The sequence below is a fragment of the Oxalobacter vibrioformis genome, assembly GCF_027118995.1.
Lineage (GTDB): Bacteria > Pseudomonadota > Gammaproteobacteria > Burkholderiales > Burkholderiaceae_D > Oxalobacter > Oxalobacter vibrioformis.
This window is the reverse complement of the sequence record NZ_CP098242.1, coordinates 1,890,344-1,948,014: the sequence shown is the minus strand read 5'-3', so window position 1 is coordinate 1,948,014 and position 57,671 is coordinate 1,890,344. Positions and strand designations below refer to the sequence as shown.

Below are 57,671 nucleotides of genomic sequence, written 5' to 3'. Positions count from 1 at the left end.
GCCGACCCGTTTTTCCGGACGGGTTGCCACTTTGTAAATAATGTCGGTAAAGCCGAAATCCGCATAGACGTTCCTGAGTTGTGCCGTAAAAGCAACACATTCGTCCAGTATCTGGTCTTCCGTACAGAAAATATGCCCATCATCCTGGGTAAATCCGCGCACACGCAAAATGCCATGCAGCGCACCCGAAGGCTCATTCCTGTGGCAGGAACCAAACTCACCATAACGCAACGGCAATTCCCGGTAGGAATGCAGACCGGCACGATACACCTGAACATGACCCGGACAATTCATGGGCTTGACAGCATACGTCCGGTTCTCGGACTCTGTCGTGAACATGTTTTCCTTGTAATTCTCCCAGTGCCCGGATTTTTCCCACAGCGTCCTGTCCAGGATCTGCGGGGTACGTATTTCCTGATACCCGTTTTCCTTATAGACATTGCGCATGTACTGCTCGACCTGCTGCCAGATCGTCCAGCCTTTCGGGTGCCAGAAAACGAGACCCGGCGCCTCTTCCTGGAAGTGGAACAGGTCCAGTTGGCGACCGATACGCCTGTGGTCACGTTTTTTCCGCTTCTTCCAGCATGTGCAGGTAGGCATCCTGGTCATCCTTTTTCGCCCAGGCCGTGCCATATACCCGCTGCAGCATCTCATTATTCGAGTCGCCCCGCCAGTACGCCCCGGCAAGGCGCATCAGCTTGAACACCCGCAGCTTGCCATTGGAAGGCACATGGGGACCGCGGCAAAGATCGGTAAATTTGCCACTGGTATAAAGCGAGACATCCTCATTTTCCGGAATCGATGCAATGATTTCCGCCTTGTATTCCTCAGCGATCGATTTGAAATAGGCAACCGCTTCATCCCGTGGCAACACCTTGCGGGTCACGACTTCATCCTTTTTCGCCAGCTCCGCCATTTTCTTTTCAATGGCTTCCATGTCCTCCGGCGTAAACGGACGCTTGTAAGAAAAGTCGTAGTAAAACCCGTTATCAATCACCGGACCGATCGTCACCTGCGCATCCGGAAAAAGCTCTTTTACCGCATAGGCCAGAAGATGGGCAGTGGAATGCCGGATGATATCGAGCCCCTCGGTATCACGATCAGTCACAATGGCGAGATCCGCCTTGTTTTCGATCACATAAGACGTGTCAACCAGCTGGCCATCCACCCTGCCGGCAATGGCGGCCTTCGCCAGGCCACTGCCAATGGATGCTGCCACCTCGGCAACCGTCACCGGTTTGTCAAACTGTCTTTCCGAACCATCCGGAAGCCTTACCGATACCATTTTCAATCTCCACATCTGCCGGGTACGCCAGGGCATCCGGCATACTGTCCAACACAATAAAAAAAGCGGCATTGCCGCAACTGCTGCCGATGTTTTTCCAGCCCTTGATGAGCAGAAAAGCGACAGAACAGAAAAACAAGACTTTACCACAGAATACCGTGTCCCTGCCGGGGAATATGGCGTTTACCTGACTGAAAACACACACAAAAAAGCCGGATGTTTCATCCGGCTTTTCTGTTTGGGGCTGATGACCTGCCGCATCAATAATTCGGGATATCAGCCAAACCCATTTCCGGTGAAACCATCAGTTTCTTGATATCCATCAGGATCAGCATCCGGTCTTCCAGTGCGCCCAGGCCAATCAGGGTATCCGTATTCATCAGCGTGCCCATAGAGGGTGCCGGACGGATCTGGTCCGGTGTCAGCGACATCACATCGGATACCGAATCAACCACAATACCAATAAAACGTTCTTCAATCTCCAACACAATCACCACGGTCAGATGGTCATAATTCGGCTCGCCCAGATTGAATTTGATCCGCATATCCAGAATCGGCACAATGATGTCACGCCAGTTTAAAAAGCCCTTCATGAAATAGGGCGCATTGGCAACCTGCGTGCTGATTTCATAACCGCGGATTTCCTGGACTGTCAGGATATCAATGCCGTACTCTTCATTTCCCAGCCGGAAAGCAAGATATTCCCTTGGCAGATCCTTGACTGCTGGTTTGGTACCGGTTTCTGTGGCAGTTTCATAGTTCACTGTCATTTCATTCACCTTTATTCAAGTGCCGTTATCACCGGCATGAAGATAATTTTGCTCGCATGAAGCATATGCCCATCAATTTCAAACCATCCGTTTGAAAGCGTTAATGTCAATGATATTTCCTTCGAGCAACCTTATCAAGTGTTTTTCTGATAAATAAACATTTATCTATTATTTTATGTCAAAAGCCGGTTTATCTACCGGCTTTTGACACAAACTCAGCGCTTAAAATTCCTCCCAGTTATCTTCATCAGCTCCGGATGCCTTTGCCATGATAAGAGAAGCCGATTCCGATACCGGTTTTGCCGCTACCCCCGAAAGGCGTCTGACAGGCGCTGCCTTCGGGGCTGAAACGACTGAAGACTTAAAGGCCTGGGTATGCGTCAACTGCGGTGCACCGGTATTAAAGATACTGACTACGTTGACCAGTGCCCGGGCCTGGTCCTGCAGGCTCTCGGCCGCAGCCGCCGCTTCTTCCACCAGGGCCGCGTTCTGCTGCGAGACGGTGTCCATCTCGGTTACGGCCTGGTTAACCTGCTCGATGCCCTGTACCTGCTCCTGCGTCGCCATGCTGATTTCGTTCATGATGTCGTTCACCCGCCGGATGCTGTCTCCGATTTCGAGCATGGTGTTGACGGCGTTGTTTACGAGGTCGGTGCCGGTGGAGACTTTGGTGACGGAGTCGTCGATAAGGTCCTTGATCTCGCGGGCCGCGGTCGCGCTACGCTGTGCAAGGCTCCTCACTTCGGTGGCAACGACGGCAAAGCCTCTGCCCTGTTCGCCCGCGCGTGCGGCCTCAACGGCTGCGTTCAGCGCCAGGATGTTAGTCTGGAAGGCGATGCCGTCGATGACGCTGATGATGTCGACGATCTTGCCGGAGGATTCGGCGATGTTGCTCATGGTGGTGGCGACAAGCCGCGCCGCTTCGCCGCCGCGCGTGGCAACGTCTGCCGCCTGGGTGGCCAGCTGGTTGGCCTGCCTGGCATTGTCTCCATTCTGGCGTACGGTGGAGGTGATTTCTTCCATACTGGACGCGGTCTCTTCGAGCGAGCTGGCCTGTTCTTCGGTCCGCGCGGAAAGGTCCTGGTTGCCGGAGGCAATCTGGGCCGAGGCCGTGGCGATGGTGTCGGCACTGGTTCTTACCTGGGAGACAGCATGGTACAGGCTTTCGTTCATGTCTTTCATGGCCTGCATGAGCTGCCCGGTCTCGTCGGTGGTCTTGACTTCGATACGGCTCGTCAGGTCACCGGATGCCACGGTCTGCGCGACTTTTACTGCTTCGTTCAACGGGCCCGTTATGCCCGCCGTCAAACGCCAGGCCAGCAACAGGGCAACAACCGCGGCAATGGCGGTGATGATTGCCTGAAGCATCTGCCCCAGGCGGTTGGCGTCTTTTACTTCCACCGCAACATCCCCTGCCTGCTTGATCTTATGATCCCGGAACTGGTCAACCGCCTGCACATAGGCGTCACGGGTCGGCACCACATTGCTCATGAAATACTCACGCAATTCGGTAAAAGCGGGAGTCTGCCCCAGTATTTCACCACTGATACTCACGTGCTTGCGCTTGAACAACTCGGTTACCGTTTCACGGTAGGCGGCACGTTTGACAGCCATCTCCTTCATCATATTCAGTTCTTCTGTACTCAGGGGATGCGATTCGATGCCCTTGATCCGCTCGTCAATCTGCTGTGAGTACCCCGCCATCTGGCTTGCAAAGCGCTTGATCATGTCAGGCTGCTGGGCATACGCAAAACCATAGATGACCAGGCCGTGATTGCCGACTGCCCTTGACCATTGACGCGTGGCGCGTTCGACAGTGATGGCATTTTCCATCATGTCATCCATGCCCTTGTCGATTTTTCGCAACTCATAAATCCCTGCGCCGGCAGTAAGCAGAAGCAGGGCAATGACAATCAGGAATCCCAGGGTCAACCTGGCGCCAATTTTTATATTTTTCATTTTTACTCTCCCGTTTGCATTAAATCATGCTGGAATTGACTTCAATTATGTTCAGGATCATTCACTGAAACCTGCGCGGCACTTCTTGCCGGAATTGCCAAACCGGGGGGGTTCAGAGTTTTTTTATTCTGTTAACCTCGTTTTCTCATTATAAAACCCTGCGCAATTTCCTGCTTCAGGATGCGGAAAAGTGCACGGGGCCTCAAAAAGCAAAAATCATATATCTACATTTACATATAATTTGTTACCGTGAAGAAATCAAATTTCCCGGGGAAAATTTAAGCAAGTCCCTAACGCAATAAAATCAAAAAAATTGCAATTTTTTCATTTCCTTGAACGACGGCATTTTTTTATGACAAAGCGGGAACAGCCGCCTGCGCATCATGCCCAGGCGGCGCGTGTTCAAAAGCCGGGTATGAACTGACCCCCAAAAGTTGGACGGAAATTTAAGTGGCTAAAGATGCCTGAGTTCTGAATTGCACAGGACTCAGGCCATTTAGTTTCAAAGAGATTCTATCGTGATTATAGTAGTGGATATACTCCCTTATTTCTGATTCCAGTTGTTCGACAGAATCAAATTTTTTGATGTAAAAGCACTCTGACTTCAGCGTGCCAAAGAAACTTTCCATCGCCGCATTATCCAGACAGTTTCCCTTGCGCGACATGCTCTGGGTGATTTCATGCCGTTGCAGGATTTTTTGGTAGGGTTTCATTTGATATTGCCATCCCTGATCAGAGTGAAGCATCGGCGTATCCCCCGGCTTCAGATGGGATACTGCTTCTGTGAGCATCTTCTCGACCATATCGAAATGTGGGCGCCTGGCGAGGCGATGGGCAATGATCTCATTGTTATACAAGTCCATGACTGGTGACAGATAAAGCTTTTCTCCAGAAACATTGAATTCAGTCACATCCGTTACCCATTTCCGGTTCGGCTGCCCTGCTGCAAATTGCCTTTGCAGCAGGTTGGGCGCAACCTGCCCGACATGCCCCTTGTAAGAACGGTATTTTTTGATGCGAATGAAGGATGCCAGGTTTAGCTGCTTCATCAGCTTTTGGACTGTCTTGTGGTTAATCATGTAGCCTTGTTGTCTCATGACACAAGTGATCCGGCGATAGCCATAACGCCCTTTGTGCTGATGAAAGGTATTCTGGATGGCTTGCTTTTCCAAGGCATACCTGTCCGGCTCCGCTTTCTTTTTGCAATGGTAGTAAAAGGTGCTCCGGGAAAGGAGAGCCACTCTCAGCAAGATGGGCGCCCTCGTTTGGTGTTTAACAAGGCATCTGTTCCTCTTTCACGGTAGATTTTATCCCATAAGGCGACTGTGCTAAACAAGACATTGAAATGCTTGGCAGTCGCATTTAATGAAAGATCGTGTTCATGCATGTGTTCTACAACCTGGCACCTGAATTGGCCATCATAACGGCGGCCTCGATGGCTCAGGCCTTCAACGCCATTTCGCTTGTAGGCACATATCCAGGTGCGAACGTTTATTCTGGGTATGCCAAATTGCTGGGCCGTCCTGATGGTGCCGCCTTGGCCAGATAGATGGTAGTTAATAACTTTTAATTTGAATGCCTCGGGATATTTTGACATGAAAACTGCACCTCCAATTCGTCAGACTTTGTCCAACTTTTGGGGGGCAGTTCAGTATTGCCCGGCTTTTTCCTGGATGAGATGAGCATATCCTAAAACTCTTCCCACTCACCGTTATCACTGTCATCCGAAGCGACTTTTGCCGGAAGCGATGCCGGTGCGGCGGCCCTGGCAGGCGCCGTTTTCACCTGGCGGGCCGGTGCAGCAGCGGCAGGCCGTTTCAGGGCGGGCCTGGGTGATGCCGACGGGACCGCAGGACGTGCAGCCGCAACAACCGGCGCGGCTGCAACAGCACCCATCCTGAACATGCTGACCACCTCGACAAGCGCCTTCGCCTGGCCCTGAAGGCTCTCGGCTGCCGCCGCCGCTTCTTCTACCAGTGCTGCATTCTGCTGCGAGACGGTGTCCATTTCGGTCACTGCCTGGTTGACCTGCTCAATACCCTGGACCTGTTCCTGCGTGGCCATGGTGATTTCGTTCATGATGTCGTTGACCCGACGGATGCTCTCACCGATTTCGAGCATGGTGGTAACAGCGTTGTTGACGAGTTCGGTTCCCGTGGAGACTTTGTCTACTGAATCATCGATGAGGTCTTTGATTTCGCGCGCCGCTGTGGCACTACGCTGGGCAAGGCTCCGTACTTCGGTGGCCACTACGGCAAACCCACGGCCCTGTTCGCCTGCTCGTGCTGCTTCTACTGCTGCATTTAACGCAAGGATGTTGGTCTGGAAGGCGATGCCGTCTATGACGCTGATGATGTCGACGATTTTTTTGGAGGAGTCTTCGATTTCTTTCATGGTGTCGGCAACAAGCCCGGCTGCATCGCCGCCTTTGGTGGCGATATCGGCGGCCTGGGTGGCCAGTTGGTTGGCCTGCCTGGCATTGTCTCCATTCTGGCGTACGGTGGAGGTGATTTCTTCCATACTGGACGCGGTCTCCTCCAGCGAACTGGCCTGTTCTTCGGTCCGCGCGGAAAGGTCCTGGTTGCCGGAGGCAATCTGGGCCGAGGCCGTGGCGATGGTGTCGGCACTGGTTCTTACCTGGGAGACAGCATGGTACAGGCTTTCGTTCATGTCTTTCATGGCCTGCATGAGCTGCCCGGTCTCGTCGGTGGTCTTGACTTCGATACGGCTCGTCAGGTCACCGGATGCCACGGTCTGCGCGACTTTTACTGCTTCGTTCAACGGGCCCGTTATGCCCGCCGTCAAACGCCAGGCGACGATGAGGCCGATAATGATGGCGGCAGCGGCTATCGCAAGGATGATCGTGCGTCCCGTCGCATAAGCGCTCTGGATTTCTTTTGCCGCGGTCTGGGAAAGCTTGATCTGCGCATCGCGCAGCGCCTCGAAACCTTTTACATATGCCTCATTATCCGTGACCAGCACCGTGGTGGCAATTTCGGCCGCCTTGTCCTTGCGTCCGGACTCATAGAGCTTGATAATCTCGGCGACATGGCTGCGGATGGTTGCACGGTGGTTCTTGGCCGTTTCCAGCAGCACCTTTGCTTCCGCATCGATCTTGAGTTCGTTGATCAGGCCGAGATAATGGTCAATCTGTTCGGTATACTGGCCCAGGGATTTTTTGCGCTGCTGGAAATTTTCATCACTGGCGGCAACGCCGAGGGCGCGTGCCATTGATCCGAAACCCTCTGCATTCTTGCAGATTTCCCGGGCGTACCCCTCGATGGCCACGGTGTTTTTCATCGTATAATCAGATTCAGCGGCTACCTTTTGCAGCTCATAAACACCGACACCGGCCACAGTCGCCATCATGATCAAAATCAGGATAAACCCTGAGATCAGACGTGCACCTATTTTCATGTTTCTCTCCCCGCTTTTTACATAATGGATCTGACAAGACAAACCCGGTTTCAGACATTTATTCCCTTGGCAATGCCGTATCTGAGAGCCCCATATCCGGGGCTGACATCAGCTTTTCAATGTCAACCAGGATCAGCATGCGGTCTTCCAGTGTTCCCAGACCAATCAAGTTGTCTGTGTCCATCAGTGTGCCCATGGGCGGTGCAGGACGGATCTGTTCGGGAGTAAGCGCTATGACATCCGATACCGAATCAACCACCATTCCCACGATCCGCTCCCCTATATTGAGGATGATGGTCACGGTCAGATGGTCGTAGTTGGCTTCACCAAGATTGAACTTGATGCGCATGTCGATGATGGGAACGATGGCCCCCCGCAGATTGGAGAGCCCTAAAATGAAGCCGGGTACGTTTGCCAGCTTGGTTGTCGGCTCGTACTCCCGGATTTCCTGGACTTTCAGGATATCAATACCGTACTCTTCATTTCCCAGCCTGAAGGCCAGATACTCCTGCGGCGCGGATGCCACGGTGTTTGAAGATGCATTAGTAAGTTCAAGGTTCGTTACCATTGCTTTCTTTCAGTAAAAAGTTCAGTTATCAGCACAAGGTGTTATTTTTATTTGACATTGATAAAAATAACACCTCACCCGAAGCATTATAACCAAATATTGACGTATGGAAACACCCTCATACGAGGTTTTATCTATTTTTTCAGTTTTTTCAGACATGGCCAGAATATTCCTGTTTTTCAGCATCTTTTGTTTGATGCACCCATTGCACTATCAGCAGCCTCCACGCATCCCACCGGGTTAAATCATCCTTGACATGCAAAAAAGTCGGGAAAATCCCGGCTTTTATTGTTGAAGGCATGAATGAGGCTAGAACTTTTCCCAGTCCTCATTATCATTTGCCGATGACCTTGGCGAAGACGATGGTGCATGGGGAAGTGCCGGCGCCTTCCTGGCTGGAACAGCCGGGTGCCGCACGGGCGGTTTGCCTTGCACAGGTGCCGGTGCAGAACATATCGGCGGCCTGGGTGGCCAGCTGGTTGGCCTGCCTGGCATTGTCTCCATTCTGGCGTACGGTGGAGGTGATTTCTTCCATACTGGACGCGGTCTCTTCGAGCGAACTGGCCTGTTCTTCGGTCCGCGCGGAAAGGTCCTGGTTGCCGGAGGCAATCTGGGAGGAAGCTGTCGCAATAGTATCCGCGCTCTGGCGTACCTGGGTAACGGCATTGAAGAGGCTGTCGTTCATGTCTTTCATGGCTTGCATGAGTTGGCCGGTCTCATCGCGGGAACGCACCTCGATACGGCTGGTCAGGTCTCCACCTGCAATGGTTTCAGCAATATGTACGGCTTCATTCATCGGGCGGGTAATACCTACTGTCAGAATCCCGGCAACCACTACACCCACAATAATTGCCACAGCAGCAGACCCCAGCATAATCATCCTGCCTGTCCTTGCCATCTGATCCACCTCAACCGCTTTCTCGTCAGCCTGCCTGACTTCATAATCACGGAAAGCATCAACACTCTGGACATAAGCATTTCGTGCCGGAGCCACTGCCTGTTTGAGATGTTTAAGCAACGCTTCCGACCCGACTGACGTTGAGCCCGCCACCCCTTTCATCTTGTACAGCTCTGCCAGCGCATTGCGATAGGTGGCACGCTTGGCGGCAATTTCCGTGAACATCTGCTTTTCTTCCGGAACCAGATTGCGCCCTTCGATACCGGCCAGATGACTATCAATCTCTTTTCCCTAGCCATCCATCTGGTCTGCTAGACGTTTGATTTCAGCGGGGTCCGCAAAGAGATGCCATAGATCAGCAGGCCCTGGTTGGACGCTGCACGCGCCCATGCGCGAGCCGGACGCTCCATGCCGACAGAATCAGCCAGCATGCTCTTGACGTTGCTGTCCATACTTGAAAACTCCCAGACACCACCCCCCGCCATACTGGTAATAAGGGCAATCATCAGCAAAAAACCCAGTGCAAGACGTGCACCTATCTTCATAAGAATTCTCCGTTCTCAGGTTAAATTTTGTTTAGATAGTGTCTACATGAGATATAAGAGATAAAACTCCCTCTGTTTGCCAGATGGCAGATGTTATGAAGCGATGATCATTATAGGAAGACCACCCTTTAACAGGAGATTCCATGAGACCAGCGTACAGACGCCACGACATATCCGACCAGGCCTGGGCTTTACTTGAGCCCCACCTTCCAGGACAGCCTGGTCAATGGGGCAGGATAGCCAAAGATAACCGCACCTTCATTAATGCTGTATTCTGGATATTACGCACAGGCGCCCCCTGGCGTGATCTTTTGCAGGAGTACGGAAAATGGGGAAGCGTTCACCAGCGCTTCATCCGCTGGCGCGACAAGGGCATATGGGAGCGCTTGCTGGAAATCCTGATAGATGAGCCTGATTTTGAATGGCTTTTGATAGATGCAAGTCACATCAAGATTCACCCCCATGCTGCTGGTGCAAGAGGAGGCAACCAGGGCATGGGGCGCACAAAAGGGGGCTCAACTCAAAAATACATCTGGCCGTGGATGCGAATGGTATGCCGGTCAGATGTCTTGTCACATCGGGTACCGTTGCAGATTGTACGCAGGCTTCACGGTTAATGGATGGGATATCCCCTCGCCATCTGGTGGCGGATCGGGGTTATGATTCAAACGCCATTATTGACCATGCAAAATCCCGCAACATCATACCGGTCATACCCCCAAAAAGGAATCGCAAGGTGCAAACAGACTATGATCGGCAGATTTATCAGAAACGTCACTTGGTGGAAAATGCCTTTCTTTATCTCAAGCGTTGGCGGGGTATTGCCACAAGATACGCAAAAAATCTCGCGACATTTGCTGCCGCTGTGCAGGTGCGCTGTATCGCCCTTTGGTTGAATGCGTTAATCATACTCAAGTAGACGCTATCTAAAACTTCTGCTCAAAAAACAATCATGACAAAAAGGCCAGCCTGTTGATCGCTGCCTCCCCCTGTCCTTACGGCACATTCGTTTTGCCTATGCATCTTCCGGTTTGCTCAAGACCGGTGATCCGGTGATACAAAGCCGAATATACTGTTGTAAAACCCTGTTTTCTGTAAACAGGTTTCCATGCAGCCACTTCATTTGTAAAATGGCCTGACTGCATTGACTTGTCGTTTATTATCAAAAAGACAACCTGGAAAATCAGGAAGTCAAATTACCGGATGATAATAATTATTTCTTTAACGCAACAACAACTCAAAATTGAAGGGCAGGCACAATGGGAATGCTAAAAGAATTTAAAGAATTCGCCATGCGGGGAAACGTGATGGACATGGCCATAGGCGTCATCATGGGCGGCGCCTTTGGCAAAATCGTCAGTTCCATCGTATCGGACGTGGTGATGCCACCGATCGGCCTGCTTGTGGGGGGCGTCAACTTTACCGATCTCAAGATTGTGCTCAAGCATGCCACAACCGATGCCGCCGGGCATGTCGTGCCCGCCGTAACACTCAATTACGGCAACTTCATCCAGACAACCTTTGACTTCCTGATTATCGCCGCTGCCATTTTCCTGGTGGTCAAGGGCATTAACAGCTTGCATCTGAAGAAAGCGGATGAGCCGGCCGCAGAGCCGTTACCCAGCAAGGAAGAAGTGCTACTGGCAGAAATACGTGATCTGCTGAAAGAACAGAACCAGTCGGCATCGGGCGAATAAAACGATCGGGAAAAGCCATCGCCTATCGCACCATGAGCGCCTGATCCGCCCTGAAATGCCGTGTTTTTCCGGCGATGGCGGTATTTCAGGCATACCGGTTCACACCATCGCCAGCCTTTTTCCATTCATCCAGGTAATCCAGATGGCACGGCATCACACAGTGACACGCAGACCTCCCGGAAAAGAGAGCACATCATGCGCAAAATGACACAGGATTCGCTTTCTTTTTTCGGAGGGTCTCCGCCTGGGGAAAACTTCCTCCGAGGTTGGTTATCAAGACAGGGGCTGACTGCCGTGTAATATCAAATTAACAACAAAACCCTCGGATAAAAAATGCACAATTCTCTTAAAAACAGAGAATCGCAAAAAAACCTCATTTATTTTATTTTCTTTTATATCTGCCATAACAACGGCTTGCTACGCTTATGTCTTTAGTTACATTAATGTCGTGCATGACATTGTCAGAAAACGATACCTGGATGGAAGAAGATGGCAGGAAAACAGACAATGCCTGTCTTCAGGATATCCCGTTGAGGAAACAGAAAACGTCCTTTCCCGAATGACTGATGCCACTGGTATCTCAAGGCTGTCCTTGCGATAAATGATTCGGGCAATATGCCCGCAAGCATTCTGCCGACAAAAAACAAAAGAGGCAATATATTTGCCCCTTTTATTCTTCAAATCATTGATTTAACAGATTTGGTAGGCACGATTGGACTCGAACCAACGACCCCTACCATGTCAAGGTAGTGCTCTAACCAGCTGAGCTACGCGCCTAAAGAAGGGGAATTATAACAGGGATAAAAAAAAAGGCAATTTTTTTTGTCTTTGCGCAAAAACGATTCAATTTGCCTATTTCTCCAAAAAAACCTGTTGCGCAAAAACAACAGGCAAGTCAAAAATATTTCTCTTTTTGAAATATATTGCATGGACTTCCACATAAGCTGAAATTAATCGGCTTATAATTGACCGGAAACATTTCATGACAAAAAGGCAATACTGAAACGACAAGCTCTACCAATCACCTTTTTTGAGCACGGCAGGTTTCGATATTTTTTGTCTGTTTTTCCTGACCATAAGCCCTCAGTGTCTCAAGGAAGATAAAAGTTACGCATCTGCAAAATATTCTGGGAATTTTTAGACAGCAGGCTGCTCAGGGGGTATATTTTTCGACTGTTTTTCTGATAATGATGAACAAAAAGGCGCATCAATGAAATTAAAGTTTATTTCAGCCGCTATCGGAAGCATCTTTCTGGTGCTTTCCGGTACAGCGTTAGCACAGACAACGCTCTCTGCTGCTGTTGACCATACCATCAAAACCAATCCCGATATTGCAACAGACGCCCGGCACCGCAGATCGATCGATGAAGCCCTGATTGGCGCATACAGCGGCTACCTGCCCAGTGCCGATGTGGGCTGGGGCTATGGTAGCGAAAAGGCCAAAAACAGCAATACCGGCTATCGCTGGAGCCACTACCTGCACCGCAAGGAGAAGTCGCTGACGGTTCAGTGGAACATCTTCCAGACATTCGGCACCTATTTTGAAGTTGAGCGCAACAAGGCCCGCATGCAGTCTGCAGCGTACAAGACAGCCGGAACTTCCGAACAGATTGCTCTGCGTGTTGTCGAGGCCTATCTGGATGTGCTGCGGATGCGCGAAACGGTTCGCCTGACCAAACAAAATCTGGACAACCACCAGAAAACCTACGACCAGATTCATATGCGCGCTGCAAGCGGTGTTGGACGCCGTTCTGATCTGGACCAGGCTGAAGCTCGTCTGGCACTGGCCAAATCCAATCTTGTTTCATCAGAAGCCAACCTGCGCGACGTGGAAATTGCTTATCAGCGCTACACCGGCACCCATCCGGATGACCTCTTCCAGCCGGAACTGCCGATAGACGCCCTGATGCCGACCAGTCTCGAAAACGCGATGGAAGTCGCCCGCGACAATAACCCGCTGCTCAAGCAGGCCAAGGCAGATGTTGAAGCGGCCAATGCACAATACCATGCTGCCAAATCACCGTTTGGCCCGCGTCTGGATGTCGAAGGCGGCATGACCGATTACGATAACACCGGTGGTGTCGAAGGCCCGAGTGACGACCGTTATATTATGCTGCGTATGCGATGGAACATCTTCCGTGGCGGCGCTGACATGGCCCGCCTTGGCGAAACCAAGCAGCTTTCCTATGAAGCCATGGAAATCAACAAGCGTACGCTAATGCAGCTCGACCAGAGCACTGCGCTTTCCTGGAATACCCTGGTATCCGTCCGTGAGCGCCTGCCCAACCTCAAGCAGCACGTAGATTCTGCACTGGCAACCCGTGATGCCTATACGCTGCAATTCTCCATCGGCCAGCGTACCCTGATCGACTTGCTGGATACCGAAAACGAGTACTACACGTCAACAGTTGAATACGTCAATGGTCAGTATCTGGAACTCTTTGCCGGCTACCGTCTCATGGCAGACATGGGTCGCCTGCTCCATTCATTGGGCGTACAGCACCTGGTTGATACCGATGCAACACAGCGTGTCGGCTGGACCAACCCGTGGAGCCGTTCGGATTACGCCGAACCACTGAAACAGATCCCGGTCGCACAGGCAGAAGAAGCTACAGCTGAAGAAGCGGCCCTCGTTCCGGAATCCGACGCTGCAGAACAGGGTGAAAGCTGCGCCAGGCAACTAAATACCCGATTCAGCGTCTAACCAGATAAACCCGACCCTGCCCTCCGGCACGGCCGGGTTTGTTTCTACATAGAAACATTATTTATGTGATAATGCAAAATGTGAGGGCTCTGGAACTATCAACAGCGAATTTTTTCGGCAACGAAAAACGCCTGCATCAGGGAATGCGTATTTTGCTGCGCATTATGTATCTTCTGTTGCTGGTTATATTCCTGCCGCTGCTGCTTCGTGCCGCAGATGTGCTGCCGGAATTCAGCGAAAAATACCTCGCGGCCGCCGAAAAAAAATATGGCGCAGGCGCAAAAAACCGCATGCAGGCATGGTCGCGCCTGATAGCCGAGAATCGCAACAAGCCCGAACAGGAAAAACTGCAGCTTGTGAATAATTTTTTTAACAAGGTTCCCTATGTCTCCGACCAGAAACACTGGGGAAAAAAGGACTACTGGGCAACTCCGGCTGAAATGCTGGCATCCAACGGCGCCGACTGTGAAGATTATGCGATTGCCAAATATTTCACCCTGGTTGCGCTGGGGGTGGATAACAGCAAGCTGAAGATCACTTACGTCAAGGCCATCAGTGAAGCCCACATGGTACTGACCTACTACCCTCAGCCCAATGCCGTTCCACTGGTACTGGATAACCTCATCCCGCATATCAAGCTGGCAAGCCAGCGCCCTGACTTAAAACCGGTCTATGCCTTCAACGGTGACGGCCTGTGGCTGGTCAAGTCGCAAACACTGGGCCATGTTGGCGGCTCAGGCAACATCCGTTTCTGGCGCGAGATGCAAAACCGGATGGGGAAGGAATTCTGATATGACGGACAAACAAAGAGAAAAACAGCAATACGGAAACATCCCGCATACAATATCTCTCATGGTGGAGATGAACGGTTTTTTGACAGGTAAAAACGAAAGAGACGACTCAAACCGGAGACGACAACCATGACGCTGCGACGACAACTCATCCTGCTTATCATCACGTTGTTTGTGCTGCTTTTCATCGGCACATTCACCATCAATGTCCATAATACGCGAGGTTATCTGAACGATCAGTTAAAGACCATCTCGCAGGACACGGCCACGTCACTCGGGCTGATCCTGTCTCCCTACATGGCCGAATCCGAGACCATCGTCATGGAAACCCACATCAATGCACTCTTTGACAGCGGGTTTTATCGGAACATCACAGTCTATGGCATGGATGGGAAAGTCATCGTGGAGCGTTCCGATGCCGAACCGCCAAAACAGGTGCCGGGCTGGTTTATCAGCATGTTCCCGCTCGAAACCCCTTATGGGGAAGCCCTGATCATGAACGGCTGGAACCAGGCAGGCAGCGTCCATATCAGCGCCAATCCTGAATTCGCCTATATCCGTCTCTGGGCAGCCTGTGTGCAGTCCCTGTTCTGGTTTGTCGGTTCCTTCATTGTTATTTTCGGCATGGCACTCGTTGCCATCCATTATGTGCTCCGTCCGTTAAACGCGGTTGAAAAGCAGGCGGAAGCCATCTCCAACAAGGATTATGTCATCCAGACCCGCCTGCCATGGACCGTTGAGTTACGGCGTGTTGTCATCGCCATGAACCTGATGTCCGGCAAGATCCGTGATATTTTCAGTGAACAGGAAGAAGCGCTGGAACGTATCCGCTTTGCAGCCTATACCGACAATACGACCGGCCTGGCCAACCGTGCCTACTTCACCATGCGACTGAATCACATGATGCAGTCCGGCGATGATTTCGAGCACGGCGCACTCGTCTTCCTGGAGATTTCCAATCTGCAGGCCATTAACAACCAGTCCGGCCACAGCGCCGGAGACGCCCTCTTGCGCGGTGTCAGCGACCTGATCAAGACACAGATTGAAAAAAGTCCGGCCAACGAAACCTTTGCGGCCCGTCTTTCCGGTTCCACCTTTGCCATTGCCCTGGCGGGTATATCAGAAAGAGCCGGCTGGGAATTTTCAAAAGACCTGGCCGCCGCGCTGCCGTCGCTCCATGAGAAAGGCCTGGCACCAACTGATGAAATCGGCCATATTGGCCTGGCCTGCCGAAGCACACAGACCATGCAGCAGCTAATGTCTGAAGTGGATATGGCATTGCGTGCAGCCCAGATGCAGGGTAAAAACGCGTTCTATGCGCACAAAAAACACGCTGCAGACGAATTTGAGCGCCTGACGGCGACCCAATGGATTGCGCTGCTGCGTGATGTCGTCGAACGCCGCCACAATACCCTGCTTTTGCAGTCGACCTTTGACAGCAGTGATACCACCAGGGTCATGCAAAGCGAAGTCCTGTTACGTATTGCCAACCAGGACGGCAAGCTGATTCCGGCGGGTATCTTTATCCCGATGGTTAACCACCATGGCCTGACACAGGCATTTGACCGCATGGTAATCGACGAAGTAATGGAAAGGCTGGAGCAGCCCGGCAGCCCGACCGAGCCGATTGCGATCAACCTGATGCCGGCATCCATCCGTGATCCGGAATTTGTCATGTGGGTCGTCACCAGGCTGCGGGAAAAACCGCAAATCGCCAAACGCATGCTGTTTGAGCTCAGCGAGTATGCCATCAGCCAGAACCTCCATGCCGCACAGGTATGGGCCGAACAGATTCTGCCGACCGGCGCAAAACTGGGTATTGAACATTTTGGCCGGGGCAATACACCAGTCCACCTTCTTGCCCAGCTACGTCCGGCATACCTGCAGATTGATGGCAGCTTCATTCGCGGCATCGACGAAAATCGCGACAACCAGCAATTTGTGGATTCGATTGTACGAATGGCACACAGTCATGACATCATTGTCATTGCGGAATTTGTCGAAACCACCAAAGAACTCGACATCCTCAAGAGCCTGCGTGTCGACGGGGTTCGCGGTTACGCCCTCTCCAGACCGGCAATCTGGACAAAAGATGGCATTGAAGAACCTGACACGACAAACACACCGGGTAGCGGTATCCTGACATCGAAAAAAACGGAAGAAGAGTAAATCAAACCCGGCGCATGCCGGGTTTTTTTCAGCCGGGCGGACGGCCCGAAACCCGCAGTGCCAGCTGCAGACGATCCTGAACCTGGAGTTTGTCAAAAATCGCTGTCAGATGCGCTTTTACCGTGCGGTCAGAAATATCCAGTTGGCGGGCAATATCCTTATTGCTGGCACCACTGCCAACCAGCCTGGCAACCTCCCGTTCCCGTTTGGTCAGGCAGCTTAAAACGGCTTCATCCGGCTGGGCGGTTTCTGCGCCATTGGAACCGGACGACGAAGCCAATGCCGCCGAGTCGGACGATCTGGCAGAAAAATCCCGCAGCTTGGAGAGCAGTTCGGGAATACCGGCACTGGAAAGCCATACGCCCCCCTGCTGAACCACATCGAGAATCTTCCGGCATTCCGCTACGGAAAGAGAGGAAGAACAGCAGGCAACCGCACCGACTGCCAGCCCTGACAGTTCTGCTGTAGGGGTAAACTGGATACCGGAAAGAATCAGGCGGGCACCTTTCTTGATTTCGGAAATGGCACGCAGGATATCAGGATCCTTACCGTCTTTTACGGTCATATCCAGGACAATAAGACGTGTTGTGTTGATCTCCAGTAATGCTTTCAACTGGTCAATGCTGCCGACATGCACAACCGCATCGGGTTGCGAGACGACCTCGTCCCATTTATGGAAAAATTCACTGCTTGCAGAAGCAAGTATCAGCACCCTTTATTCTCCCCCTGAACCGTCATGAAATTTTTTCAACCACTTATTTAGTCATCTTCTTATACGATTGAGTTGGAAAAAACTTAACTGTTTCATTCAAGCAATTTTTGCTTTACACTATTTCATACAGGCAATTTTATACTTTAATTACACAGTGCCCAAGCAATTTTGAGAAATCATAACAGTAACAGCAACATTTAACAATAACGGCGCAATTACGAATGAAAATAAAAAATATAGGGTAATATCTTCAGGAAAAGATAACACCTGACAGTGAGACAGACATGCCCTATGCAATCAGAAATGTAAACGGTGAGATCATCGCCCTTACTGCATTACCCAACAGGGAAGATGATACGCCTGTGATTTTTTCAGATCCGGAAGTTCTCGGTTTTTTGACCAGGGAAGCCGGCGGCAATGATCCACAAAAAAAATTCCATGAACTGTTGGCCCAGGATTTCCAGCAAATCCGTATTATGGAAGATCTGATCGACCTGCTGACAGCAAAAGGCACGATTCTCTTTTCAGAATTGCCCATTGCAGCCCAGGAAAAAATTCTCAGAAAGAAAACCCGGCGCGAGGAAATTGACCAGACAAATGACATCCTGGTTGATGACAAACCCATCCTCTAGAAAAACGTCATACACTCCCTGAAATAAAAACAACAAACAGAACTGTAATCTTTCAGAAGCGAAACATTCATGACACAGCCTGTAAACGTACCGGAAAACGAGCCGGGAAATACGCAGATTGCTCCCAAGCAGGATGGTGCCATCGCAACAAGAGGGGACGCCGCTCAGGCCTGGCAGGTTCCGGTCGAAACCCTCATTGCCGATGACCCGCTGGTACGCTGCCTCGTTATCCTGACCAAACTGTTTCACAACCCGTTTTCATCACAGACACTGACAGCCGGCCTGCCACTGGACGATGGCCGCCTGACCCCGGAACTTTTCATCCGTGCGGCAAACCGGGCCGGGCTGACCGCCCGTGTGGTCAAACGCGAGTTGATGAAAATCTCCCCGCTGACGCTGCCTTGCGTACTTCTCCTGAAAAACGGCAATGCCTGCGTGGCAACCGCACGGGATGAAGCCAATGTCTGGACCATCATCCAGCCGGAATCCGACGGTGGGGAAACCAAAATATCCAATGCGGAACTGCTGAACTATTTTGACGGCGTTGCCATCTTCTCCAGGCCGACGTTCAAATTTGATACACGCGCCCAGGACAATACCATCCCGAAAAGCCAGCACTGGTTCTGGGGGGTTTTCAAGCAATCAATGCCACTGTACTCCGAAGTGATGGTCGCCTCTTTCCTGATCAACATCTTCGCCCTGGTCACCCCGATCTTTACCATGAACGTGTATGACCGCGTGGTACCCAACAATGCCTTTGACACGCTATGGGTACTGGGTATCGGCATTGTGATTGTCTATGTCTTTGACCTCATCATGAAAACCCTGCGATCGTATTTTCTTGATATCGCAGGCAAGCGGGTCGACGTGATCCTGTCAGCGACCATCTTTGAAAAAATCATGAGCTTGAAGGCCGCTGTCCGCCCCAAGTCCGTCGGCAGCCTGGCAAACAACCTTTCCGAATTCGAGATGTTCAGGGACTTCATCACGTCAGCCACTATCACAACGATGATTGACCTGCCCTTTACCATTCTCTTCCTTGTCGTTATCTTCTGGCTGGGCGGCCCGCTGGTGCTGGTGCCACTGGTTATCATGCCGATTATTGTCCTGATTGCGCTTGCATTGCAGCGCCCGTTGCAGGGCGTCATCCAGAAAAGCTTCCGCCTGGGCACCCAGAAGCACGCCACCCTGATCGAAACCCTGACCGGCATCGACACCTTAAAGGCCGTCGGCGCAGAAGGTGTCGTCCAGCGGAAATGGGAAAACATCATCGGCGAACAAAGCGACCTGTCGTTGCGTTCCAAGCTCCTGACCACCGCCATCGTCAACCAGTCAGGCCTTTTCCAGCAGCTTGCCTATATCGGGGTTGTCATTGTCGGCTGTTTCCTGATTTCTGAGCGTATGCTGACAATGGGTGGCCTGATTGCCAGCTCCATGCTGACCGGGCGCGTCACCGCGCCACTGGCACAGGTAGCGAGCCTGATTACCCGCTACTTCCAGGCACGTTCTGCCGTGCAGGGTGTCGATGACATCATGCAACTACCGATTGAACGCCCGGAAGGCAAAAACTATATTCACCGTCCGACCATCCGCGGAGATATTGAATTCCGTAACGTGACATTCAACTATCCTGAAGCCCAGGTACCGGCACTGATCAATATCTCTTTCCGCATCCGCAGCGGGGAAAAGGTCGGTATCATCGGCCGTATCGGCTCAGGCAAATCCACGATTGAAAAGCTGATCCTTGGCATTTACGAGCCGACAGAAGGTTCCATCTGGGTAGATGGCGTCGACCTGCAGCAGATTGATCCTGCGGATCTGCGGCGCAGCATTGGCTATGTACCTCAGGACGTCATGCTGTTTTTTGGCACGGTAAAAGAAAACATTGTGCTCGGTGCGCCTTACGTGGATGACTCCATGGTGTTAAGAGTGGCCGAAATCGCTGGTGTCACTGAATTTGTCAATCGCCATCCGCAGGGCTTTGACATGCATGTCGGTGAACGGGGAGAAGGCCTGTCCGGCGGCCAGCGCCAGTCTGTTGCCAATGCACGCGCGCTGCTCCTGGACGCACCCATACTCGTTCTGGATGAACCCAGCAACTCGCTTGACAACCGTTCAGAGGAAAATTTCAAGACCCGCCTGGCCCAGCACCTTGGAAACCATACACTCATCCTGGTAACCCACCGTGCATCGCTTCTGACCATGGTTGACCGGCTGATTGTCATGGATGGCGGCCAGATCATTGCGGATGGTCCTAAAGAACAAGTTATGCAGGCTCTGTCCGGAGGAAAACTTCATGTCGCAAAAAACTGAAGAAATCGCTGCCGAAGCGAAAGAAAAAGGCAGGCTCTTCATTGAGCGCCTGAAAAACTGGGTATTGCCGCCCATTGACCGCAATGCGCCTCCTGCCAGCGAAGACATCAAATACATGCCGACCAAGCTGGCGGCGTTCTTTCTCAGCCCGCCACGGGCCACCTTCCTCATTATCCGCTACACGCTGATCCTGCTGGTGCTGGCCGTCATCTGGGCCAGCTTTTCCAAGGTTGATGAAGTGACCAACGGTGAAGGCAAGGTCATCCCGTCCAGCCACGTGCAGGTAATCCAGAACCTGGAAGGCGGTATTGTGTCCGAGATTCCGGTCAAGATCGGTGAGGTAGTGAGAAAAGACCAGATTGTCCTGAAACTCGATGAAAAACGCTTTGCTTCCTCTGCCGGTGAAACCAAGGCAAAAACAGAAGCGCTCCAGGCCAAGATCGCCCGCCTCACAGCCGAAGCCAATGGCGTGGACCAGATTGAGTTTCCTGATGAACTGGCTGAACAGAATCCCCAGATCGTGGCAGATGAAATCGCCCTCTTCAATTCCAGAAAAGAGGAATTTGACGCAACCCAGAATGTGCTGAAAGAACAGGTTGCCCAGCGCAACCAGGAACTGGTTGAAAAACGCTCCAACCTGGGTCACCTGCAAGCCACCTACAACATTTCCAACAAGGAATTGCAGATGTCTCTTCCCCTGCTGAAACAAGGCGTGGTTTCCGAAGTGGAAATCCTCCGCTTAAAGCGTGACGTGACACGCATCCGCAGTGAAATGGATGCCACCCGCCTGGCGATCCCCCGCCTGCAGTCGCAAGCTGCCGAAGCAGCGAACAAGCTGGAAGGCGCGCTGGCCAAATTCCGTTCTGACGCCGCCAATGAGCTGGCACACGCCAAGGCCGAATATGCCGGCAGCAGCGCGACCGGCATGGCCGCTGAAGACAGGCTGGCCCGTACCACGGTCCGTTCACCGGTTGACGGTATCGTCAAGACCATCAAGATCAACACCGTTGGCGGTGTTATCCAACCCGGTATGGATGTTATGGAAATCGTGCCGCTGGAAGACAACCTGCTCATTGAAGCGAAGGTACGTCCCAGCGATGTGGGTTTCCTTCGCCCGGGACAGGACGCCACCGTCAAGGTATCCGCTTACGATTACTCCATTTATGGCGGTCTTGACGGCACCGTGGAAAACATTTCCGCTGACTCCATTACGAATGAAAAGGGTGACAGCTTCTATCTGGTCCAGGTCCGCACCAAGAAAAGCCATCTGGGCACAGATGAAAACCCCCTCACGATCATTCCCGGCATGATGGCCAACGTCAGCATCAAGACCGGCAGCAAATCCATCATGAGCTATCTCATGAAACCGATTCTGAAAACTAAGCAGAACGCGCTGACTGAAAGGTAAAGCCGTCTGACCAAAACAAAAAGGCACGGGTTCAACCGTGCCTTTTTCAATTCACCTGACAGCAAATGTCGTCTAGAAAACGATATCGTTATGCTGCACCAGTTGCTCAAGAATGTGCTGGGTGAAACTGCCCGCATCCACGCCAGTGGTATCAGCGCCTGCCATCACAATGGTGGCAAGAGGCACACATTCTGCCGAAGTTTCTTCGGTACCGATTGTCAGTTTCAGTGTCGTGGTGCCATCACTGTTCTGGGCAACCGTATCAAATTTCAGATAACCGCCACTGGCATTATCACTTTCATAGCCACTGACCAGATCACTGATATTCAGGATATCCGGGGTGCTGCCTTCGCTCATGTCTGGTCCCTGCAACAAACGCATAATTGCCGTATTGTAAACCTTTTGAAAAAAAACAACATTATTCTGTGGTATCACCGGAGCATTCTCCTTCTGCCTGATGGATTCAGGTGAACAGAAAAGGAAAAATAAAACACAAAAAAAGCTGCCTGACCGAAGTCAGGCAGCTTTTCCTTTTTATGCGCTTTTTACAGGAAACGGGACAATCCCATTTCTTCATACGGTACGGATTCTCCCAGGGATTGCTCATAGCGGACAGCTACCGTTTCACCGGGCAGAACCCGGATTTCTCCCGCATGATCTGCTCGGCTCCTGAAATTGCGGGGAAAACCGACAAAAACAACCGGCTGTCTGGGCGCATCTTCTGTCCCCCAGTAACCCCCAAGACCCACCTGTTCATAGGCAACAGCGTCTGCTGTATCATAAATCTCATCATGACCGGCACCGATCCGTTCTGCCTGCATGTTGAATACAGCAGCGGACTGAATCACTCCCTGGGTCTCCGTGGAAAGCTGTGTTGTCATTTTATTTCCCCTTTACACCTTCATATACTGCCTTGCGGCTCGCACCACCTTGTTAACAGGACAGGGCGCCTATATGGAAGCTGCAGGGGAAACCATCTGGCTGGATATGGCCTGTAAGGTGATAAACGGTTACGTCAGCAACGATACCGCACTTTACTCCACCCTCTGGGTCATATCGCGCGGAGAAAACGTCCTGTTGAACGCACTGAAAGACCCGGACTCACTGGCAGAACTGGACAGCATCCCTTTCGGTGAAGCCGAATGTGAAATGCTGATGGCAATCGGTTTTAACGGCGAGGATTTCCATCTGGAAGAAATGGAAGCCATCCATCAGAAATGGCTGGAAGAAATCGTACCGGCCATCGCATTCAGAAATAATGAAAAATACGGGGCATATGACCGTTTTGAAGATGCCATGGCGGATATTCCCAATGTTCTCCCCCACCTGCTCCGGCGAGCAGAACAGGCCGGATTTGACTGGGAAAATTTCATCTGACAAAAGACACGCCATCCGGGCGCGCGACGCACTTGTCGCATATCACCGGTGAGCCGGACAGATTCTGTTATCATCATCTGAAAGGATCAGCCCGGCTAGGTTCAGCCCTCATTAAATTGCTGTCCGCGAATAGCCGGGCTGAATGTTCCCTCTTGATTTCTTCTTTTTATGGACCAGCCCAGCCATGACTTCCCCCCTTTTCAATACCCTCCCCGCCTTTGGCAAACTGGAAAAGCACGCCCAAACCGCCTCATCCTGGCAGATGCGTGACCTTTTTTCTGCAGAAGCCAACCGCTTTGGCACATTTTCCGTCTCGGCAGCAGGGCTTTTCCTGGATTATTCAAAAAATCGCGTAAACAGCGAGACCCTCTCCCTTCTGATGCAGTTGGCCTGCGAATGCCGTGTCGAGGAAAAACGCGAAGCCATGTTTGCCGGAGAAATATTCAACAACACGGAACACCGTGCGGTATTGCACACTGCCCTGCGTGCCCCGCGAAGCGATACCGTCCGCTTTGAGGGACAAAATGTCATGCCCGAGGTGCACGCCGTACTTGACCGGGTGGCCGCTTTTACCCGGCGCATACACAGCGGGGAATGGACAGGCTATACCGGCAAGCGCATGACGGATGTCATCAATATCGGCATCGGCGGATCAGACCTGGGGCCGCACATGGTATGCCAGGCACTGCGCCCCTGGCACCGTGATGATATTCGTGTGCACTTTGTCTCCAATGTGGATGGCCATGACCTGGATGCCGTCCTGAAACAGGTCCGGCCGGAAACCAGTCTCTTTATCGTCGCCTCAAAAACCTTCACCACGCTGGAAACCATGCTGAACGCCAATACGGCACGCAACTGGTTTTTACAAGGCGCAACCGAGGCCGACCTGCCCAGGCACTTTGTCGCCATTTCGACCAATGCCGAGGCAGTCAGCGCCTTCGGCATCCACACCGACAACATGTTCCCCTTCTGGGACTGGGTCGGCGGACGCTACTCCGTCTGGTCGGCCATCGGGCTGTCTGTTGCGCTGGCCATCGGCTATGACCATTTTGCCGAGTTCCTGGCAGGCGCCTATGCCATGGACGTGCACTTCAAAAATGCCGCCCTGGAAAACAACATGCCCGTCATCCTCGCACTCATCGGCATCTGGAACCGCAATTTCCTGGACTATCCTTCCGTTTCCATTGCGCCCTACCTGCAGGATCTGGCCTACTTTCCCTCGTACCTGCAACAGCTGGAAATGGAAAGCAACGGCAAACGCGTAACAAAGGCAGGCATCCCGGTTAGCTGGCACACCAGCCCCGTGGTCTGGGGCAATGTCGGCACCAATGGCCAGCATGCCTACTTCCAGTTGCTGCACCAGGGTACCGATATCACCCCGATTGATTTCATCGCGGCCCTAAGGCCTTCGCATACCCTGCCCCACCACCATGCAGCACTTTTGGCCAATTGCTTTGCCCAGTCTGAAGCCCTCATGCTGGGCAAGACGGCAGACGAGGTGCGCGCTGATCTTCAGGCACAGAACATGGCGGAAGACGAAATTGAATTCCAGATCCCGCACCGCACCTTCCCGGGCAACCGCCCGAGCAATACCCTCCTGATGAATATCCTGCGCCCCGAATCACTGGGCGCACTCGTTGCCCTTTATGAGCACAAAACCTTCGTGCAGGGCGCCATCTGGGACGTCAACCCCTTTGACCAGTGGGGTGTTGAACTGGGCAAGGTACTGGCAAAAACCATCCAGGAAGAACTGGAAGGCAACGCCACCCACCCGCATGACAGTTCGACAGCAGGGTTAATCAGCCTGGCAAGGGCCGCCCTGAATTAGGGGCAGCCCTTCCAGTCCTTTCCATTCGGGAATAAAAAAGGGCACAGATAACTGTGCCCTTGTTGTTTTGACTGGCAAGCCGTCAGGGTTTAGGGGCAGGCTGTGCCGTACCGGACTGGCCGCCTGTCGTTGCCGCCGGTTTGGCAGCGGATGATGCCGCTGCCGGCTGGGTTGTTGCTGCCCGAGCCGTTGCTGCCGGCTTGGTCGCCGGTGTAGCGGCGGGCGCGGCAGCAGGCGTGGTTCCGGTCGCTGCCGGCATTGTTGCGGCTGCAGCAGGCTTGGCTGGCGTTGAAGAAGCCGCTGGCTGGGTGGCAACTGGCTTCGCGGCTTCTGCCGGAGCCGTTGCGGGTGCGGCAGCCTTGGCATCTGCCGGTTTCGCTGCTGGTGCCGTGCCGGATGGCTGTGCTTCTGCCGGTTTGGCGCCATCGGCCGCCGGGGTATCAGCAGGCTTGGCTGCATCTGCCGGTTGTGCGGCTGCGCCTTCAGCAGGCACTTCTTCCGTATTGAAACGCATCACAGCAGGCTCTTTCCAGGTACCGTTCAAGGCATCTTCTTTCGGGATGTAAATACGCATCACCATGTAGAAGTCACCTTCCGGTGCCGGCAGCCAGTTGGCTGAAAGCGTTCCGACAGGCTGTGCCACTGCCGGTTTCCTGGCAGCATCAGCGGCTGGCTTGGCAGCAGTATCGGCAGCAGCCGGTTTTTTCTCTGCAGCACTGTTTACCGCAGGTTTGGCCGTATCAGCCGCTTTCGGTGCGGCAGCGGTCACTTTTCCGGCATCGGCTGGTGCTGGTGAAGCAATCTTGAGAGGCTTGGCCGCATCAGCTGCGGCAGGTGCCGCGCTGGTTGCTTTGGGCGCTGTATCGGTTTTCGCTGCATCAGCCGCTTTTGGTGCCGTCTCTGCAGCCTTTGGCATTGGCTCGCTGCCCGGTGAATCCTTCTGGATGAAGATGGTGACACTGCCATCGGCCGGGTCGGTTACCATGTTGGAAACCATCGTGCTGTCAACGGTGTAGCGTTTGACCGGGTTATCCACCAGCAGCTGGCCTGGCAGCTCATACATGGTCAGTGACCAGAAAGCATTGGCAGGCGGCAGCTTGTCCTTTTCAAAGCGGATGGTGTAATGGTTGGCGCCATTCAACACCTTGAATTCCGAATCCAGCTTGTAGCTGATGGAAAGGATTTCCTGGGGTGATGCTCCATATGGATCAACCATCGCACCATAGGCACGGTTCAGGTAATTATTCTTCAGGTCTGCCCGGGTGCCATGCATGTCGGCGCCCTTGACCAGATCGCCTTTCACCGCCGCATCCAGATCAGCAATAGCGCCATCAATTCCTGACTGAAGGGCTTTTTTCTCATTTTCCCCCATGCCTTCCATAGAGAAGGATTTGCCGGCACCCACACCGATCTTGTCGAAGCGCTTCATGAGTTCAGCTTCATCTACCTGTGCTTTGGCAAACTGCATCACGAAATTCAGGTAAGAGAAAAATTCAGGCGTAATCACTTTTTCATCACTGTACGCAGGGAAATTCACCGGCGCCACCTCGGCAGGTGCTGCGGCACCGCTGAACTGGGAAAGCGGAACCAGTGCAAAGGCATCCTGGATCTTTGCCACAGTAGGCATATCTTCCGGATTCAGCAGTTGGATACGGACAAGGCCATAGGCAAACTGGGTATCCGACTGGATAACACGGTCAATGCCTTCCGGCTTCTCCCCTTTCCAGTCCGGACCGGCAATGAGGAATTTACCCCCCTTGTTGCCACCGATACGCGTACCGACGTAGTCAAAATTATAGGCATACAGATCGGTAAACTGGACCGAGTAGTAACGGCTGTCTTCCACTGCCGGTACCGTCAGCACAAGCGGCTCACGTCTTAAGTCGAGCCACACGCTGCCATACGGGGTATCGTTGCTGGCCGTTTCCTTCACCTGGTCAGCCGGTGTATCCACACGGGCCGCCATGTAAAGTTCATTAAGCGGTTTTTTGTATTCGGGGCTTTGCGTATCAATGGCGGAAGCATACATTTCCTTGTAATTTTTCACCATCGGGTAGCCGTAGATATAGGCCTCCTTGGCAACAGCGGTTACTTCCGCATCAGGGATATCCTTTTTCTGGTCACATGACACCAGTAACAGGGCTGCCGTTAAGCCGATAAGAAATTTGAGTGCTTTCATGGTCTTGACTTTTATCCGGTAAAAAAAAGTTCAACACGATAACCCTGCCAAAAGAGGCGTCACCCCCTCGGGCAAAATCACTCGAAAAACGGGGAAACACCGGTTTCCGCCATTTTTTTATGTGAACAGAAAAAAACTGCCCAAAAAATGCTTGAGACTGCTACAGAATATTACTTATAAACAACAAAAGCAAAGGCTTTTTTTACAAAAAGTGTATTTACCTCATGCTTACAGGCAGATTTTAAGACATTTATCAGCGGTTTCTGCCATATCCGAACCAGAATTGCTACAATTCAGGTGTAGCACATCCCTCATCTTCATACAAAAAAAGCGACGGGTATTGATCGTTTCGACATGGCAGCGCTTTCGCCAGAAAAAAAGCGGTTATGCCTGTCTGAGTTTCTTACCGGATGAAGGATGCTGAATAACGCTGCCTTCCTGGCACGCTGATTTTGCGAAGGGAAATATATGAATCAACTCGAACAGCTCAGGCAATACACCACCGTCGTGGCCGATACCGGCGATTTTCAGTCCATTCGCAGTTATACCCCGCAGGATTCCACGACCAACCCCTCACTGATCGTCAAGGCTGTCCAGAAAGACACCTATCACTCCCTTCTGGAAAAGGCGGTACGCGACAACAGGGAAAAATCCACGGAAGAAATCATTGACCGCCTGCTGGTGGCTTTCGGCTGCGAAATTCTCAATATCGTGCCGGGCCGGGTATCCACCGAAACCGATGCACGCCTGTCCTTTGATACGGCTGGCAGCATCAGTAAAGGACGCGACCTGATTGCCCTTTACGAAGCCGCCGGTGTCTCCCGCGAACGGGTACTGATCAAGATCGCGTCCACCTGGGAAGGCATTGAAGCCGCCAAGGTACTCGAAAAAGAAGGCATCCGATGCAACATGACCCTGCTCTTTTCCCTATCGCAGGCAATAGCCTGTGCCGATGCGGGTGTCCAGCTCATCTCGCCCTTTGTCGGACGGATTTATGACTGGTACAAAAAATCAACCGGCAATGAATACACCGGTGCAGATGATCCGGGTGTACAGTCTGTCAAACGCATCTATAACTACTACCGCAAATTCGATTACAAGACCGAAGTCATGGGAGCGAGCTTTCGCAATACTTCACAGATCACCGAACTGGCAGGCTGCGATCTGTTGACCATCAGCCCGGAATTGCTTCAGAAACTCTCTGAATCGGACGCCCCGGTAGCCCGCAAGCTCTCCCCTGATACCGCCAGCGCCGATCCGGTCGAAAAAATAACAGTCGACGAAAAAACCTTCCGCTTCATGCTCAATGAAGATGCCATGGGAACCGAAAAACTCTCGGAAGGCATCCGGCTATTCTGCGCCGATACCCTGAAGCTGGAGCAGATGATCGCTGAACTCCGCCAAAAATAACGGCAAGACTTTTCCGTTAGGGCGTGTTAACACTAGACCGCCGTTCGCGAAAAGTCGTTTTGTTTCAAAGGGCAAGGCGCATCGGAAAATCTGGATGCAGGCGGTGTCAACCTACGTCAAATTCAGATTTTTCGAGGCAACACCGCCATGTGGGACATAACGGCTTTGCAGCAGGCTGTTTCGTGTTAACACGCCCTAATAACAGGGTCGGACGTTTCCGGCCCTGTCCTGTTATTGAAAGACCGGATGGATACGCCAGGAATAATGGAACCGCTTACTGCCAGGGCATAACGTGAAACCCGTACACGACAATCCCCTGCTCACCGGCCTCACCCATGCTGAAGCAGAAAGCCGCCTGAAAGCAGAAGGCTTTAACGAGCTGCCTTCGGCCAGGCCGCGTCCGCTTTATGCCATCGCCTGGGATGTGGTTACCGAGCCGATGTTTCTTCTGCTCATGACCTGCGGTATCGTTTACCTTTTGATCGGCAGCAGGCAGGACGCCATCATCCTGTTAGTGTCGGTCTGTGTCATTGTCGGCATGAGTTTTTTCCAGGAGCGAAAAAGCGAACGGACACTGGAAGCCTTGAGAGACCTGACCAGCCCCAGGGCGCTGGTCATGCGTGATGGCGAACATCGCCGGATTGCCGGACGCGACGTTGTCCGGGGTGACCTGATCTATCTGACAGAAGGTGACAGGGTGCCGGCAGACGCCTTTGTGGTGGATGCCCAGAACCTGTCTGCCGATGAGTCGCTGTTGACCGGTGAATCCGTGCCGGTCAGAAAACTGGTGCCGATAGCCGGAACCGAACCGGACTCGCCACCAGTACCCGGTGGGGACGATCATCCCTGGCTCTTTTCCGGCACCCTGATCGTACAGGGAAAAGGCTGGGCCCGCGTGGCTGCCATTGGCGAACACACCGCACTCGGGCATATCGGCAAAGCGCTGGCAACAGAAAAGGATGAGCCCAGCCGGGTGCAGGCAGAAACCCGCCAGGCCGTCAGAACCATTGCGATTGGCAGTGCAATCGTCGTCTCTGTCCTCATTGTCTGGTACGGGCTGACACGGAGCGACTGGCTTAACGGCATACTGGCAGGACTGACACTGGCCATGGGCATCATGCCGGCAGAATTTCCCCTGGTCCTTGTTATTTTTCTCGGGCTTGGCGCCTGGCGCATGTCAAAAAGCCATGTGCTTACCCGCCGCATTCCCGCCATTGAAATGCTGGGTGCCGCAACCGTCCTCTGCGTGGACAAAACAGGCACGCTCACGGAAAACCGCATGCTGGTATCCAGGGTCATGGCGGAAAATGAAATCTACCCCTTTGATACGCCTGAAGCCTTCATCCCGGACAACTATCCGGAAGTTTTCCATGAAGTCCTTGAATTTGCCATGCTCTCATCCCAGCGTGATCCCTTCGATCCGATGGAAAAAGCCATCCAGGAAACGGGAAATACCGTCCTGGCAGGAACAGAGCACATCCACGACAGCTGGATGCTGATTGAAGAATATCCCCTCTCACGTGAGCTCCTTGCCATGTCCCGCGTATGGGGCTCGCCCGACCGGCAGCAGTATGTCATTGCCGCCAAGGGCGCGCCGGAAGCCATTATCGACCTGTGCCACCTGGATGATGACACCGCCAGCGCCATCCGCCGTCAGACGGACTATCTGGCGGCCCAGGGCCTGCGCATCCTGGCCGTGGCCAGGGCCCAGTTCCAGATCACCGACCTGCCGTCAGACCAGCATGATTTCATTTTTGAATACCTGGGCCTCGTTGCCCTGGCCGATCCGTTAAGGCCCACCGTACCGTCAGCTGTCAGGGAATGTCTCAATGCCGGTATCCGGGTGGTCATGATTACGGGAGACTATCCCACCACGGCGCGACGGATTGCTGACGATGCCGGGCTGGATGCCGGCGGGCGCATCATCAACTGCACTGAACTGGAAGACATGCCCTCTCATGAGCGGCAGGAAAACATCCGGCATGCCAATGTGTTTTGCCGCGCAACCCCCGAGCAGAAGCTGCTCTTGGTCAATGCCCTCAAAAATAATGGGGAAATCGTCGCCATGACTGGCGATGGCGTCAATGATGCACCCGCGCTGAAAGCGGCCCATATCGGTATCGCCATGGGCGAAAGAGGAACCGATGTCGCCCGCGAATCTTCCGCACTGGTGCTGTTGGACGATGATTTTTCCTCCATCGTGACAGCGGTACGCCTGGGCCGCCGGATTTTTGACAACATCCGCAAAGCCGTTGTCTTTGTTATTGCGGCACATATCCCGATTGCCGGGATGTCACTTTTTCCTGTCATGCTGGGATGGCCGCTCGTGCTCTTGCCCATTCACATCGTCTTTTTCGAGCTCATGATGGACCCGACCTGTTCCATTGTATTTGAAGGAGAAACAGAAGAACCCGATGTCATGAACCGCCCGCCGCGCCCACCGCGTGAGCGGATTTTTGACCGCCGCATACTCTGGCTTGGCGTCAAACAGGGCGTCGCGCTCTTGACCTGGATACTGGGCGTTTACTGGATCGCCATGTCACTCGGATTCACGACGGACGAAGCCCGCGCCCTGACTTTCACCGCCATGATTACCGGGGATATCTGGCTGATTGCCGCCAATCGCTCCTGGGTCAAACCCGTTCACCTGGCCATACTGCAGCCCAACCGGGCACTGTGGTGGGTGTTAGGCCTGACCGTGGGCGTATTGGGAATTGGACTTTTTGTTCCGGCTGTTCGCGAACTCTTCCATTTTGGCAACGTCAGCCTGGCCCAGGTGATCCTGACCGTGGCAGCAACGGCTGCCGTAACGTCGCTTTTATCCTGCCTGCCCTTTTTCCGCTACCGCCGGACATAAGCCCTGCCTAATACACCGCTGCAGCAAGGGGCGACACATTCCACTCTTGCCAAGCCACAGGCCCCGTGCGCTGCGCCACAGGCTCAGCACTCGCTACAACACCAGGCTATCCCTGCCTTTTCAAGGCAGCTTCGCTGCCATGCCGTCTGCGCAGTGGGGGCATCCTCACACCGCAACGCGGTGTCACTTCTTCAGAAATCCGCGATTGCACCGTAGCCGGAACTGTGAGGAGCGACTGGAGCAGGCAGACGGCTGTCTGAGCGCAGCGAGTTCCGGCTGCCGCCCCTGTCGCGACGAGCAGTTTCGGGTACCCCGAAGGGGCAAGGTGCTGCGGTGCCTTTTTTTGGTTACTTCTTTTGTGGCAAGACAAAAAAGTAACCTGCTGTGGGTCAGCCACCCACCTTATGAAGATAAATAGAGAACTAGTTTGATCGTAGACTCAAATACAAGCGAAGGACAAACGCGCCATGCCGTCGCGTAACTACGGCCTCTCCCCTACCACCCGCATATGCGGACTATGCCGCAACATCGAAAACACCGCCTCAAAAACACGGCTGGAATCGGTCAGCAGATCAAAGCTCTCCGGCATTAACAGCCAGCTGTTCAACAGGCCGTTGAAGGCCACATGCAATGTCAGCCCTGCCAGATCAATATCGATATCTTGGGGAAGCTGCTTTTTCTCCCGGGCATTGGTCAAAACCCGCACCAGCGTGCCACGCGCACGGGTCGTCCAGTCCTGGAAGTATTCGAGAAACTCACTGGCACTGTCCGTATATTCACATTTGTGGAAAAGGATCGTCATGACCTTGCGGTAGTGGTCGTTTTCCAGGATTTCCCGCATCAGGAAAATGGACTTTTCCCGCAAACGTCCCAAAGGATCTTCCGTCTTTTCATCGGCAATCTCCTCGATCATGGCCCTGATCGGCAAGCGAACCCGGTCAATCATGGCATTAAAAAGATCCACCTTGTTACGAAAGTGCCAGTAAATCGCACCGCGGGTAACCCCGGCCGCCTCGGCAATATCATTTAATGTGGTATTGGAAACACCCTTTTCATTGAAAACCCGCTCGGCGGCATCCAACAGCCTGTCCCGCGTTTCCTGTGTTTTTTTTCTGGCAGCGCGCGTCATCTTCTCCCTGTCTTCTTTGGGTGCCTTGAGTTCTGGTTACATAAAAAGCAACATACATACATGATTGTATGTTAAATTACCGCACTCATCCATCCCATTTTGTAAAGCCTACTTTCCACTATCGTTTTTCCCTTAATAACACGGTACACTGTCGAAAAAAATCCTTCTGCCAAAATCCATGAGATCATTTTTCCGATTCACGTTTTTCAGCACCCTCGTTTTTTCTCTTTTTCTGCTCTCCGGATGCAAAGACCAGGCCCAACAGGTGCAACAGGCACCTGAAGCGGCTTATATTGTCATCCAGACAGAACAGGTTGCTGTCATCAACGAATTGTCCGGCCGCCTGGAATCCTTCCGGAATTCCGATGTCAGGGCCCGTGTCGCCGGTGTGCTGGAAAAACGGCTCTTTGAAGAAGGCGCCGATGTCAAACAGGGAGAAAAGCTTTTCATCATCGACCCCCGCAGCTATGAGGCTTCCGTACAGAATGCCAGAGCGGCACTGGCACGAGCCGAAGCCAACTTCATGCAGGCAGACCTCAAATACAAGCGGTATATCCCGCTGGTAGAAATCAGCGCGGTGAGCAAGCAGGAATATGACGATGCCCTGGCAGCCCAGAAACAGGCTGCAGCAGATGTCGCTTCCGCAAAAGCCTCGCTGATCAATGCCAAGCTGGATCTGGAATACGCCACGGTTCTTGCCCCCATTTCCGGGCGGATTGGTCGTTCCATTGTTACGGAAGGCGCGCTGGTCGGCCAGGGTGAGGTGACGCTTTTGGCGGTTATCCAGCAGATTGACCCGATTTACCTCAACCTGACCCAATCCAGCGCCGAACTCCTCCAACTGCAGCAGGCCATGCGAAAAGGCGTTCTGAAAGGCGCTTCCGAAGACGGCCTGAAAGTCACCCTGATCATGGAAGACGGTACCCCATACCTCCATCCGGGCAAACTGCTCTTTTCCGATATCACGGTTGACCCGTCCACCGGCGAAATCTCCATCCGGGCGCTTTTCCCGAATCCGGATGGCATCCTGTTGCCCGGCATGTATGTCCGCGGACAGCTTGAGCAGGCAATCAACGAAAATGCCATTACCGTTCCCAAACAGGCAGTGCAGCGTTCCACGGAAGGCTCAACGGTCTTTGTCATTAACAAGGATAATGTGGCTGAAATCCGGCGGGTTCAGACCGGTGCTTCCTACCAGGAAAAATGGGTCGTACTCGACGGCCTGAACGTGGGCGATAAAGTGATCGTTGAAGGGGTGCAGAAAGTTCGTCCAGGCTCCCCTGTCTCACCGGTTGTATGGACAAAGGAAGTCAAACCGGCTCCAGCAACGGATACCACAGCCGAGGCAGAAAAAGCCGCCACCCAACCGGATAATGCCGAAACCGCAAAAACGGCTCCACCTGATCAGGCAACGGCCTCACCGGCCGGGGCGCCAAAGGAATAGGGAGCATCTGAATGGCAAGGTTCTTTATTGACCGCCCTGTTTTTGCCTGGGTTCTTGCAATCTTTATTATTCTGGGCGGCATCCTGTCCATTCTCACTCTGCCGATTTCCCAATACCCGAACGTGGCACCGCCACAAGTCACTGTCTCGACGAGCTACCCTGGCGCGACAGCAAAAGTGGTCGAAGACAGCGTCACCCAGCTGATTGAAGAAGAGATGAATGGCGCTACCGGCCTCATGTATATGGAGTCGGAAAGCCAGAGTACCGGTGAAGCCAAGATCACGCTTTCCTTTACCAATGAGACCGACGTGGAACTGGCCGCTGTTGATGTCCAGAACCGGATCAAGCGGGTCGAATCCCGCCTGCCCACGCAGGTCATGCAGCAGGGCGTCATTACCAACAAGGCCCGAAGCAACTACCTGGCGGTTATCGCCGTCACGTCCACCGATGGCCGACTCAGCCAGTTTGAACTTGGCGACTTTGTGGCACGCAATGTCATCAATGACATCAAGCGGATTCCCGGTGTCGGTGACGTCACTATTTTTGGTTCTGAAAAAGCCATGCGTGTCTGGCTGGACCCGGTCAAACTCACCGGACTTAACCTGACTCCCGAAGACGTCAGTGCGGCCGTCAAGGCCCAGAATGCGGTAGTAACCTCAGGACAGCTGGCCGGCATGCCCAACACAGGGAAAGAACCTATCTACGCCAACATTACGGTACATGGCCAGTTGCAGACGCCGGAAGAATTTGAAAACATTATTCTTCGCGCCAATCCGGATGGCTCAACCGTCCGTATCAAGGATGTCGGCCGGGTAGAACTCGGTGCCCAGCGATATGAACCCTTTGCCCACCTGGACGGCACACCCATGAGTGGCTTCGGCATCATGCCGACAGCGGATGCCAACAGTATCGCGACCATGTCCGCCATCAGGGCAAAAATGGCCGAACTCTATGAGTATTTCCCTTCGGGTGTGGAATACAGTATCCAGAACGATACTTCCCGTTTCGTTGTCGTCTCCATCAAGGAAGTGGTCAAAACCCTGTTTGAGGGGGTTTTCCTGGTTTTCCTGGTCATGTACCTTTTCCTGCAGAACATCCGCTACACGATCATTCCCACCATTGTCGTCCCCATTGCCCTGTTGGGCACCTTTGCCGTGATGAAGGCCCTGGGATTTTCCATCAACATGCTCACCATGTTCGGCATGGTGCTTTCCATCGGTATCCTCATTGATGACGCGATCGTGGTGGTGGAAAACGTCGAGCGGATCATGTCAGAAGAAGGCCTCTCCCCGCGGGATGCCACTTTCAAGGCAATGGGCCAGATCCAGGGCGCCATTATCGGTATTACCCTCGTTCTCATGGCCGTATTCGTACCAATGGCGTTCTTTGGCGGCGCGGTAGGCAAGATTTACATGCAGTTTTCGCTGTCAATGATCGCTTCCATTGCCTTCTCGGCTTTCCTTGCCCTCTCCCTCACGCCGGCACTTTGTGCCACGATCCTGAAACCGGTTGAGGCGGGACATCACGCCAGCAGCAAGGGATTTTTAGGCTGGTTCAACCGGAAATTCCACAGCACAACACTGACCTACGAGCGCCAGGTTGCCAAGATGTTCGGGCGTGCCGGACGTTATATGGTGATCTATTTTGCCATTTGCGCCTGCTGTGCCTGGATGTACTGGAAACTGCCAACGTCCTTCCTCCCTGACGAAGACCAGGGTTACATCTACGTCAATCTTCAGTTGCCGGGTGGCGCCACCGCCGCCAGGACCGGAGAAGTCTTGAAGGAAATCCAGGATCACTTCTTTACCGAACCCGGCATTGACCATACCGTACTGGTAACGGGCTCTTCCTTCTCCGGAAGAGGGCAGAACGGCGGTCTGGGTTTCGTCACCCTGAAAGACTGGGGAGAAAGAGATTCGGATAACAGCGCCCAGGCCATTGTCCGGCGGGCCTATGCAAAGTTTTCGCAATTCCGTGATGCCGTTGCCTTCCCGATCAATCCGCCGCCGATTCGCGAGCTCGGCACATCCACCGGCTTTGCTTTCCGCCTGCAGGATCGTGCCGGCATGGGCAATGAAGCACTGATCAATGCCCGTGACCAGCTGTTGGTAATGGCCAGGCAAAGCAAGGTATTGAAAAATGTCCGCCCCATGGCCATGGAAAATACCGCCCAGCTCAAGCTCAATATTGACCGGGATAAAGCCAATGCCCTGGGAATAACATTTGCCGATATCAATGCCGCCCTTTCTGTTGCAATGGGTTCGGATTATGTGAATGACTTTGAAAGTTTCGGCCGGCAGCAGCGCGTCATTGTCCAGTTGGATGCCACCAAACGCGGCAAGCCGGAAGATATCAGCAAGATTTTCGCCAAAAACAGGGATGGCACCATGGTACCCTTCTCGGCCTTTTCAAGCAGTGAATGGACCAAAGGGCCAATACAGTTGATCCGTTACAACGGCTATCCGGCGGTAAGGATTGAGGGCGAACCGGCAGAGGGTATGAGCACAGGTGATGCCATGGCGGAAATGGAAAACCTGACTCGTCAGCTCCCGCGCGGTTTTGGTTTTGAGTGGACCGGTCAGTCACTCGAAGAAAAAGTCTCCGGCAACCAGGCGCCCATGCTTTTCGCCCTGTCGCTTTTGGCTGTTTTCCTCTGCCTTGCGGCTTTGTATGAAAGCACGACGATTCCCCTTTCGGTCATACTGGTGGTGCCGCTTGGTGTTATCGGCGCGCTGTCAGGCGTATTGCTGCGCGGCATGCCCAATGACGTCTACTTCAAGGTGGGGTTGATCGCAACTATCGGCCTTTCCGCCAAAAATGCGATTCTGATCGTGGAGTTTGCGAAAGACCTGCAGGCACAGGGTAAAAGCCTGGTACGCTCAATACTGGAAGCCTGCCGTCTTCGCTTTCGCCCGATTATCATGACATCCATGGCGTTTATCCTGGGCGTGGTTCCTCTGGTCGTTGCACGCGGTGCCGGCTCAGGCGCCCAGCAGGCCATTGGCACCGGTGTCATGTGCGGTATGATTACGGCAACCGTGCTGGCGGTTTATCTGGTTCCGATCTTTTTCCTGGTGGTCCGCAGCATCTTTTCGGGCAGCGAACGCCAGCGCAAGATGTACGCCAGCCATCATACACAGGAAGGCTCAAAGGACGTTCGCAAGCAACCCTGGGAGCTGGCGCCGGGTCTGGCTCGGGATATCAGTGAGGCTGAAGAGGATCTGCCCACTAATACAGGCCATCCCGATGAAACTGACAACAACAGGAATGACAAGGAAAACAAAGAATGACAAGGCTCAGAAAATGTGCATTTGCCCTGATGGCTGCCGGTATGTTGACCAGCTGCAGCATGGCGCCGACTTACGAGCGGCCTGAGGCGCCTGTAGAAGGTACCTGGCCGGAACACGCCGCGGTAGCCGAAGGCACGATTCCCGCGCCTGAAATAGGCTGGGCGGAATTTGTCCGGGACCCCCGCCTGCAGGTATTGATCGCAGCGGCCATTGAAAATAACCGCGACCTGCGGGTAGCCACCCTTCGTATCGAAGAAGCCAGGGCGCAATACAACATTCAATGGTCCGAGCGCCTGCCCAATATCAATGCGGAAGGTCAGGCCCAGCGCTCCAAGACACCGGGTTCCATTGCCGGTACACCGGGCTATGCCAACACCGGCAATTATCAGGTCGGGCTCGGGCTGGCCGCCTTTGAGATTGATTTCTTTGGCCGGGTAAAAAGCCTTTCCGACGCCGCGCTCTACCAGTACTTCGCGACGGAAGAAGCCCAGCGCAGTGCACACATCAGCCTGGTATCCGAGGTCTGTAAAACCTATCTGACGGAAAGAGCACTTGCCAAACAGCGTGATCTGGCACAAAAATCCTATAAGGCATACAAAAGCACTTACGAGCTGACGGAAAAACGCTTTGAAGTCGGTGCCTCATCCGCACTGGAACTCCGGCAGTATGAAACCCTCATGCACAATGCCCGCGTATCTGTCGTCACACTCGAACGGCAGCGAGCCCAGATGGAAAATGCGCTGACCGTCCTGATCGGCGGAAAGAAAATCGATAATCTGCCCGCGCAAAAAGACTTTTCCGACAATGAAATCCTCATGGAAATTCCGGCAGGGCTGCCATCTGACCTGCTGGCAAACCGCCCGGATATTCGCCAGTATGAAAACCAGTTGAGATCAGCCAACGCCAACATCGGCGCGGCACGGGCAGCTTTTTTCCCGCGAATCACCCTGACCGCATTTGGCGGTACGGCAAGCAATACCCTCTCCGGACTTTTTGATGCCGGCTCCAGCGCATGGACTTTCACACCGCAGATTCTCCTGCCGATCTTTGATGCCGGCAGAAACATTGCCAACCTTGATCTGGCAGAAGCCCGCAAGAATATCGCCATAACCGAGTATGAAAAAACCATCCAGGTAGCCTTCCGCGAAGTAGCAGATGCCCTGATAGCCAGGGGGCTTTTCAATGAGCAGGTTACTGCGCAGGCCGCCGTGCTGACCGCAGAATCGGAACGCCTCATGCTTTCCCGCGCCCGCTATGACAATGGCATTGCCAGTTCACTCGATGTACTGGATGCGGAAAGACAGCATTTTGCCGCGGAGCAGACACTGGTACAGGCACGTCTTGACCGCCTCATCAACACGGTCGATCTCTATCGCTCTTTAGGCGGAGGACTGCAACAGGCTACCGTGCCGGTCGAACCCCTTGCTGAAGCAAAAGCAATGCCGCCTGCCACTGAAGTGAAACCTGCTGCTGAGGTAGAGCCGCCTGTCGAAGCAAAAGCGGCAGAAGAAACCGTTAAATCTGCTGAAACGCCGTCAGTGCCCGCTGTGGAAAAAAACGGAGAAAACGGCTAGGGAGTGTCGCAGCCAACAAAGAAAAATATCGCGATAATTTGTGCATTCTCATTTTTTCACTCCGAAAAACACGTAGCATGAGTGTGTGTATGCCATATTTGCAACAATTTTCACTTCTTTTATGTATTCAACAGGCAAACAGCATACATTTTTAGGCAAATTCGATGTATCATCTGAATAGTTAAGCACAGCCGCATGATATTAAACAACATTCATACAAGGCTATCCGGCAGGGTCGGTACCAGTCGGCAAGGCGGTGCCTCTTTGAAACGGACAGGGATTTTTCCTGTCCGGCGCGTTTCCTTCTCATTCCGAGGAAATCATGGCAAATAATATTATCAATACCAGCGATGCGTCATTTGAAGCAGACGTGTTAAAATCCGACAAACCTGTTCTGGTTGACTTTTGGGCTGCCTGGTGTGGCCCGTGCAAGATGATTGCGCCGATCCTGGATGAAGTCGCTGCAGAATACGGTGGAAAAATCACGGTAGCCAAAATGGATGTCGACAAGGATCAGCAAATTGCATCCAAATTTGGTGTCAGAGGCATCCCCACCCTGATTCTTTTCAAAAACGGACAACTGGCCGCACAGAAAGTCGGTGCGCTTTCCAAAGGACAATTAAAAGAATTTATCGACAGTAATCTGTAAGAAGCCGGCGGCACACATCGTGCCGCCACTCCCTTGACGGGTTCATCATCTGGCCGTACGGCCTCCCACAGACAACCTTACCTGTTATTCACACCTTGTTTATACACACCAGATCCTGGTGACACGCTTTTTATTAACGACATTATGCATCTATCTGAACTCAAGTCCCTCCATGTTTCCCAACTGGTCGACATGGCCAGCAGCCTCGAAATCGACAATGCCGCCCGTATGCGCAAACAGGAACTCATGTTTGCCATCATGAAAAAACGGGCCAAGGCAGGCGAACAGGTCTATGGAGACGGCGCCCTGGAAGTCCTGCCGGACGGCTTCGGCTTTCTCCGTTCCCCTGACGCCAGTTACATGGCTTCCACCGACGATATTTATATCTCTCCTTCCCAGATCCGCCGCTTTAATCTTCATACCGGGGACTCTATCGAAGGCGAAGTCAGAACCCCAAAAGATGGGGAACGCTACTTTGCCCTGGTGAAAGTGGACAAGGTCAATGGCGCGCCGCCGGAAGCCTCCAAAAACAAGATTCTCTTTGAAAACCTGACACCGCTGCACCCGGATGAACCGCTTCATCTCGAAAGAGAGATGCATGCCAATGAAAATATCACCGGCCGGATCATCGACATGATTGCACCGATCGGCAAAGGCCAGCGCGGCCTGCTGGTGGCTTCTCCCAAATCGGGGAAAACCGTCATGCTGCAGCACCTGGCGCATGCCATCACGGATAACCACCCCGAAGTCATCCTCTTTGTTCTCCTGATTGATGAGCGCCCGGAAGAAGTGACAGAAATGCAGCGTTCGGTTCGCGGCGAAGTGGTCGCATCCACCTTTGACGAACCGGCAACCCGCCATGTCCAGGTAGCGGAAATGGTGCTTGAAAAAGCCAAGCGGTTGGTTGAGATGAAAAAAGATGTGGTGATCCTTTTAGACTCCATCACCCGTTTAGCCCGTGCATACAATACGGTTGCGCCGGCATCAGGCAAGGTACTGACCGGTGGTGTGGATGCCAACGCCCTGCAGCGTCCCAAACGTTTCTTTGGCGCGGCACGCAATATTGAAGAAGGCGGCTCACTGACCATCATCGCCACGGCACTTGTTGAAACCGGCAGCCGCATGGACGATGTGATTTATGAAGAATTCAAGGGCACCGGCAATATGGAGGTTCACCTGGAAAGGCGGCTGGCTGAAAAACGCGTCTACCCTTCCATCAATCTCAACAAATCCGGTACCCGCCGCGAAGAGTTGCTCATCAAGCCGGAAATCCTCCAGAAGATCTGGATTTTAAGAAAGCTGCTCTACGATATGGATGAAATCGAGGCGATGGAGTTCATTCTCGACAAAATGCGTTCCACTAAAACCAACGCAGACTTCTTTGACATGATGCGGCGCGGCGGATAATATTGCCTGAATTACCACTTTTTGGCACACTCACGGCCGGCTAAGCTTTAGCCGGCCGTGATGATATTTTCAGGAATGGAAATACCGTTCCTGAAAACAATCATAAAATTCTTTGTTGCTGAAACGCAACACTTGGCAAAAAAATACGTTATCCTTACCGGATACGTAAAACTGGCAAACCGGAAAAACCATTAATCAGGCCTTGGCCTGCCGCTTTTAAAAGCATATGTCCGTAATCGAGCATCATATTCTGAATAAACTGTCAGCAACCCGCCTGCCCACTATCTCGCAGGTCCTGGTCAAGCTGCTTTCCCTGTGTCAGGATGACCGCGCCAGTATTACCGAACTTGCCAAACTGATCTGGCAGGAGCCCACCATGGCGCAAAAAATACTGAGTGTAGCCAACAGCTCAGCTTACATTCATACCGGCCCCCATGTCAGGCTGGAAACCGGCCTGATCGCCATGGGCACCGACATGGTTCGCATGCTCGTCATCAACGAATCCATTTTCCAGAATTTCCGCGGCCTTTCCCGTAATGTCCGTCTCGATCTTCGCGCCTTCTGGCATCATTCGCTGACAACCGCCATGATTGCCTACAATGCAGCGAAACACATGGGATACGACCATGATGACAATGCCTATCTGGCAGGCCTTATGCATGATATCGGCCGGCTGGCGCTCATGACAGTCGCCCCGGAAAAATATGCCTCGCTTTTTTACCGGCGGGATGACGAAGCCCTGTGCATCCAGGAATCGCACTCACTCGGGCTGACTCACGCCATGGCTGGCGCCTGGCTGGTTCGTTACTGGAAGCTGGATCCCGCCATTGCAGAAAGTATTGAGCTTCATCATGAGCCCTTTGACCGGATCACCGATGCGCCCACCCTGGTACGTGTTGTTCATCTGGCAAACCAGCTCGCCTATTGTGATGAAGAAAACCCCATGATTGAAGCGCTGGCAGCACGCTATGGGCTGGAATTGTCCACCGCACTGGAAATCATGAGTAATGTCCGCGAACACGTCCAGAAATCCGCTGACTATCTTGGCATTGATATTTCCGACATTGAACCGGTTCCGGAAGAGCCGGCAAGCCTGCCCCCGCTGGCAGATCAGGCAGACATGAACCAGGAAATCCTGAGCCTGTTGAATTCCGCAGAATTCGGCCGTTTCTTCATCCGGCAGACATCGCAGACACATCTGCAAAATGCCGCTATTCTCGCAGCCTGCAATATCCTCAAGCTGAACCATGCCCTGCTCTTCTGGCACAGCCCGGCTGAAGACAAATATTCCTGCGTGGCAACGGATACCCCGTCACATAAACTGCTGGGCATCAGCGTGCCGGCACACGACAGCAGCGTCCTGCGCGAAACAGCAACCAACCGCCAACCTGCCTTTATCTCATCGATTGATGAACTGACCATGGCCGCTGAAAAAAATCTGGCCCTTTTGATCGGCGATACCCATTGGGTCATGATTCCCGTTTCGGATGCCAGCCGCTCACTCGGCGTGCTTTTCGGCAGCCTGAGCCACGAACAACTGGATACACTCAAACAGCAGAAGTGGCTGATCAAAAACTTTGTGGAACAATTCATTCTTGCCTGGCATCGCCTGCAGGAAACGAAAAAGCACATTCAGCAGGAAGTCATGCTGGTGGAGGAAAAATACCGGCATCTCTCACGGGCCTCATCCAGAGAAGCGGACAGCCCGGTTGCCATTGTCAGAAACTATCTGCATGTGCTGAACCAGAAACTGGAAAAGCAGGGCTCCCAGCAAAATGCCACAACGGTTTTAAAAGAAGAGATCACCCGTCTTGAACAGATTATCCATGACATGGTTGCGCCATCCGGAGAAACGGCGGTAACCGATCTGGCAACACTGGTTCCCGGGGTCATCCAGCAGTTTCGCGATGCCCATCCTGCCGTCATCATTACCGAACACCGTCCTGATGCCGGGAAAACCAGCCTGGTCCGGGCGCCGGACAATCTGTTAAAGCAAATCCTGGTCAACCTGTTGCGCAATGCTGTCATTGCCATAAAGGATGACGGTGAAATCATCATCACATACGAAGGCCATAAGGAGCGCGACGGCACCCTCTATTACGCCCTGAAAGTGGGTTACAGGGAAAGCGGGATGCCTGTACAGCGGACAAAGGGGCGTCATCCGCTTCAAAACGCTGCGTTAAAAAAACAGCAGGAAGAACAGGATATGGGCATCGTTTACAGTCTCTTAAACCAGATTCATGCATTAATCGGCTCACATTCCGACATAAACGGCACAATATTTGATATCCTGATTCCAGCGTATGCTCCTTTGACCCCAAAAATATAAAACAAGAACAATGACGTCTGAGGCCTCCCCTCCCATCACTGTCTTATCTTCACTGGCGCAAAATAATCTTACGACGCCCCATATTCTTGTTGTAGACAATCAGATCCATGCGCTGAAAGACCTCATTTTCCTCCTGGGTGATTACGATATTCGCCTTTTCAAGGCACAAGATGGAAAAACAGCACTACACACCCTGCGTACGGAAACAATCGACCTGCTCCTGCTTGAGATCAGTCTGCCTGACATGAGTGGCCTTGACGTCATGGACTTTATCAAAAAACAGGGATATGACACTCACACCATCGTCCTGTCAGAGAGCACTGATATCAATGCACCGATTGAAGCCCTTAAAAGAGGAGCTTTCAGTTACCTGCGCAAGCCTTCCTCTACGGAAGAACTGCTTTCTTCGATCAAGAATGTACTGGATGCGCGCGCCCTGGAATCCCGGCACCAGCAAATGGCATGGCAACTGGAATGCTCTGAAAAAATGTATCGTAATCTGGTGGATAATGCACCGGATATTATTTTCACGATCAGCCATGATGGCACAATCACCTACATCAACCAGCGCGTCACCACTATTTTGGGATATCCCCCTAGCGAGTTGATCGGCAAACCCTATTCCACCCTGATCAGCAATGATGACCTGAACCGCGCACAGGCACTTTTCAGCAGTAAATACAAATCCACCCGTCATATCGAGCTGTCCCTGAAATCCGAAGCAGAAAAGGAAAGCTACCCTTTTTCACTGACGATCATGAATATGACATTTAATCCGGCCAATCCGGATTCAATGGAAAAAACCGGCAGTGCCTACATCATCGCACGGGACCTCTCGGAAAAAAAACGGGCAGCAGAAATCATTTCCTATCACAAGAACTACGATCTCCTGACCGGCCTGCCAAACCGCACGCTGCTTACCCAGCAGATTGACACCGAACTGCAGCGCCTGCGTGAAGCCAATGGCGGCATGACGATTCTTTTTGTTGACCTTGACCGTTTCAAGCTCATCAATGACACCATGGGGCATTTGAGCGGCGATCTGCTGCTGCAGCAGGCGGGTATGCGACTCAAAGAACTGGTCAGAACGGGTGACATCGTTTCACGTCTGGGCAGCGATGAATTCCTGATTGCCCTGCCCGGCCTGAAAGATGCGGGCCGTATACAGACCATTGCCACACAATGCCTGGATACCATACAACAACCGTTTTCGCTCGATAATGAGGAAAATGTCCAGATTACGGCAAGCATCGGCATTGCCACATATCCCGAGCACGGTCTCTCAGCGGTAGAATTGATCGCCAATGCGGATATCGCCATGTACCAGGTCAAGATCAAAAGCAAAAATGATTTCTGCTTTTACGAAGACAGCATGATTCGCAGCTCGCATGCCAAAATCAGCCTTGAACAGGAGATGCGGCGCGCCCTGGATCGTAACCAGCTTGAAATGTACTATCAGCCACAGGTGGATATCGCAACAGGCGAAATCATCGGCGCAGAAGCCCTGATGCGCTGGAACCACCCCGAACGGGGACTGCTTTCTGCAGGCGAATTTCTCCCCTATGCAGAAGAAATCGGACTCATTGCGCCTTACACCGACTGGATGCTCGGATCAGTCTGCCGCGACATACTGGCCGCCCGGGTGGCCGGGTGCAAACTGGTTCCTGTTTCTGTCAACATGTCGCCCCAGTACCTGGATCGCGAAGACTGTATTGATAAAATGAAGGACGTCTTTTCACATTACCGGATACAGGATGGCATGATTGGTGTGGAAATCACGGAAAATATCAGTATCCGCAATCCGCATCAGGCCATCGAGCTGCTTGGCCGTTTGAATCATCTGGGTGTGGACATCGCCATTGATGATTTTGGCATTGGTTACTCCTCACTGGCCTATCTGCGAAAATTTCCCATCCAGACCATCAAGATCGACCGTTCTTTTGTGAGCGAGATACACCACGACATGAGCGAATTTCCCGTTATTTTAGCCATTATTTCCATTGCCAAGGGATTAGGCATGAAGCTGATTGCCGAAGGTGTTGAAACGGAAATACAGGCCGCCTACCTGAAAAACTGGGGATGCCATATCATGCAGGGGCACCTTTATCATCGTCCCATGCCTATTCAGAACATTATTTCCATTCTGGCCGGAGAATCCGTCCAGCAATCAGGCTGATCAGACGGCGCTTTTCTTTCCCGTCGGATGTTTTACAATAAGCACATGAAAAACAGGCTGCCGGACTGTCCTTCATCCGACAAACCAGGAGAAAAAAAATGAAAGATCTCAAAGGAACACAAACAGAAGAAAATCTGAAAAGAGCATTCAGCGTGGAATCACAGACCGCCATGCGTTACGAGTATTTTGCCAGCCGTGCGAATATTGAAGGACACAACGATGTCGCCATGCTGTTTTCTTCCAGTGCTGCCGGTGAACGGGGCCATGCCCTGGGCCACCTCGAATTCCTGAGGAAGGATCCGGTATCGGGCAATCCCATGACCCGTACCCGCTTGAATATCCAGTCAGCCATTGCCGGTGAAACAACCGAATATCACGACATGTATCCCCGCATGGCGGAAATCGCCCGTGACGAGGGCTTTGAAGAAATCGCTATCTGGTTTGAAACGCTTGCCAAGGCAGAGCGCTCTCACGCCAACCAGTTCCAGAAAGCCTTGAATACCCTGCTGGATTAAAATAGAAACGCCAGCAGGCACTATTGCACCTGCTGGCGGCATAAGAAGGCCGGGGATTACTCCGGCAGCAGAATCTCGTGGCCCTTGCTGAACTGGTAATCCCTGAAAATATGCTCGGCAGAAGGCAACAGGTACGATCCGTCTTCCAGTCGGCGTGTTGTATCCTTTAAGCGATAAGTATTATGTCCGCACGTCCATACATCATAGTTGCGCATATGGGTGCACAGGCAGACCTTTTCCTTCACTGACAGCTTGTCCTTTTCCGGATGCAGCTTGATTTCACGCTCATACGCATCGATATATTCACATTTGCCATTCTCAAGGATATAGCCGTATATCTCGCAATTCGGACGGATACCCTGACCAACAGCAGGTGTGTTTTTCAGCATGCGCATAGGATATCCCGTGGGTGACTGCATGTTGACCTCAATGTCATCCTCGGCCGCATTCAGATAGGCCTGTTTGGCCGCTTCCGGCAGTCCGCACTCCCGGGAAACGGTAAAACGGGTCGCCACCTGCACGGCAGCAGCGCCGTTTTCAAGAAAACCCACTGCATCTGAACCGGTAAACACCCCGCCTGCCGCGATCAGCGGAATATCCAGATTTTCTTTTTTCAGATAAGCCTGCACCTCAGCCACGATCGTCTTCAAGTCAAACTTGGCCCAATCCATCCCGAAGCCCAGATGACCGCCTGCCAGCGGCCCCTCAACAATCACGTAATCCGGCAGCCGGTTGAGCTTGGCATTACGACGGATAAAAATCTGCAGCGCACGTGCAGAAGAAACAATGATCCCCATCTTGGCATCACGAAAACGCGGATGGTCCTGTATCAGGTGAAATGAACTCTGGTTCAAGCCTGCTGCCAGCGTAATACCGTCAATACCGGCATCAAGCGCGGCTGTCATGCGTGTCTGCATGGTTTCCCGCGGCGCATTCATGGTCAGCTTTTCCATCAGATTGATAAAAAGCAGGCCATGGCCGCGTTTGGCTTCCATTGCACTGGATACATGAAGACGTGTTGCCTCGGCCAGGGCACCCAGGTCGAAATGGACACTGGACTTGTCCATCTTGCCCATGGTTGCCATATTGGCGCGCATCTTGTCCCGGGAAAAATGCTTCCGGAAATAATGGTCAGCCGTAGCCATCATCATGGCATCCGACAAATGACCAATACCGCCCATACGCACCGCTGTCAGCGCCAGTTGCGGTGTGGAAATATCCACCCCCATTCCGCCAATCACGATCGGGACCAGCTCAGTACTGCCCAGGCGCAGGCGAAAATCATCTACACACTTCATCGTATTCCTTGATATACCGGCAAATGTATCTGCCAGCCAGTGATAAAAAACAGGTTATGGTGGCCCTGTCAGGCCATTACTTTATCAGCAGATTCAATCCATCTCCATGAAGGGGAACCGCCTGACTCAACCTGCCAAAATAACGGCACAATTCTTAATGTTATCAGATTATCCGGCTAGTGCCTAAACCCTGTTGACCCGCCGCGTTTTCTTCTCCTGCCAATCAGTGCGACATCAGCACCGGCAGGGGAGATTCACTCAGGATGGTTCGGGTAACCCCCCCAGCAGGAATTGCCGGAAACGGGTATGACCGTAGCCACCCAGTACAAGAAGATCTGTTCCCCGTTCTGCTGCGATTTCCAGTAGCGACTGGCCAATATTTCTGGCCTGCTGCCGCTTGAGAATATGGACATTAACCCCATGACGCGCCAGATATACCGCCAGATCGGTTACCGAACTTTCATCCCGCATATCCGGCTCTGTTTCAACATTGAACATGACCACATCCACTACCTCTGCCCGTCTCAACAGCGGGATCGCATCGGTAACCGCACGGCGCGCCTCCTTGCTGGCATTCCAGGCAACCAGCACCCTGGAGCCAACCGTTTCCTTTTCGTAGCCGTGCGGAATCAGGAGAACCGGCCGACCGGTATGGATAACCACAAACTCGGGAAAATCCGGCTGGACAATGGGGGCGTCGTCATTTAAGTTGGTCTGACCGACCACAACCAGATCACTGTACCTGGCCTGCATGCTGATGCCATAGCCTGCCTCGCCATCCACGACACGGCCTTCATAAGACAAAACGCCCATGCCTTCGACTTCCTGGATAAAATCCTCGACAAACCCTTCTGCACGGTCTGTCAGAAATTTCAGGTGTGAGGCAAGCGCCGGGTCCTTTTCATTGATGCGTGCCTCGCGAAAGGTCAGTGTCGAAATGCCGATCATGGCCGCGCCAATCAGACAAGCGTCTTCGGCCTTTGCCAGATTGGCGGCTATGCGGACGCGATTGGCCGCCCTTTCTTTCCGGTCCAGATGAACAAGTATCGTTTTATATGCCATGGCCACCTCTTATGTCGTCAATCCATCAAACTAAAATTACACTTTGTCCAGCTCGAACGCCTTATGCAGCGCCCTGACAGCCAGTTCGGTATATTTTTCATCAATCAGGATGGAAATCTTGATTTCCGATGTGGAAATCATGAGGATATTGATACCTTCCTGGTACAGCGTTTCAAACATTTTCGATGCCACACCGACATGACTGCGCATACCCACGCCAATGGCAGATACTTTGGATACCCGGTTGTCTCCCACGATATCCTTTGCGTTAATCTCACCCTTGACCTTTGTATTCAACACCGCGATGGCGCGTTCATAATCCGCACGCGGGACGGTGAAGGTAAAGTCCGTGATACCGGCAACTGACTGATTCTGGATAATCATATCCACTTCAATATTAGCATCAGCGATAGCGCCTAAAATCTTGAAGGCAATACCCGGCTTATCAGGCACGCCAATGACCATGATTTTTGCCTCGTCACGGGAAAAGGCAATCCCTGAAATAACCGTCTGTTCCATTTCTGCATCTTCCTCAAAGGTAATCAGTGTGCCGGAGACAGCTTCTTCCTCCAGCGGCATAAGCGGGTCTGTCAGTGATGACAAAACACGGGTGGGCACCTGGTAATTACCGGAAAACTCCACCGAACGTGTCTGCAATACCTTTGAGCCCTGCGACGCCATCTCAAGCATTTCCTCAAAGGTGATTTTCTTAAGCCGTCTGGCTTCTGACACGACACGCGGGTCTGTTGTATACACCCCGTCCACATCGGTATAAATCAGGCATTCATCCGCCTTCATGGCAGCAGCTATGGCAACAGCCGAGGTATCAGAGCCACCCCGTCCCAGCGTCGTGATATCTCCCTTGTCATCGATCCCCTGGAATCCGGCAATAATCACGACTTTGCCTTCATCCAGCGCTGACATTACCCGTTTTGCGTCAATCGACTGGATACGGGCCCTGGTATGGGAAGAATCCGTCAGTACAGGTACCTGCCAGCCGGTAAACGATATTGCTTCCTTGCCCAGTGCCATCAGCGCCATCGACAAAAGGCCAATGGAAACCTGCTCACCGGTTGAAGTAATCATATCCAGTTCGCGCTGGTCCGGCTGCGGCATAATCTCCTGGGCCAGTGCAATCAGCCGGTTGGTCTCTCCTGACATGGCAGAAGGCACAACAATAATGCGTTTGCCGGCATCATGCCACTTGGCAACGCGTTTGGCGACATTTTTGATCCGCTCGGTTGAGCCCATCGATGTGCCGCCATACTTGTGAACAATTAAACCCATATTTTTTTCAGATAATAATGTCAAACATAAACCTGCATGAAACTTTACCCTGCCAGTGCCAAATTAACAAGCAAAATGCCCATCTGCAGGCGCTGTACCGGCCTTTACGCAGGAATCCAGCCAATCCGGATACGATTGTCACCCTGGCTGACACAATCGATTGCGGTGCCGATACCGGCGGCAAAAAGCAAACGCTCACCAGCATACAGCAGGGGCAGCCGCTGCCTTTCCCATGCGGGCACTCCTCTTTCCTGGTAGTGCGCCTTGAGGCTTTTTGTGGGACGGACCTCATTTACTTTGAGCACGGCCTTGCCGGAATATGCGCCAAGCGCCAGTATCTGTTCCCGAAGCCACCTGGCGTCCACGCCTTTTGACACCGGCTCAAAAAGCAGTTCCCCGCCAAATTCCGCCATTTCCAGTCGGGACTCCCCCTGCCAGGTGAATGGCGCACTCCGTTCAGGCAAGGCCAGAGGCCTTTCGGGGTTTGTCTCCTGAAACACAAGATGCTGCCGGTAACGGCGGATAACGGCACCTTCGAGCGCCAGCTTTACCTGGGCATCCTCTCTTGCATCCAGCAATTGCGTCCTGGCTTCTTTCAGCCAAGCCGTGGACGGCATGCGCAACCCGTGCGCATCCAGCCAGAAACGGAAGAGATTATCAAAACGGTCATGCCCCAGCTCTGCCATACGAATGATATCCAGCGCATCGCCATCATGGCAGCGCTCCCAATCCATTTCCGCCAGTTCGTTTAACAGTCGGGAAGCCGACTGCATATGCAGCGCACTGCGTGCCACCCGCTTTTCAAATCCCGGAAAAAATCCGGAAAGCAGCGGCGCGACCTTCTGCCGGATGGCATTTCGGACATATCGCACATCCAGATTCGAGTCATCCTCCACCCAGGCGAGGTGTTTTTCGCTTGCCCAGGCCGCCAGCGCCTGGCGCGATACCGCCAGAAGCGGGCGCAACAGTTGCGGTGCCGCCTCATCGTCTTCACCAGGAATCGTGCCCAGGATTTCCATGCCTGACAATCCTGCCACACCGGCTCCCCGCATCAACTGCATAAGCACTGTCTCCACCTGGTCATCCTCATGATGAGCCGTCAGCAGCACATTAACACCATACTGCCGACACATGGCTGTCAGGGCCGCATAGCGTTCACGGCGCGCAACCGCTTCGACACCTTCGCCTTCCCCCGGATTCAGCGTCACCCGGCAAAAATCAAAGGGAATCGTCAGTTGCTCACACGTATTACGGCAATGGGCAAGCCAGTCATCCGCTTTGACATTCAAGCCATGATGGATATGGAAAGCAAAAAGCCGCATAGGCTTTTTTGCGGCATAAGCCTGGGCCAGATGCAACAGCACACTGGAATCCAGGCCGCCGGAATAGGCAATCGCCATCGCCTCTTCTTTGCTGCCAGGCTGCCCAAAAGCAAAAACGCGTGCCGGAACCGATTCCAGCACGCGTTCAAATTCGAAAACAGGGTGATGTGCTTTCGCCTGATTCACTCCTTACTCCGACGAGGGAACGATATTCTTGAACTCGCCGTAATTCAGCCATTTCTGGTGACGCGCCTCCAGAAGATCCTTGGCAGACACCCCCTTGAACTGGCGAAGTGAATCAGCAAGTGCCCGCTTCAACAGCGCTGCCATCTGCTTTGGATCGCGATGTGCGCCACCGAGGGGCTCATTGATGATCCGGTCAACCAGGCCCATTCCCTTTAAGCGATGTGCTGTCAGGCCAAGCGCTTCAGCCGCCTCATTGGCCCGCTCTGCGGTTTTCCAGAGAATGGAGGCACAGCCTTCCGGCGAAATGACCGAATACACGGAATACTGCAGCATCAGCACCGTATCCGCCACTGCAATCGCCAGTGCGCCACCGGAACCGCCCTCACCGATAATCGTGGTGATAACCGGCACCTTCAGCCTGGCCATTTCAAAGAGATTGCGGCCGATTGCTTCAGACTGGCCGCGTTCCTCCGCATCAATACCCGGGAAAGCCCCTGGCGTATCGACAAAGGTAAAAATCGGCAGGTTGAATTTTTCCGCCATATGCATCAGGCGCAGGGCCTTGCGATACCCCTCCGGACGTGGCATACCAAAATTACGATAACCGCGTTCCTTGGTATCACGGCCCTTCTGGTGGCCCATGACCACACAGCCCTGCCCGTTAAAACGGGCCAGGCCGCCAACGATGGCGGGGTCATCACCAAAGGTACGGTCTCCATGCAACTCATGGAAATCCGTGAAAATCTCGTTGAGATAGTCCAGCGTATAGGGTCTTTGCGGATGACGGGCGATCTGTGATACCTGCCAGGGTGTCAGCTTGCTGTAGATTTCCTTTGTCAGCTGCTGACTTTTTTTCGCCAGCTTGGTGATTTCTTCAGAAATATCAACAGCAGAATCATCCTGCACAAAACGCAGTTCTTCAATCTTTGAGTCCAGTTCAGCAATGGGTTGCTCAAAGCTCAGAAAAGTTGTTTTACCCACTTAATCTCCTTTTACGGGCCAATGCGGCCAGGCCCGCAAGAAAAGCATTTTTCTGTGCCGGGGCATCGTTTCAGGGCGATTCCCACGGCACAGGATTTTTAGACGTCCCGGCATTGTAATGAGTAATTGTCTGCCGGTCAAAACATTCCTTTTGGCAACGGCAAGTGCCTGAACTGTTTAGTATTTTAGTAAACGGCCTAGTATTCTACCGGAACTGCCGTCAGGCTGCGCCACAGGTACCAGGTTGCCACGGTGCACCAGGGGTGCCAGTTTGCGGCCAGTTCGCGCACCTCCATGCGAGTGACCGGCTCACCGGAAAAATAAGTCATGCTGATACCCTTGATCAGGCCGACATCATCCAGCGGCAGGACGTTGGGGCGATGCAGATTGAAAATCAGGAACATCTCCGCAGTCCAGCGGCCAATACCGCGAATCCGGGTCAAATCAGCAATGACTTCTTCATCATTCATGTCCGTCCATTTTTCCGGATACACGGTTTTTTTCCTGAAATGCCCGGCCAGATCCATAACGTATTCCGTCTTGCGTTTTGACAGCCCGCACTTCAGAAAATTCTCGCCGCCTGTTTTGATGACATTGGCAGGCGTGCAGACCGGACAGATTTCCTTGCAACGCAACCAGATGGATTCAGCTGCCTTGACAGATATCTGCTGCCCGATGATGGAACGCGTAAGCGTCTTGAACGGATCACCCCGCTTCATGGGATAGCTCTCACCTGCAGCGACAATGAGCTTTCGCATGATACGGTCGCGCTTTGCCAGTTCCTGTACGGCTTCTTTCCAGTAAGGCGGCATCTGTTCCAGTTCGCCGGACTTTCGCGCCTTGCTCATGCGCGCCGCCACTCGGTCACACCACCCGGTCTGTCTTCCAGCACAATCCCTTCGGAGAGCAGCTCATTTCTGATCCGGTCAGCCTCGGCAAAATTTTTCGCGCCTTTTGCCGCCGTCCTGGCATCAATCAGCGACTGGATGCGTTTTACATCAATATCATCGTCATCGCCCTGAAGGAATTCGCGCGAGTCACGCTGCAGGATGCCAAGCGTCCCTGCCAGTGCCCTCAATTGCCGCGCCAGATCGACTGACCCGGACCGGTTGACTTCATTGGCCAGATCAAACAGCACGGCAACGGCAACCGGTGTATTGAAATCATCATTCATCGCCTGCCGGAAACGGCGTGCATGGTCTTCATTCCAGTTGACGACCGCAGCTTCCACCGGCATGTCTTTCAAGGCCGTATAAAGGCGCATCAGTCCTGCCCTGGCATCATCCAGATGGGTATCCGAATAGTTCAGCGGACTGCGGTAATGCGTGCGGATGATAAAAAAGCGCAACACCTCCGCATCATACTGTTGCAGGACTTCACGAATGGTGAAGAAATTGCCGAGTGACTTGGACATCTTTTCATCATCCACCCGGACAAACCCATTGTGCATCCAGTAATTGACAAATTTATGTCCGGTTGCCCCCTCGGACTGGGCAATCTCGTTTTCATGATGTGGAAACTGCAGGTCGGCGCCCCCGCCATGAATATCAAAGTGCTCGCCCAGGAGCTGGCACGACATGGCAGAACATTCGATATGCCAGCCCGGACGGCCCTGCCCCCATGGGGAATCCCATTTCGCCTCATGCGGCTCATCTGCCTTGGACGCCTTCCACAGGACAAAATCCAGCGGATCACGTTTACCCAGATTCACGTCAACCCGTTCACCCGCGCGCAGATCATCCAGCGAACGATTCGACAGCCTGCCATAATCCTTGAAATCACGAACCGAATAATTGACGTCGCCTTCTTCGGTGCGATAGGCCAGCCCGTTTTTTTCCAGCCTGTCAATGATGGCCAGCATCTGGGGCACATAGTCTGTTGCACGCGGTTCATGGTCCGGCGGCAAAATACCCAGGGCGGCGATATCCTCGTGCATGAAACGGATAAAACGGGTTGTCAGGTCCAGCATGGTTTCCTGATTTTCTGCTGCCCGGACAATAATCTTGTCATCAATATCCGTGATATTGCGCACATACGTCACGTCGTATCCGGCTTCCCTGAGCCAGCGGTAGACAATATCAAACGCCAGCATCATCCGCGCATGACCGATGTGACAGAAATCGTAAACCGTCATGCCGCACACATACATGCGCACCTTGCCGGGTTCGATCGGCTTGAAAACCTCTACATTTCGTGTCAGGGAATTGTAAATCTGTAACTCATTCATGGAAACCATCTCGTGATGTCGCAAAAACGGGGGAAAGATATTCATTTTACTGTGGCACAGGGGTAAAAGGATAGTGCCTGAAAGATTTTATGTTGCACCTTTGCAAAACCCACGGACATCCCGGGCGAATGGCCCTAAAAATCAGACATGACCATCACCAGAATTTGTTAGAATGACACGATTGAAAAAATGAGCGGTCCTGATAACGTTGCTTTCATGATCCTCATCATGCTGGACCCTGTTCCCGGCTGCCCCGACAGATAACCGGCCCGATGTGGACGACTGCCACGGCGGGGCATGCCGTTATGACCCATTCAGATCCATTCTATACAACAAGGAAAAACATCATGGCCGTAATTCTCCACACCAACCATGGCGATATCAAAATCGAGCTTCATGCCGAAAAGGCTCCTAAAACTGTTGAAAATTTCCTGAACTACGTCCGCTCAGGCCATTACGACGGCACGATTTTTCACCGTATCATCAATGACTTCATGATCCAGGGCGGCGGGTTTGAGCCTGGCATGAACCAGAAACCCACCAACGATCCGGTTGAAAATGAAGCCGACAACGGCTTGCAAAACACCCGCTACACCCTTGCCATGGCAAGAACACCTGATCCGCATTCTGCCACGGCGCAGTTTTTCATCAACGTCAATGACAACCACTTCCTCGATTATCCCGGCCAGGATGGCTGGGGCTACGCTGTCTTTGGTGAAGTTGTGGAAGGACAGGACATCGTCGATGCCCTCAAAACAGTGGAAACCGGCCGTAGCGGCATGCATGCTGATGTACCGAAAGCCGATGTCATCATCGAAAAAGCAGAAGAAGTCGAATAAGGAAAATTAAAAATGAACACCGGCGCAGCAGAAAAGTCCGCAAAAAGCCTGGCCCTGTTCGTGTCAGATACCCACCTGACTGAAGCCAGCCCCAGAACAACCAGCGCTTTTCTCGACTTCATGGCCAATGAAGCGACGAAAACAGAAAGGCTCTATATCCTGGGCGATCTCTTTGAATACTGGGCCGGTGACGATGATATTGAGAGTACTTACAACCGTCGTATTCTCAATGCCATCCGGCAGCTGTCCAATGCCGGTGTCGCCGTTTTCTGGGTGCCGGGCAATCGCGACTTTCTTACCGGTGATAAATTCGCGGTGGAAAGCGGTGCCACTTTCCTGCCGGATCTGCACGGCATAGCAATCGGCAACCAGAAAATCGCCGTGGCGCATGGTGATGCCCAGTGCCTGGAAGACCCCGAGTATGTCAAATTTCGCATGATGGTAAGAAACCCGCAATGGCAGCAACAGTTTCTTTCCATGCCACTGGAACAACGCAAACTTACCATCGAGAGCTTCAGAAAAGACGCCAAAAAGGAAAATGAAGCCAAGTCTGACAATGTGTGGGATGTCACGGCATCGGCCATTGACGAGGTCTTCAGTCAGACCGGTGCTGCGGTTTTCGTTCACGGGCATACCCACCAGCCGGGCCTGCATGAATACGGCACATGCAAACGTTACGTTTTGCCCGACTGGGATCTTGACGGCAGCCAAAAGCGTGGCGGGTGGCTTGAACTGACCGTCGAAGGCACCTTTGTGCAGCACACCGTCAGCCAGTAACGTTTCCTTGCTGCATGCTGCTACCGGATGATGGCAAACGGTTTTCCCTTTATCGATTTTTCACAGCCTTCCGAGAAAGTCGCGCATGAGTTGATTGGCACGACTTTTCTGGTCGATGGCGTGGGCGGCATCATCGTCGAGACAGAAGCGTATGACAGGACCGATCCGGCGTCACACAGTTATGCCGGACCAACGCCCCGAAATGAAGTCATGTTCGGCGAGCCGGCCCACATCTATGTGTACCGCTCCTACGGCATCCACTGGTGTGTCAATTTCACCTGCCGTGAGTTTGGTCATGGCGCAGCGGTCCTGATTCGCGCCCTGCTTCCCACCCACGGCATCGATATCATGACAACACGCCGGAAAACCGGCAACGTCCGCCTGCTGTGCGCAGGACCGGGCCGGCTCTGCCAGGCACTGTCCATTACCCGCGATCTCAATGGCATGCCCCTGAATGCCTCCCGCCTTTCCCTTTTGCCTGCGCCACACCCTGTCGAGGTGGTGAGTGGGCCCCGCATCGGTATTTCCAAAGCCGTTGACATCCCCTGGCGCTTCTGCCTGGCCAATTCGCCTTACCTCAGCCGCCCCTTTAGAAAACCAGCATAAGCGCTTTTGGCATATCCTTGCCGCTTCATGGCTTTTCCATTACGCCATACTGCAAAGACTTATAATCACATGTGAGCTGTCGTCTTTATGCAACAGGAGTTAATCCAAATAAATTCAACAAGTTGCAATTAAATAAACATGTAACCCGTTAAAAAAATGGTTTAATGATGCATAAAAAATAATTTTTATGTTATTTTTTAGTCAACAAAACCGTCGCAGGCTTTATACCATACGGTTTTCCTGATTACGGAACCTTGGTCGATTATGTCAGCACTCAAATCAGAAATCCTGAACCGTCTTTCGACAGCACGGCTGCCATCCCTGCCGCATGTGCTGCTAAGACTGATGGCGATGTGCCAGAAAGACAATACGACCATTTCCGATCTTGCCGGCCTGATTGAACAGGACCCGGCCATGACCCACAAAATCCTGCAGGTTGCCAGCAGCCCGGCTTACCGTCACCTGGGCCAGCAAAACAAGCTGGAACAAAGCCTCATCACCCTGGGCACACACCTGGTTCGGATGGTGGTTATTAATGAATCCGTTTTCCAGAATTTCAATAACCTGCCGGCTTTCCAGCATCAGGATTTGCGTTTTTTCTGGCTGCATTCGCTGAAAACCGCCATTATTGCCAGAAAAGCCGCCTGGTACATGGGGCTATCCAATATTGACGAAGCCTATCTTGCGGGGCTCATGCATGATATCGGGCGTTTAGCCCTGCTCGCTGTGGTACCGGACCTGTACCAGGATCTCTTTACGCTTCCTGACACATCCGGGTTATGTGAAAAAGAATACGAGACGCTTGGCATTGACCATGCCGAGGCTGGCGCCGCACTGATCAGGCAATGGGATTTCGGTACGGCCTTTGCGGAAAGCGTCGCGCATCATCACAGCACGCTTGCGCCCCAAGCACTGCCGGATAATCTGGCCCGGCTGATTCACATGTCAAATCGGCTGGCGGAATGTGCACCGGATGACCCGGCTATTGAGACGATTGCACGCCATTACCAGTTTCCGATACCCATCACGATACAAATCGTTGCCGAGACGCACC

General features: G+C 52.8%; 42 protein-coding genes, 1 tRNA gene and 2 pseudogenes (2 of these 45 running past the window's edge). 24 read left to right on the top strand and 21 right to left on the bottom strand.

Annotation, left to right across the window (positions count from 1 at the left end; translation table 11 throughout):
* The 8 genes and pseudogenes from thrS to NB640_RS09560 form a co-directional block, all read right to left on the bottom strand.
* Nucleotides 1–1,285: pseudogene (thrS, locus tag NB640_RS09595) on the bottom strand (threonine--tRNA ligase); it reaches 624 nt to the left of the window's first position.
* A 260-nt stretch (nucleotides 1,286–1,545) separates the two neighbouring features.
* Nucleotides 1,546–2,055, bottom strand: a complete 510-nt coding sequence (locus NB640_RS09590; protein ID WP_269308487.1) for a chemotaxis protein CheW — start codon at nucleotides 2,053–2,055, stop codon at nucleotides 1,546–1,548.
* 222 nt (nucleotides 2,056–2,277) lie between these two features.
* The gene (locus tag NB640_RS09585) at nucleotides 2,278–4,014 is read right to left on the bottom strand and encodes a methyl-accepting chemotaxis protein (protein WP_269308486.1); all 1,737 of its coding nucleotides are present in this window, start codon (nucleotides 4,012–4,014) and stop codon (nucleotides 2,278–2,280) included.
* 446 nt (nucleotides 4,015–4,460) lie between these two features.
* A pseudogene (locus tag NB640_RS09580) lies at nucleotides 4,461–5,611 on the bottom strand (IS3 family transposase).
* Nucleotides 5,612–5,703: 92 nt separating this feature from the next.
* Complete coding sequence (locus NB640_RS09575) at nucleotides 5,704–7,431, bottom strand: methyl-accepting chemotaxis protein (protein ID WP_269308485.1); 1,728 nt, start codon at nucleotides 7,429–7,431, stop codon at nucleotides 5,704–5,706.
* A gap of 58 nt (nucleotides 7,432–7,489) precedes the next feature.
* Nucleotides 7,490–7,999 (bottom strand): chemotaxis protein CheW, encoded by a 510-nt coding sequence (locus NB640_RS09570; RefSeq protein WP_269308484.1) that lies wholly within the window; start codon nucleotides 7,997–7,999, stop codon nucleotides 7,490–7,492.
* 334 nt (nucleotides 8,000–8,333) lie between these two features.
* Complete coding sequence (locus tag NB640_RS09565) at nucleotides 8,334–9,122, bottom strand: methyl-accepting chemotaxis protein (protein ID WP_269308483.1); 789 nt, start codon at nucleotides 9,120–9,122, stop codon at nucleotides 8,334–8,336.
* Nucleotides 9,123–9,208: 86 nt separating this feature from the next.
* Nucleotides 9,209–9,442, bottom strand: coding sequence for an MCP four helix bundle domain-containing protein (locus NB640_RS09560; protein ID WP_269308482.1), 234 nt, complete (start codon nucleotides 9,440–9,442; stop codon nucleotides 9,209–9,211).
* Nucleotides 9,443–9,585: 143 nt separating this feature from the next.
* Here NB640_RS09560 and NB640_RS09555 point away from each other — a divergent pair.
* Both NB640_RS09555 and mscL read left to right on the top strand, forming a co-directional pair.
* Nucleotides 9,586–10,361, top strand: a protein-coding gene (locus tag NB640_RS09555) for an IS5 family transposase (RefSeq protein WP_408637922.1) whose coding sequence is annotated in 2 segments (ribosomal slippage) — nucleotides 9,586–9,958 and nucleotides 9,958–10,361 — 777 coding nt in all. Because the reading frame shifts where the segments join, the coding sequence is not laid out codon by codon here.
* 346 nt (nucleotides 10,362–10,707) lie between these two features.
* On the top strand, nucleotides 10,708–11,139 hold the full coding sequence (mscL, locus tag NB640_RS09550; RefSeq protein WP_332880211.1) for a large-conductance mechanosensitive channel protein MscL: 432 nt from the start codon (nucleotides 10,708–10,710) through the stop codon (nucleotides 11,137–11,139).
* 700 nt (nucleotides 11,140–11,839) lie between these two features.
* Here mscL and NB640_RS09545 read toward each other — a convergent pair.
* Nucleotides 11,840–11,916, bottom strand: a tRNA-Val gene (locus NB640_RS09545).
* A 433-nt stretch (nucleotides 11,917–12,349) separates the two neighbouring features.
* Between NB640_RS09545 and NB640_RS09540 the strand changes: the two genes are divergently transcribed.
* The 3 genes from NB640_RS09540 (at nucleotide 12,350) to NB640_RS09530 (ending at nucleotide 16,803) form a co-directional block, all read left to right on the top strand.
* The gene (locus NB640_RS09540) at nucleotides 12,350–13,843 is read left to right on the top strand and encodes a TolC family outer membrane protein (RefSeq protein WP_269308479.1); all 1,494 of its coding nucleotides are present in this window, start codon (nucleotides 12,350–12,352) and stop codon (nucleotides 13,841–13,843) included.
* An 80-nt stretch (nucleotides 13,844–13,923) separates the two neighbouring features.
* On the top strand, nucleotides 13,924–14,634 hold the full coding sequence (locus NB640_RS09535) for a transglutaminase-like cysteine peptidase (protein WP_269308478.1): 711 nt from the start codon (nucleotides 13,924–13,926) through the stop codon (nucleotides 14,632–14,634).
* Between the two features lie 129 nt (nucleotides 14,635–14,763).
* The gene (locus NB640_RS09530; RefSeq protein ID WP_269308477.1) at nucleotides 14,764–16,803 is read left to right on the top strand and encodes a bifunctional diguanylate cyclase/phosphodiesterase; all 2,040 of its coding nucleotides are present in this window, start codon (nucleotides 14,764–14,766) and stop codon (nucleotides 16,801–16,803) included.
* A gap of 28 nt (nucleotides 16,804–16,831) precedes the next feature.
* On the opposite strand, the gene NB640_RS09525 is transcribed toward NB640_RS09530, so the two are convergent.
* A complete protein-coding gene (locus tag NB640_RS09525) occupies nucleotides 16,832–17,515 on the bottom strand; it encodes a response regulator transcription factor (protein ID WP_269308476.1) in 684 nt (227 codons plus the stop codon).
* Nucleotides 17,516–17,799: 284 nt separating this feature from the next.
* On the opposite strand from NB640_RS09525, the gene NB640_RS09520 reads away from it, so the two are divergent.
* The 3 genes from NB640_RS09520 (at nucleotide 17,800) to NB640_RS09510 (ending at nucleotide 21,868) form a co-directional block, all read left to right on the top strand.
* Nucleotides 17,800–18,147, top strand: coding sequence for a hypothetical protein (locus NB640_RS09520; protein ID WP_269308475.1), 348 nt, complete (start codon nucleotides 17,800–17,802; stop codon nucleotides 18,145–18,147).
* Nucleotides 18,148–18,216: 69 nt separating this feature from the next.
* Complete coding sequence (locus NB640_RS09515) at nucleotides 18,217–20,460, top strand: type I secretion system permease/ATPase (protein WP_269308474.1); 2,244 nt, start codon at nucleotides 18,217–18,219, stop codon at nucleotides 20,458–20,460.
* Nucleotides 20,444–21,868, top strand: a complete 1,425-nt coding sequence (locus NB640_RS09510; protein ID WP_269308473.1) for an HlyD family type I secretion periplasmic adaptor subunit — start codon at nucleotides 20,444–20,446, stop codon at nucleotides 21,866–21,868. Before NB640_RS09515 ends, NB640_RS09510 begins: the two co-directional genes overlap by 17 nt.
* Nucleotides 21,869–21,940: 72 nt before the next feature.
* On the opposite strand, the gene NB640_RS09505 is transcribed toward NB640_RS09510, so the two are convergent.
* The gene (locus NB640_RS09505) at nucleotides 21,941–22,225 is read right to left on the bottom strand and encodes a type I secretion C-terminal target domain-containing protein (RefSeq protein ID WP_269308472.1); all 285 of its coding nucleotides are present in this window, start codon (nucleotides 22,223–22,225) and stop codon (nucleotides 21,941–21,943) included.
* Nucleotides 22,226–22,413: 188 nt separating this feature from the next.
* The gene (locus NB640_RS09500; RefSeq protein ID WP_269308471.1) at nucleotides 22,414–22,749 is read right to left on the bottom strand and encodes a hypothetical protein; all 336 of its coding nucleotides are present in this window, start codon (nucleotides 22,747–22,749) and stop codon (nucleotides 22,414–22,416) included.
* A gap of 73 nt (nucleotides 22,750–22,822) precedes the next feature.
* On the opposite strand from NB640_RS09500, the gene NB640_RS09495 reads away from it, so the two are divergent.
* Nucleotides 22,823–23,245: a DUF4240 domain-containing protein gene (locus NB640_RS09495; protein WP_269308470.1), complete on the top strand. Its 423-nt coding sequence runs from the start codon at nucleotides 22,823–22,825 to the stop codon at nucleotides 23,243–23,245.
* 184 nt (nucleotides 23,246–23,429) lie between these two features.
* A complete protein-coding gene (gene pgi / locus NB640_RS09490; RefSeq protein ID WP_269308469.1) occupies nucleotides 23,430–25,073 on the top strand; it encodes a glucose-6-phosphate isomerase in 1,644 nt (547 codons plus the stop codon).
* An 82-nt stretch (nucleotides 25,074–25,155) separates the two neighbouring features.
* Here the strand turns inward: pgi and NB640_RS09485 are convergent, their stop codons facing one another.
* The gene (locus NB640_RS09485) at nucleotides 25,156–27,252 is read right to left on the bottom strand and encodes a DUF1254 domain-containing protein (RefSeq protein ID WP_269308468.1); all 2,097 of its coding nucleotides are present in this window, start codon (nucleotides 27,250–27,252) and stop codon (nucleotides 25,156–25,158) included.
* 468 nt (nucleotides 27,253–27,720) lie between these two features.
* On the opposite strand from NB640_RS09485, the gene tal reads away from it, so the two are divergent.
* On the top strand, nucleotides 27,721–28,662 hold the full coding sequence (tal, locus tag NB640_RS09480; protein ID WP_269308467.1) for a transaldolase: 942 nt from the start codon (nucleotides 27,721–27,723) through the stop codon (nucleotides 28,660–28,662).
* A gap of 292 nt (nucleotides 28,663–28,954) precedes the next feature.
* Nucleotides 28,955–31,519 carry a cation-translocating P-type ATPase gene (locus NB640_RS09475; protein WP_269308466.1) on the top strand — a complete coding sequence of 855 codons (2,565 nt, stop codon included), beginning with the start codon at nucleotides 28,955–28,957 and terminating at the stop codon, nucleotides 31,517–31,519.
* Nucleotides 31,520–32,000: 481 nt separating this feature from the next.
* Here the strand turns inward: NB640_RS09475 and NB640_RS09470 are convergent, their stop codons facing one another.
* Nucleotides 32,001–32,648 (bottom strand): TetR family transcriptional regulator, encoded by a 648-nt coding sequence (locus tag NB640_RS09470; protein WP_269308465.1) that lies wholly within the window; start codon nucleotides 32,646–32,648, stop codon nucleotides 32,001–32,003.
* A gap of 178 nt (nucleotides 32,649–32,826) precedes the next feature.
* Between NB640_RS09470 and NB640_RS09465 the strand changes: the two genes are divergently transcribed.
* The 8 genes from NB640_RS09465 to NB640_RS09430 all read left to right on the top strand — a co-directional run bounded on the left by NB640_RS09465 (nucleotide 32,827) and on the right by NB640_RS09430 (nucleotide 46,032).
* Nucleotides 32,827–34,092 (top strand): efflux RND transporter periplasmic adaptor subunit, encoded by a 1,266-nt coding sequence (locus NB640_RS09465; RefSeq protein ID WP_269308464.1) that lies wholly within the window; start codon nucleotides 32,827–32,829, stop codon nucleotides 34,090–34,092.
* A gap of 11 nt (nucleotides 34,093–34,103) precedes the next feature.
* On the top strand, nucleotides 34,104–37,382 hold the full coding sequence (locus NB640_RS09460; protein WP_269308463.1) for an efflux RND transporter permease subunit: 3,279 nt from the start codon (nucleotides 34,104–34,106) through the stop codon (nucleotides 37,380–37,382).
* Entirely contained in the window at nucleotides 37,379–38,956 is a 1,578-nt protein-coding gene (locus tag NB640_RS09455) for an efflux transporter outer membrane subunit (RefSeq protein WP_269308462.1), read from the top strand. The genes NB640_RS09460 and NB640_RS09455 overlap by 4 nt, the downstream gene beginning before the upstream one ends.
* Nucleotides 38,957–39,278: 322 nt before the next feature.
* Nucleotides 39,279–39,605 (top strand): thioredoxin TrxA, encoded by a 327-nt coding sequence (gene trxA, locus NB640_RS09450; RefSeq protein WP_269308461.1) that lies wholly within the window; start codon nucleotides 39,279–39,281, stop codon nucleotides 39,603–39,605.
* 144 nt (nucleotides 39,606–39,749) lie between these two features.
* On the top strand, nucleotides 39,750–41,012 hold the full coding sequence (gene rho, locus NB640_RS09445) for a transcription termination factor Rho (RefSeq protein WP_269308460.1): 1,263 nt from the start codon (nucleotides 39,750–39,752) through the stop codon (nucleotides 41,010–41,012).
* A 226-nt stretch (nucleotides 41,013–41,238) separates the two neighbouring features.
* Nucleotides 41,239–43,341 carry an HDOD domain-containing protein gene (locus tag NB640_RS09440; RefSeq protein ID WP_269308459.1) on the top strand — a complete coding sequence of 701 codons (2,103 nt, stop codon included), beginning with the start codon at nucleotides 41,239–41,241 and terminating at the stop codon, nucleotides 43,339–43,341.
* Nucleotides 43,342–43,351: 10 nt separating this feature from the next.
* Nucleotides 43,352–45,517 carry an EAL domain-containing protein gene (locus tag NB640_RS09435; RefSeq protein ID WP_269308458.1) on the top strand — a complete coding sequence of 722 codons (2,166 nt, stop codon included), beginning with the start codon at nucleotides 43,352–43,354 and terminating at the stop codon, nucleotides 45,515–45,517.
* 98 nt (nucleotides 45,518–45,615) lie between these two features.
* Nucleotides 45,616–46,032 carry a rubrerythrin family protein gene (locus tag NB640_RS09430; protein WP_269308457.1) on the top strand — a complete coding sequence of 139 codons (417 nt, stop codon included), beginning with the start codon at nucleotides 45,616–45,618 and terminating at the stop codon, nucleotides 46,030–46,032.
* A 56-nt stretch (nucleotides 46,033–46,088) separates the two neighbouring features.
* Here NB640_RS09430 and NB640_RS09425 read toward each other — a convergent pair whose 3' ends face one another.
* The 7 genes from NB640_RS09425 to cysS form a co-directional block, all read right to left on the bottom strand.
* Nucleotides 46,089–47,330: a nitronate monooxygenase gene (locus NB640_RS09425; RefSeq protein WP_269308456.1), complete on the bottom strand. Its 1,242-nt coding sequence runs from the start codon at nucleotides 47,328–47,330 to the stop codon at nucleotides 46,089–46,091.
* A gap of 258 nt (nucleotides 47,331–47,588) precedes the next feature.
* The gene (locus NB640_RS09420; protein ID WP_269308455.1) at nucleotides 47,589–48,392 is read right to left on the bottom strand and encodes a universal stress protein; all 804 of its coding nucleotides are present in this window, start codon (nucleotides 48,390–48,392) and stop codon (nucleotides 47,589–47,591) included.
* A gap of 36 nt (nucleotides 48,393–48,428) precedes the next feature.
* Nucleotides 48,429–49,679 (bottom strand): aspartate kinase, encoded by a 1,251-nt coding sequence (locus tag NB640_RS09415; protein WP_269308454.1) that lies wholly within the window; start codon nucleotides 49,677–49,679, stop codon nucleotides 48,429–48,431.
* A gap of 104 nt (nucleotides 49,680–49,783) precedes the next feature.
* Complete coding sequence (gene tilS, locus NB640_RS09410) at nucleotides 49,784–51,187, bottom strand: tRNA lysidine(34) synthetase TilS (RefSeq protein WP_269308453.1); 1,404 nt, start codon at nucleotides 51,185–51,187, stop codon at nucleotides 49,784–49,786.
* A gap of 3 nt (nucleotides 51,188–51,190) precedes the next feature.
* Entirely contained in the window at nucleotides 51,191–52,168 is a 978-nt protein-coding gene (locus NB640_RS09405) for an acetyl-CoA carboxylase carboxyltransferase subunit alpha (protein ID WP_269308452.1), read from the bottom strand.
* A gap of 197 nt (nucleotides 52,169–52,365) precedes the next feature.
* Complete coding sequence (locus NB640_RS09400) at nucleotides 52,366–53,016, bottom strand: DNA-3-methyladenine glycosylase family protein (protein ID WP_269308451.1); 651 nt, start codon at nucleotides 53,014–53,016, stop codon at nucleotides 52,366–52,368.
* The gene (cysS, locus tag NB640_RS09395) at nucleotides 53,013–54,395 is read right to left on the bottom strand and encodes a cysteine--tRNA ligase (protein ID WP_269308450.1); all 1,383 of its coding nucleotides are present in this window, start codon (nucleotides 54,393–54,395) and stop codon (nucleotides 53,013–53,015) included. The genes NB640_RS09400 and cysS overlap by 4 nt, the downstream gene beginning before the upstream one ends.
* A gap of 347 nt (nucleotides 54,396–54,742) precedes the next feature.
* Here cysS and NB640_RS09390 point away from each other — a divergent pair, with 347 nt between their 5' ends.
* From NB640_RS09390 to NB640_RS09375, 4 genes are all read left to right on the top strand, one after another.
* Nucleotides 54,743–55,234, top strand: a complete 492-nt coding sequence (locus NB640_RS09390; RefSeq protein ID WP_269308449.1) for a peptidylprolyl isomerase — start codon at nucleotides 54,743–54,745, stop codon at nucleotides 55,232–55,234.
* 12 nt (nucleotides 55,235–55,246) lie between these two features.
* Nucleotides 55,247–56,011 carry a UDP-2,3-diacylglucosamine diphosphatase gene (locus tag NB640_RS09385; RefSeq protein WP_269308448.1) on the top strand — a complete coding sequence of 255 codons (765 nt, stop codon included), beginning with the start codon at nucleotides 55,247–55,249 and terminating at the stop codon, nucleotides 56,009–56,011.
* Between the two features lie 27 nt (nucleotides 56,012–56,038).
* Entirely contained in the window at nucleotides 56,039–56,617 is a 579-nt protein-coding gene (locus NB640_RS09380; RefSeq protein WP_269308447.1) for a DNA-3-methyladenine glycosylase, read from the top strand.
* A gap of 264 nt (nucleotides 56,618–56,881) precedes the next feature.
* Nucleotides 56,882–57,671, top strand: the 5' portion of a protein-coding gene (locus tag NB640_RS09375) for an HDOD domain-containing protein (RefSeq protein ID WP_269308446.1). The gene runs 1,349 nt beyond the window's last position; the window shows 790 of its 2,139 coding nt (coding positions 1–790); its start codon is at nucleotides 56,882–56,884; its stop codon lies off the right edge, out of view.

Excerpts from the sequence above, each read along its gene's own strand:
- NB640_RS09565 (WP_269308483.1), bottom strand. The coding sequence starts at position 9,122 with ATGTTCACGGAAATTGCCGCCAAGCGTGCCACCTATCGCAATGCGCTG.
- NB640_RS09440 (WP_269308459.1), top strand. The coding sequence starts at position 41,239 with ATGTCCGTAATCGAGCATCATATTCTGAATAAACTGTCAGCAACCCGC.
- mscL (WP_332880211.1), top strand. The coding sequence starts at position 10,708 with ATGCTAAAAGAATTTAAAGAATTCGCCATGCGGGGAAACGTGATGGAC.
- NB640_RS09465 (WP_269308464.1), top strand. The coding sequence starts at position 32,827 with ATGAGATCATTTTTCCGATTCACGTTTTTCAGCACCCTCGTTTTTTCT.
- NB640_RS09495 (WP_269308470.1), top strand. The coding sequence starts at position 22,823 with ATGGAAGCTGCAGGGGAAACCATCTGGCTGGATATGGCCTGTAAGGTG.
- NB640_RS09380 (WP_269308447.1), top strand. The coding sequence starts at position 56,039 with ATGATGGCAAACGGTTTTCCCTTTATCGATTTTTCACAGCCTTCCGAG.
- NB640_RS09385 (WP_269308448.1), top strand. The coding sequence starts at position 55,247 with ATGAACACCGGCGCAGCAGAAAAGTCCGCAAAAAGCCTGGCCCTGTTC.
- NB640_RS09400 (WP_269308451.1), bottom strand. The coding sequence starts at position 53,016 with ATGAGCAAGGCGCGAAAGTCCGGCGAACTGGAACAGATGCCGCCTTAC.
- NB640_RS09510 (WP_269308473.1), top strand. The coding sequence starts at position 20,444 with ATGTCGCAAAAAACTGAAGAAATCGCTGCCGAAGCGAAAGAAAAAGGC.
- NB640_RS09500 (WP_269308471.1), bottom strand. The coding sequence starts at position 22,749 with ATGACAACACAGCTTTCCACGGAGACCCAGGGAGTGATTCAGTCCGCT.
- NB640_RS09415 (WP_269308454.1), bottom strand. The coding sequence starts at position 49,679 with ATGGGTTTAATTGTTCACAAGTATGGCGGCACATCGATGGGCTCAACC.
- NB640_RS09435 (WP_269308458.1), top strand. The coding sequence starts at position 43,352 with ATGACGTCTGAGGCCTCCCCTCCCATCACTGTCTTATCTTCACTGGCG.
- NB640_RS09390 (WP_269308449.1), top strand. The coding sequence starts at position 54,743 with ATGGCCGTAATTCTCCACACCAACCATGGCGATATCAAAATCGAGCTT.
- rho (WP_269308460.1), top strand. The coding sequence starts at position 39,750 with ATGCATCTATCTGAACTCAAGTCCCTCCATGTTTCCCAACTGGTCGAC.
- NB640_RS09520 (WP_269308475.1), top strand. The coding sequence starts at position 17,800 with ATGCCCTATGCAATCAGAAATGTAAACGGTGAGATCATCGCCCTTACT.
- NB640_RS09570 (WP_269308484.1), bottom strand. The coding sequence starts at position 7,999 with ATGGTAACGAACCTTGAACTTACTAATGCATCTTCAAACACCGTGGCA.
- NB640_RS09560 (WP_269308482.1), bottom strand. The coding sequence starts at position 9,442 with ATGAAGATAGGTGCACGTCTTGCACTGGGTTTTTTGCTGATGATTGCC.
- NB640_RS09455 (WP_269308462.1), top strand. The coding sequence starts at position 37,379 with ATGACAAGGCTCAGAAAATGTGCATTTGCCCTGATGGCTGCCGGTATG.
- cysS (WP_269308450.1), bottom strand. The coding sequence starts at position 54,395 with ATGAATGAGTTACAGATTTACAATTCCCTGACACGAAATGTAGAGGTT.
- pgi (WP_269308469.1), top strand. The coding sequence starts at position 23,430 with ATGACTTCCCCCCTTTTCAATACCCTCCCCGCCTTTGGCAAACTGGAA.
- NB640_RS09430 (WP_269308457.1), top strand. The coding sequence starts at position 45,616 with ATGAAAGATCTCAAAGGAACACAAACAGAAGAAAATCTGAAAAGAGCA.
- NB640_RS09540 (WP_269308479.1), top strand. The coding sequence starts at position 12,350 with ATGAAATTAAAGTTTATTTCAGCCGCTATCGGAAGCATCTTTCTGGTG.
- NB640_RS09590 (WP_269308487.1), bottom strand. The coding sequence starts at position 2,055 with ATGACAGTGAACTATGAAACTGCCACAGAAACCGGTACCAAACCAGCA.
- NB640_RS09515 (WP_269308474.1), top strand. The coding sequence starts at position 18,217 with ATGACACAGCCTGTAAACGTACCGGAAAACGAGCCGGGAAATACGCAG.
- NB640_RS09575 (WP_269308485.1), bottom strand. The coding sequence starts at position 7,431 with ATGAAAATAGGTGCACGTCTGATCTCAGGGTTTATCCTGATTTTGATC.
- NB640_RS09470 (WP_269308465.1), bottom strand. The coding sequence starts at position 32,648 with ATGACGCGCGCTGCCAGAAAAAAAACACAGGAAACGCGGGACAGGCTG.
- NB640_RS09505 (WP_269308472.1), bottom strand. The coding sequence starts at position 22,225 with ATGAGCGAAGGCAGCACCCCGGATATCCTGAATATCAGTGATCTGGTC.
- NB640_RS09530 (WP_269308477.1), top strand. The coding sequence starts at position 14,764 with ATGACGCTGCGACGACAACTCATCCTGCTTATCATCACGTTGTTTGTG.
- tal (WP_269308467.1), top strand. The coding sequence starts at position 27,721 with ATGAATCAACTCGAACAGCTCAGGCAATACACCACCGTCGTGGCCGAT.
- trxA (WP_269308461.1), top strand. The coding sequence starts at position 39,279 with ATGGCAAATAATATTATCAATACCAGCGATGCGTCATTTGAAGCAGAC.
- NB640_RS09425 (WP_269308456.1), bottom strand. The coding sequence starts at position 47,330 with ATGAAGTGTGTAGATGATTTTCGCCTGCGCCTGGGCAGTACTGAGCTG.
- NB640_RS09485 (WP_269308468.1), bottom strand. The coding sequence starts at position 27,252 with ATGAAAGCACTCAAATTTCTTATCGGCTTAACGGCAGCCCTGTTACTG.
- NB640_RS09585 (WP_269308486.1), bottom strand. The coding sequence starts at position 4,014 with ATGAAAAATATAAAAATTGGCGCCAGGTTGACCCTGGGATTCCTGATT.
- NB640_RS09460 (WP_269308463.1), top strand. The coding sequence starts at position 34,104 with ATGGCAAGGTTCTTTATTGACCGCCCTGTTTTTGCCTGGGTTCTTGCA.
- NB640_RS09420 (WP_269308455.1), bottom strand. The coding sequence starts at position 48,392 with ATGGCATATAAAACGATACTTGTTCATCTGGACCGGAAAGAAAGGGCG.